The organism is Gulosibacter sediminis (genome assembly GCF_014904065.1).
GTDB lineage: Bacteria > Actinomycetota > Actinomycetes > Actinomycetales > Microbacteriaceae > Gulosibacter > Gulosibacter sediminis.
Genome location: NZ_JACXJG010000006.1, coordinates 70158 through 118882, shown reverse-complemented (window position 1 = coordinate 118882; position 48725 = coordinate 70158). Strand labels below are relative to the sequence as shown.

Below are 48725 nucleotides of genomic sequence, written 5' to 3'. Positions count from 1 at the left end.
ACCGGCAAGATGCTCGTGCGCATCGACCCGGAGGCCTAAGCGCTAGTCGAGCGCCTCCTGCAACTGCTCGGCCGAGAACACCGAGTCGTCGCCGAACCAGTCGCTGACGGCCGCGTCCCAAGTGCCATCCTCGTAGGTGCTCGCGAGCCAGGCGTTCACGGTCGCCGCGAACTCGGCATCGTCGAGCGGCAGCATGTAGGCGAGGGTGGCGTCGGTGAATGGCTCATCGGCGTTAACCTCGCAGAGCTCGGGATGCTCGTGCGCCGCCCAGACGACCTCGGGCGCGTCGGTGATCATGACATCGGCGTCGCCCGCCACGATCTGGTCGAAGATCGTGTTGTTGTCGTCGTAGCGCACGATGTCGGCCTCGGGCGCGTTCTCGTCGGCGAACGCCTCGTTCGTGCCGCCCACGGGGGTGATGAGCGTGGTGTCGGGCTGGTTCACCTCCTCGAGCTCGTCGAACTCGTCCTCGCGCCCGCACATCGTGATCGCGGCCTTGCCGCCGACGATGACGGGGTCGCTGAAGGCCACCTGCTCGGCGCGCTCGTCGGTGACGGAAATGCCGCCGACCGCGATGTCGCACGAGCTCAGGAAGGTCGACATCAGGTCAGACCACGAGGTCTTGACCCACTCCAGCTCGACGCCGAGGTCATCGGCGAGGTCTTCCATGAGCGCGACATCGATGCCCGTGCGCTCGTCGGTGTCGGGGTCGTCGTAGCTGAACGGCCGGTAGTCGCCGGTGTAGCAGGCCTGCAGCACGCCGTCGTCGAGGGCAGCCGACTCGGCCGTAGCCGGGGCGGTGGTGCCCGCATCCGGGGCGGCCGCGTCCGTCGAGGCGGCATCGCCGCCGGACTGGCAGCCGGTGAGCGCGAGCGCCGCGATTGCGACCGGCACGAGGTACAAACGTGGCTTCTTCATGCGTGTCTCCTTCGTCACGTAGTGCCGCCGACCCTAGCAATCGACACTTGTCGGCCCGGATGCGCCGCCTCCGCCGAGCGCGAACGGCCACCCCGCGTTTGGGCGCGGCTGCGAGGCTGGAGCCATGAAGCTGCTCCTGCTCGGTGGCACCGCCTGGCTCGGCCACGCGGTTGCCGAAGCCGCCCTCCGCGACGGCCACGACGTCACCTGCCTTGCCCGCGGCAGCGCGCCAGCGCCGGACGGTGCCCGATTCGTGCGTGCGAACCGCATCGACAGCGACGCCTTAAGAGCAGTGCGCGACGAACACTGGGATGCGGTGGTCGATCTCGCACGCGAGCCCAGACCGGTGCGCCGCGCGGTGCGCGACCTCGAGCCCGTGGCAGCGAAGTACGTCTTCGTCTCGAGCGTCAGCGCCTATGCGAGCCATACCACGATCGGCGCTGACGAGTCGAGCAAGCTACTCCCGGCCCTCGACGCCGACGAGATGGCGAGCGTGGAGCAGTACGGCGAGGCAAAGTCGGCGTGTGAACGGGCCGTATTCGACGCCTTCGGCGAGCAGCGCGCCGCGATCGTGCGCCCCGGGCTCATCGGCGGTCCCGGCGACCCGACGGGCCGCACGAGCTATTGGGTGCGCCGTTTCGCCGCGCCGTCAAACGAGCGCGCCCGGGTGCTCGCGCCCGACACCCCGGAACTCCCGACCGCCGTCATCGACGTGCGTGACCTCGCCGACTTCATCGTGGCGCTCGCGACCGGCGGCGCGACCGGCGCTTTCAACGCGCAGGGTGACGCGCATCCGTTGCCAGCGCACCTCGATGTGGCTCGGGAGATCGCCTGCAGTTCGGCGCAGGTCGTGCCCGCGCCCGAGGCATGGCTCACCGAGCGTGAGGTTGCGCAGTGGATGGGCCCGCGCTCGCTGCCGCTGTGGATCGCCGACCGCGATTGGTATGGCATGAACGCCCGCTCCACCGACCGCGCCCGCGCGGCCGGGCTCACCCTGCGCCCGCTTGCCGACACGCTCCGCGACTCCCTCCACCACGAACTCGAGCACGACATTCCGAACCCCCACGGAGCGGGCCTGACCGACGCTGAGGAGCGCGAGCTGCTCGCCGACTTCGCGAACGCCGAGCGGTGACGCGCATCGCCATCAACGGCCACGACCTGTCCGAGGAGGTCGAGGGCGACGGCTCGCTCGAATCGATGCGCCCGCAGCAGACCGGGCTCGCCGCGACCCACCGCGTGCACGCCTACGAGGGGGACGCCGTGGACCACTTCGGTGCCGCCGTATCGCAGGACGGGATTGTGGGCGTGCAGCGAGTGGGGGTCTGACCTGACTCGATGTCGTGGGGAAGGCGGCAGGGATTCTAGGTAAGCGTTGCCTAGGTGAAAGTTTTTGCGTCAGCTGTCGCGCATCGTGCAAAACTAGTCGCATGCGAGAGGCACAGGCAGCGATCATCGAAGCACTCGACGTGAAAGCGCAGATCGACCCCGGCGCGGAGGTCGAGGCGCGCGTCGCCTTCTTGCACGACTACGCCGTCGCCACCGGCAGCCATGGCTTCGTGCTCGGCATCTCGGGCGGCCAGGATTCGAGCCTCGCCGGCCGCCTCGCGCAGCTCGCAGTAGAGCGGCTGCGCGCCGGGGGCCACGACGCACGGTTCACCGCCGTGCGCCTGCCGTACGGCGTGCAGGCCGATGAAGCGGATGCGCAGCTCGCGCTCGAGTTCATCCAGGCCGACGACGCGGTGACGTTTAACATCAAGCCCGCGGTTGACGGCCTTGACCAGGGCTCCGAGGGCCTTACCTTCGCCGACTTCACCCGCGGCAACTCGAAGGCGCGCACCCGCATGGTCGCGCAGTACGCGATCGCCGCCGAGCGTCGCGCGCTCGTCATTGGCACCGACCACGCCGCTGAGGCCGTCACCGGCTTCTTCACGAAGTTTGGCGACGGCGCCTGCGACCTCACTCCGCTCACCGGTCTCACGAAGGGGCAGGGGCGACAGCTGCTCGAGCACCTCGGCGCGCCCGAGCGCCTCTATCTCAAGCAGCCCACGGCCGACCTCCTCGACGGCACGCCCGGTCGCGCCGATGAAGACGAACTCGGCCTCAGCTACGCCGACATCGACACCTACCTCACCGGCGGCGNGGTGGCCGACGAAGTCGCCGAGAAACTCGAGGGCTACTTCACCCGCACGCGTCACAAGCGCACCGTGCCGGTGACGCCCTTCGATACCTGGTGGCGCTAGCCCCGGCTACATGCGGCGCAGTGCGTCGAACGCCTCGTCAACGTCGTCGAACATGCCGAGGTCGAAGAAACCGCGCCGGTCGGCGGTCATGCGCATGACCGCGACCTCGTCGCCGCGTTGCTCGAGGTAGCCGACGATGGCGCCGGTGGGCTGCGAGACGCGCCAGCGCGTCTCGGTGAGTTGGTGGATGCGCAGGCCTGCGCGTTCGCGGATGAGGTCGGTGGTTCGGGGCAGGAGGGTGATGGTCATCGTGATTCCTTCCGCAAAGGCGCCTGTGGCGCCGCGTGCTGCGTGCTCGCACGCTAAGCCGAGCCTCCGACACGGCGTCGAACCCGCCGCACTTGGCGGCCGCGCAGCAACGGCGCCTAGCATTGACGCATGACTACGACGTACGTTCTTGCGGGTGGATGCTTCTGGTGCCTCGATGCGGTGTACCGCAACGTCAAGGGTGTTGACGACGTCATCTCCGGTTACATCGGTGGCACGGTCGAGCACCCGAACTACGAGCTCGTCTGCACCGGCAGCACCGGCCATGCCGAGGCGGTCAAGGTGGTGTTCGACGAGTCGGTGATTCCCGGCGACGTCATCCTCGATATGTTCTTCACGCTGCACGACCCGCGCCAGCTCAACCGGCAGGGCAACGACATCGGCACGCAGTACCGCTCAGCGATGTTCCCGAGTGACGAAGACCAGTGGGAGCTCTTCGAGGCCGCCGTCGAGCGGGCGAATGAGATGTGGGGCGGCGGTGTCGTCACCTCGCTCGAGGACGCCGATGTGTTCTACGACGCCGAGGACTACCACCAGGACTTCTTCGCGAAGAACCCGGGCCAGGGCTACTGTCTCGCGGTCGCCGTGCCCAAGGTGAACAAGGTGCGCGCCGGCTTTACGGAGTGGATGAAGTAGGCCGCGCCGCCTCGGCCTCGCGCACGACGACCTCGAGCGCATCGCGCACGGCCGAGATCGCGGGGTGCCCCCGACTCGCCTCCCGCGCCGCCGTGAACAGCGTGCGCTTTGGCGCGCCCTCGATCTCGAGCAGGCGCACCCGCGGCGTCGAGATGTGCACGAGCGACGGCAGCAGCGCGACGGCGTTGCCAGTTTCGATGAGCCGCACGTGTGCCTGGAGATCGGCGGTCTCGAACCGCACATCCGGCTCGAACCCCGCGATCCGACACGCCTGCTCGGCCCAGTGCCGGGTGGCGGCGTCCTGCGGCTCCATCACCCAGGGCAGTCCGGCCGCGTCGGCGATCGACTCGACCGCATCAAACTCGGCGACGCCGCTGCCGCGCGGCGGCACGGCGAGCTGGATGCGGTCGGTCGTCAGCGGCATGCGGTCGAGCCCAGGGATGTGCCGGGTCGCGTGATGCGGGTACTGCTCGGCGACGACGAGGTCGAAGCTGCGGGCCCAGGTCTCGCTCAGCGCCGCGCCGGGCTCGTACTGCACGAGCTCGACGCGCAGGTGCGGCGCTGTCTCGCGCAGGTGGCGGAGCGCCGCGGGAAAGAGCGCGAGCACCGCGGTCTGAAACGAGGCGACGCGAATCGTGCCGGTGATCTCGTCGCCAGCGGAGTGGAGCATCGCTTCGGCGCGCTCGAGGCCGTTAAGCAGGCCCTCCACCTCGCGCACGAGCGACTCGCCCGCGGCCGTGAACTCGAGCCGCCGGCCCGACTTGCGCAGCAGCGGCACACCGGCCTCGCGTTCGAGCAGCGCGAGCTGCTGCGAGACTGCCGACGGTGTGTAGCGGAGTGCNTCGGCGACGGCCGCGACGGTGCCGCGGGTGCTGAGCTCCCAGAGCAGGCGCAGGCGCTTCATCTCGAGCAAGGTCGACTCCAGTCAAATACGGTAGAAAAACTGCACCGTAATCGGTACAAGTCGTTACTCTACGTCAAGGTTTCTCGGCGGCACACTTGAGTCAATCCCGGCGACCGCGGGCCAAAGATGGTTTGACGCGGTGCCCCATTCATCGAGCCGTGCTCGATCTGTCGGAAGGCCGATTGTGCTGTCGCACCCCAACGTGACCCGTGAAGTTCGCCCGCAAGACCTCGCTGACGAGGTGGTCGCCCTCGTGCGGCGCTGGCTCGATGAATCGGAGAATCAGCCCGTCGACGCCGCGGCCGAGCGACTCGCGGGTGTGCTTCGCGACGAAAATGGCCTCGACTTCACCGTCGGCTTCGTCGACGGCGTCGTGCGCCCCGAAGACCTTTCGGCGGCCGCCGCCAACCTCGCCAAGCTCACGCCGATCACCCCGAAGTTCCTCGCTGCACCCCTGCGCGGCGCCATCGGGCTCGGCGGCGCGGCCGGCAAGGTGCTGCCCGGCGTGGTCGTGCCGATCGCGCGCACGGTGCTGCGCCAAATGGTTCGCCACCTCATCATCGACGCAACCGACGAGAAGCTCGGCCCCGCCATCGCGAAGATCAAGCGCGACGACGTCCGCCTCAACATCAACCTGCTTGGCGAGGCCATCCTCGGCGACAACGAGGCCCAGCGCCGCCTCGAGGGTACCCACCGACTGCTCGACCGCGACGACGTCGACTACGTGTCGATCAAGGTGTCGGCGACCGTCGCGCCGCACAACCACTGGTCGTTCGACGAAGCCGTCGACCACATCGAATCGCAGCTCGTGCCGTTGTTCGCAAAGGCCGCTGCCGCGACGCCGCGGAAGTTCATCAACCTCGACATGGAGGAGTACAAGGACCTCGACCTGACCATGGCGGTGTTCATGCGCATCCTCGACCGCCCGGAGTTCCGCAACCTCGAGGCTGGCATCGTGTTGCAGGCCTACCTGCCCGATGCGCTCGGCGCAATGATGCGGCTGCAGGAGTGGTCCGCCGAGCGCGTCGCGCTCGGCGGGGCGCCGGTCAAAGTGCGTGTCGTCAAGGGCGCGAACCTGCCGATGGAGCACGTCGATGCGATGGTCCACGGCTGGCCGCAGGCCACCTGGTCGACGAAGCGCGGCAGCGACACGAGCTACAAGGCCGTGCTCGACTACGCACTGCGACCCGAACACGTGCGGCACGTGCGCGTCGGCGTCGCCGGCCACAACCTCTTCGACGTCGCGCTCGCCTGGCTGCTCGCGAAGGCGCGCGGCGCCGAGACGGGCGTTGAGTTCGAGATGCTGCTCGGCATGGCGACCGGGCAGGCCGAGGTCATCAAGCGCGAGGTCGGTTCGCTGCTGCTCTACACGCCGGTGGTGCACCCGAACGAGTTCGACGTCGCCATCGCCTACCTCATTCGCCGACTCGAAGAGGGCGCGAGCCACGAGAACTTCATGTCAGCAGTGTTCGAGCTGCACGACTCGCCCACGCTGTTCGACCGCGAACGCGGTCGCTTCCTNCGCCTCGCTCGCCGAGCTCGACACGATCACCGGTGACGGCTCGGAGGAGCACTACGCGGTGCCGCTGCCGAACCGGCGCCAGGACCGCCGTGAGTTCGACGAGGCAGGCCTTGAGGCGCGCGTCGCCGAGTGGACGACCGGCGGCATCGACGGCTTCCACAACACCCCCGACACCGACCCCGACCTGCCAGGCAACCGCGCGTGGGGCCGCGGCATCGCCGAGCGAATGGTCGCGTCGCAGCTCGGTGTCGAGCTCGTCGGCAGCTCGCGCATCGCCGATGAGGCTGCACTCGACGAGGTCATCGCCCGCGGCGTCGACGCCCAGCAGGCCTGGCAAGACCTTGGCGTCGAGGGGCGCACGCGCATCCTCCACCGCGCCGGCGAACGTCTTGAGGCCCGTCGCGCGGAGCTGCTCGAAGTGATGGGCTCGGAGTGCGGCAAGACGCTCGACCAGGGCGACCCCGAGGTGAGCGAGGCGATCGACTTCGCCCACTACTACGCGAGCCTCGGGCAGGCGCTCGAGCAGGTCGACGGCGCGAACTACGCGCCGAAGCGCCTCATTGCCGTGATTCCGCCGTGGAACTTCCCGACCGCGATCCCGGCCGGCGGCACCCTCGCGGCGCTCGCGGCGGGCGCATCCGTCATCTTCAAGCCGGCCTCGGCGGCGGCGCGCACCGGTGCCGTCATGGTCGAGGCGCTCTGGGAGGCCGGCGTGCCCCGCGAGGTGCTGCAGTACGTGCAGTTCGCCGACCGCGGTCTCTCGTCGAAGCTTGTCGCCGACGAGCGCGTCGATCGCGTGATTCTCACCGGCGCCTACGAGACTGCGGTGCAGATGCGCGAGCTGCGCCCCGCGCTGCCGATCCTCGCCGAGACGAGCGGCAAGAACGCGATCATCGTCACCCCGCACGCCGACCTCGACCTCGCGGTGAAGGACGTCGTGAACTCGGCCTTCGGCCACGCCGGCCAGAAGTGCTCGGCCGCTTCGCTCATCGTACTCGTCGGCTCGGTTGCGAAGTCGAAGCGCTTCCGCCGCCAGCTGCTCGACGCGGTGAGCTCGCTCAAGGTCGGCACCCCCGACCACCTCGAGAGCCAGATGGGCCCGATCATCGCGGCGCCGAGCGGCAAGCTGCTGCGCGGCCTCACGACCCTCGGCGAGGGCGAGTCGTGGCTCGTCGAGCCGAAGCCGGTCGAGAACGCGGGCCCGCTCGCGAGCGACGCCGAGGGCAACGTCAAGCTCTGGACCCCGGGCGTGCGCGAGGGCGTGCGCCGCGGCTCCGAGTATCACCTCACCGAGTACTTCGGGCCGATCCTCGGCATCATGACCGCTGACACGATCGACGAGGCGATCGACATCGTCAACGAGATCGACTACGGCCTCACGTCAGGCCTGCACTCGCTCGACCGCGGTGACCTCGCGACCTGGCTCGAGCGCACCGAGGCCGGCAACCTCTACATCAACCGCGGCATCACCGGCGCGATCGTGCGCCGCCAGTCGTTCGGTGGCTGGAAGAAGTCGGCGATCGGCCCCGGCACGAAGGCCGGCGGCCCGAACTACCTGCACGCGCTCGGCGAGTGGGCGGATGCGCCGGTGACGGCCGCGCCCGCGGCACCCCGCCCGCGCGTCGCCGAACTGCTCGCCGCGGCGGAACGCGCCGGCGTCGCGGGCAGCGACCTTGACTGGCTGCGCGACGCCGCGAGCTCCGACGCCCACGCGTGGAACGACGAGTTCGGCATCGCCCGCGACGCGTCGCAGCTCGGCNGCGCAACCTGCTGCGCTACCGCCCCGTGCCCGTCACGGTGCGCATCGCGGCCGACGCCGAGCTGCGCGACGCCGTGCGCGTGCTCGCGGCCGCGCTCGCCGCCGAGTCGACGCCGACCGTGTCGACCGCTACCGCGCTGCCCGCCGAAATGGCCGAGCAGCTGCGCGGCCTCGGGGCGACCGTCGTGGTCGAGGACGACGACATCTGGCGTGGCCGGGTCACCCGCCTTGCCGGGCAGGAGGGGCCGCACGCCGGGGCGCGCATCCGCCTCGTCGCGGGCGCCTCGCACGCCGCCGAACGTGCCGCGATCACCGAGGCGAGCGCCGGCAAGCCCGACATCGCCGTGTACTTCGGTGACGTCGTGCGTGCCGGGCGGGTCGAAATGCTGCCACACTTGCGTGAGCAGGCGGTCTCCATCACCGCCCATCGATTTGGCACACCGAACCATCTGTCGGAGGGGCTCATTTAGCATCCGACGGCCTATCGTCCGACTATCCAGGCCGCGCCGCGGCCGCCCAATAGAGAGAGAAAGGTGACAACGGTGTCTGACCAGGTGTATCTCTACATCGCACTCGGAATCTATTTCGCCGCCATGCTGCTGATCGGCTACCTCGCGTTCCGCCGCACCAGCGACCACGAGGACTACATGCTCGGAGGGCGGGGCCTGCCCCCGTGGGTGGCGGCGCTGAGCGCCGGCGCCTCCGACATGTCGGGCTGGCTCATCATGGGCCTGCCCGGCGCGATCTTCGTGAGCGGCCTGCTCGAAAGCTGGATCGCGATCGGCCTGCTCATCGGCTCGTACCTCAACTGGCGCCTCGTCGCACCGCGACTGCGCGCCTACACCGAGGTCTCGCGCAACTCGATCACGATCCCTAGCTTCTTCGAAAACCGCACGCGCGACCGTTCGCGGCTGCTGCGCACGGTCTCGAGCATCATCATCCTCGTGTTCTTCACGCTCTACGCGTCGAGCGGCATGGTTGCCGGCGGCAAGTTCTTCGAGTCGGCGTTTGGTGGTGACTACGCGCTCGGCATGATCCTCGTCGTGGTGGTCACGCTCGCGTACACGCTGTTCGGTGGCTTCCTCGGCGCCTCGATGACCGACGTCGTGCAGGGCCTCATGATGGTCATCGCGCTCATCGTCGTGCCGATCGTCGCGCTGTTCACGATCGGTAACTTCCAAGAGACGACGACGCTCATTACCGAGAACAACCCGGTCGCGCTCTCGCTGTTTGGCGACGGCTCGCTCTCGACGTTCGCGGTCGTGATGTTCATCCTCTCGGGCCTCGCGTGGGGTCTCGGCTACTTCGGCCAGCCGCACATCATCGTGCGCTTCATGGCGCTGCGCTCGCCACAGGAGGCGGCTTCGGCCCGCCGCATCGGCACGAGCTGGCAGTTCCTCTCGCTCTTGGGCGCCGTGGTGAGCGGTCTCGTCGGTATCGCGTACTTCGCGAAGTTCGGCGACGGCCCCTCCGACCCCGAGACGGTCGTGCTGCTGCTCTCGCAGGTNCTGCTGCACCCGCTCGTCGCGGGCCTCGTGCTCGCTGCCGTGCTCGCGGCCATCATGAGCACCCTGTCGAGCCAGCTCATCGTCTGCTCGTCGGCGCTGGTTGAAGACACCTACCGTGCCCTGAAGAAGACTCCGCCGAGCCAGAAGAGCCTGCTCTGGCTGGGTCGCGCCGGCGTGCTCGTCGTCGCGATCATCGCGGGCATTCTCGCGATCAGCCCGAACGACTCGATCCTCGGCCTCGTGAGCTTCGCGTGGGCCGGCTTCGGCGCCGCCTTCGGCCCGATCGTGCTGCTCAGCCTCTACTGGCGCAAGCTCACGAACTGGGGCGCCCTCGCGGGCATGATCGTCGGCGCGGTCGCGGTGTTCGTCTACAAGGCGATCGACTCGGCGCTCGGCATCGGCCTCTACGAGCTGCTGCCCGCGTTCATCCTCGCGCTTGCTGCGGCGATGATTGTCAGCCTCGTCGCGCCGAAGCCGAACGAGGAGATCGAGCGCGAGTTCACCGAGACCGGCGCGATCGTCGCGATTCGCGACCGCAAGGAGGCCGCGGATGCGGCTGCCGCGCGGGTCGAGGCACGTCGCGTCGCGGCCGAGGAATCCAGCGGCCAGTAGGCACCTCGCACCTTCGCGGTGCGCACTCGGTTAGTCGATCGGCAGCCGGGCGCGCACCGCGAAGCCGTTTTCCGGTTCGGGGCCGGCGGCGAAGGTGCCGCCGAGCGCCTCGGTGCGGCCGCGCAGCCCCGCGAGACCGAGGCCGGCACCGGGGCTGGGCTGCACCGGCCGCGTCTCGTCGGCCGGCCCGTTCGCCACCTCGACCTCGAGGGCGTCGGATGCGCGGCGCACCTCCACGCGGATCCTCGCGCCGTGCGCGTGGCGCAGCGCGTTGCTGATGCCCTCCTGCACGATGCGATACGCGGCGAGCGCGACCGTGGCCGGAATCTCACGCGCGGCCGCATCGCCCAGCCCATCGACGAACTCGACCTCGGCGCCGCTCGCGCGCGACGCGGCGATGAGTTGGGGGAGCTCGGCGAGCGTCGGCTGCGGGGCGAGCTCGGCGTCGCCGTCGCCGCGCAGCAGGCGCAGCAGGCCGCGCATCTCGCCGAGGGCGCGGCGCGACGAGTCGGCGATGGTGTCGAACTCGTCGACGACCTCGGGGGCGAGGTCGGGCAGCCGGTACTTCGCGGTCGTGGCCTGCACGCTCGTCACCGAGAGGCTGTGCGCGACGACATCATGGAGCTCCTGCGCGATGCGGTTGCGCTCCTCGAGCTCGGCGCGCTTGCGCTGCTCCTGCGCCGTGAGCGCGCGCACCTGCTCGATCTCGCCGCGGCTCGAGCGCAGCGTGCGCGCCACCGCCGCGAGCACGGCCACGCCCGCGCCGATCGACGCGAAGGTCGTGAAGTTTGCCAGCGCGCCGCCGGTGCCGCCGCCCGTGCCGATCAGCGCGCCGGCGAGGCTCGCACCCCCAAGCACCGCCCACGTGAGCACCGCGAGATACCAGCGGTGCCGCAGCCCGACGATCGCGATGACGAGCGCCCCCGCGACGATGCCGGTCGCCGGCACGGGCCACGGCAGGCCGGGCGCCGGGGCCGACGCGAGCGCCGTGGCAAACAGGCCAGTCGCGGCGACGACCGTCGCGGTGACGGGCAGCCGCACGGCGAGCACGACGGCACCCGCGGTCGCGAGCGCGAGCGCCCCGGCGAGGGCGGCGTGCACGCCGTAGATCGCCGCGAGCACCGGCCAGGTCACGGCGAGCAGCGTGACGGCCGCGATGCCGCCGAGCAGCCACGACCAGTCGACCCGGCCGAGCACGAACTTCGTGACGTGCGCATCCAACCAGGCGAGGCCACGCAGCACCGCGGGCAGCGTCACGAGAAAGACGATGCCGAGCACAAGGTTGACGACGATGTCGAAGAGGTTGCCGTCGAACCAGGCCGCAAGCTGCGCGTCGGGGAAAACGAGACCAAACAGCTCGGCCAGGCTGCCGCCGCCCTCCGGCAACGACCAGCTCCACACCCAATAGGTGAGGCCGCCGACCGCGACGAGCGGCCAGCAGAACGCGAGCAGGCCTGTCGTGAAGCGCAGCGGCATCGTCACGAGCAGCTCGAACACGAGGTCGCGCCACGCGCCGGGTCGGCGCAGCTCGCGCAGCAGCCCGCCGAATCCTGGCTCCCGCGGCGGCGCCTCGAGTTCGGGCACCTCGAGCCCCCACGCCCGCACGCGGTCGCGCGAGCGGTTGGCGAACCAGGTTGCGAGGCGCAGCGTGATTGGCAGCAGGGCCGCGCCGACCCAAATGATGAACGTGCCGATCGAGAGCGAGAACAGCGTGATCAGCGAGGTGAACGACGCGAGGGCAAAGACGGGGCCGGGCAATAGGTAGGCGAAGTCGCGGCGCAGGGTGGCGGCGTAGTGCTGACGCGATTGCATGAGAGTCCTTTTCGTCGGCGGCGGGTCGTGCGTGTCGTGCCCCGGCAACGTACGGGCGAGTCCACCGCGTCCACGTCACTGTACGGAGTGATCGCGACCACTACCTTTGGGGGAGCCCGCGCCAGCCGCGGCCGACCTACGCTGGGGAGCATGCAGCAGAACCCGGCCGAATCCCGCATCCGCGTGCTCATTGTCGACGATCAAGCCATGGTGCGGCAGGGCTTCGGGGCGCTGCTCGACGCACAGAGCGACATGACCGTCGTCGGCAGCGCGGGCGACGGCANGAGGCGGCCGCGCTCGTGCGCCGCACGCAGCCCGACGTCGTGCTCATGGACATCCGCATGCCGAACATGAACGGCCTCGAGGCGACCCGGCAGATCCTCGCCATGCCGGGCGAGCAGCATCCGCGCGTGATCGTTCTCACGACCTTCGACGCCGACGAGTACGTGTTCGAGGCGATCCGCGCGGGCGCGAGCGGCTTTCTGCTCAAGGATGCGACGGCGGATTCGCTCGTCGAGGCCGTGCGCATCGTCGCGGGCGGCGACGCGCTGCTCGCGCCCGCGATCACGCAGAAGCTCATCGCCGACTACGCGGCCCGACCCGCCGCGCCTCGCGACTCGGCGCGGTTGAACGACCTCACCGACCGCGAGCTCGAGGTCATGCAGCGCATCGCGCGCGGCATGTCGAACGCCGAGGTCGCGGGCGACCTGTTCCTCGGCGAGCAGACGGTGAAGACCCACGTTTCGCGCGTGCTGCAGAAACTCGGCCTGCGCGATCGCACGCAGCTCGTCGTCGCCGCCTACGAGTCGGGCCTCGTGCGGGTGGGCGACGCCCCCGACTCGACCCAAAGGTAGGGTCCTAGGCCACCCGAACGGGTGGCGCGCGCCCCGCGACCGCGGCCATACGTTCCTCGCACATCGAGACGAGGAGCACCCCATGACCGTCATCACGACGAAGCCCAGCCCACCCCGAGCCAGCCACCGAGACGGCGCGATCGACCTGCTGCGCGGCGCGAGCCTCATCGCCGTGGTCACGCTGCACTCGCTCATGGTCGGCGCCGAGATCGCGGCGAACGGCGAGCTGCGCACGAGCGTCGCGCTCGTCGGCGAGTCATTCTTCGTGCCGATCACGTGGGTCACGCAGATGATGCCGCTCTTCTTCATCGCCGGCGGCTTCGCCTCGCTCAGCCAGTGGCGGCGGATGCGCGAGCGCGGCGAGGGCTGGCGGGCGTACGTCGCGGGCCGCTCGCGTCGGCTCGTCGTGCCCGCCGCCGTGATGATCGCCGTTGTCGGCGTTGCGATCACGTTCGCGGGCGAGCTCGGGCTCGCGCCCGAGCTCGTGGCGGAGGCGAGCCTGCGCGCCGGGCAGCCCCTCTGGTTCCTCGCCGTCTACCTCGGCGTCACCGCGCTCGTGCCGGTGACGAGCTGGCTGCACGAACACCACCGCGCGGCGACGCTCGTCGCGCTCGCCGGCGCGGTCGTCGCGATCGACGCGCTCGCGGCGGCGACGGGGATGCCCGGGATCGGGTACGCAAACCTCGCGTTCGTCTGGTTGTTCGTGCATCAGCTCGGCTACCTGCTGCTCGATGGCCGGGTCGGCTCGGGCGTGCGGGGGAGCGTCGCGCTGCCCGTCGCCGCGTTGATCGGCGTGCTGCTCTGCGTCGCGACCGGCTCGTCGGCCGACATGTACGAGAACCTCAACCCGCCGAATGTCGTGCTCGCACTCTATGGGGTGATGTCGTTCGGGCTTGTGCGGCTCGGCAAGCCGTGGCTCGACCGCGTCGCGGCCCGGCCCGGCGTCACCCGAGTCTCGGACGCGCTCGGTCCTCGTTCGATGACGATCTATCTCTGGCACATGCCGGTCATGCTCACGCTCGTGGGCGTCGGCTTCGCCCTCGGCGCGCCGATGCCCGGGGTGCACTCGCTCGCGTGGTGGCTCACGCGCCTGCCGTGGCTCGCGCTGGTCGCGCTGCTCGTGTTCCCGCTCTCAACTCGGCTCGCGCCGCTCGAGCGCTGGACGCCCCGGCTCGCGCTTCCTGCCTCACGCCTCGGCGACCGCGCGCTCGCGACGCTCAGCGTCACGGCCGGCATCGTCGGCATCGGCACCGTGCTCGTGCTCGGATTCGCGCAGCCCGTCGTGGTCGTCGCGGCGCTCGGCCTGCTCGCGCTGAGCATCGCGGGCGCCAACCGACTCACCTCGCCGAAACCCGCAGGTCGCGTTCAGCCGGCCCCGCAACCGGGCGAGCTGTGGATGCGCGGCTTTCCACAGCGCGACGGCCGGTAACTGCGGTGGCTGGCGCGGCCCCGCAAGCTGTGGGGGCGTCCCGGCGCGGAACCACCACCTCGCACGGCACCTCCGCGCCGGGCCGCGCACACTCTCGAACGAAGGAGCATCATGACCGACCACATCACCCTCACCGGCACCATCGGCACCGAACCCGAGCTCCGCAAGGTCGGCGCCGGCAACTCGATCGACCGGCTCACCTTCCGTCTCGCGAGCTCCGAGCGCCGCCAGAACCGCGACGGCGAGTGGGAGGACGTGCACACGAACTGGTACTCAGTCACTGCCTTCGGCAAGCTCGCGAACAACGCCAGTGAGGTGCTCGACAAGGGTCAGCGCGTCATCCTCACTGGAAAGCAGCGCGTGACGACCTTCGAGCGCTCCGACGGCTCGACCGGCAACGGCATCGAAGTCATTGCCTCGCACATCGGTCGCGACCTCGCCTATGCGCAGCGGCCGAAGCCGCAGCAGATCGAGACCCCCTCGGCGAGCGAGCCCGAGTCTGTAACGGCGCCGCCTGCGTGGGCAGGTCTTACCGACGCGGTGGTCGAGCCGACGTTCTGAGCGCGTAGCGGCGCTGCATTCTTGCTGGCCGGGCTGGAGGCAGGCCAAGTTTGGTGGCAGTTACCTCCGCAACCCGCGCGAGGCGACACCGCCAACAGAAAGTACGCGCCACCACCATGTCCGACACGACGCTGACGTCCACTCCAGACCAACTGCTGAAGCGGTGGCAGGACGCACCACGACCTGCCACCGACGCCCGCAAGCGTGACCACATCGGCGCCGCACCCCACGCTGAGGTCGCATTTTTGCAGCGCGAGGGCCTGGTCACCGTGCTCGGTCGGCAGGAGCATGATGCTGTGAAGCCGCCGTGCGCATCGGGGCGGGCAAGCTGCGCATCATCGAGGATGGACTCGACATTTACTGGCGCAACCTCCGCGCCCACAGTCGACCTGCTCCAGCTGGGCCGAGCAGTCAGCGGCTCAACGGAGGGACCGGCCATGCCGCTCCAGTAGTGTGGGTTCGTCATGGCCGCCTCCCGGCCATCGCCTCCAGAGAGTCGTTGAAAGGATGCGAGTGCGCACGTCTCGGACGCCCGGCCTGTTCCGCCTGCTTGTGACCGCGGTGGCAGCGATCGCCCTCCTCGCGGGTTGTGCCGGCAACGCCGACCCCGAACCCAATGAGACGCAGGCGACGCAGACCGCCGAGCCAACGTTTGACCCGAACGGGGGAGCCGAGGCGAACAAGGCCTTCTTCGATGCGACGCTGAAGGGCATGCTCGCCGACAACGACAAGGCGAGCTCGCACGATTTCGTCGATACCCTCGTCGACGCGGGCTTCGACAAGTCACAGATGGAGGTCACGTTCGACAAGACCACCATCGACCTCGACGCTGACTACATCATCGTGTCGGTCAAGATGCCCGACGACCAGTGCCTCATCGGGCAGCGCGGCAGCAAGGGGTACGCCTCGATGGTTGCCGAGCCCATGAGCACTGGCAAGTGCCTCATCGGTAAGACCCAAGACATCGACTGGTAAGTAGACTGGAACATATGGCCGAGTACATCTATCAAATGGTCCGCGCTCGCAAGAAGGTGGGCGATAAGCTCATCCTCGACGACGTGACCATGTCCTTCATCCCCGGCGCCAAGATCGGCATGGTTGGTCCCAATGGTGCCGGTAAGTCCACCATCCTCAAGATCATGGCCGGTCTCGATGAGCCCTCGAACGGCGATGCGAAGCTCACGCCGGGCTTCACCGTCGGCATCCTGCTGCAGGAGCCGCCGCTGAATGAGGAGAAGACCGTCCGCGAGAACGTCGAGGAGGGTGTCGGCGCCATCAAGGCGAAGCTCGACCGTTTCAACGAGATCTCGGCCGAGATGGCAAACCCCGACGCCGACTTCGACGCGCTCATGGAAGAAATGGGCTCCCTGCAGACCGAGATCGACGCGGCCGACGCGTGGGACCTCGACAACCAGCTCGAGCAGGCGATGGATGCGTTGCGCTGCCCGCCCGCCGACGAGCCCGTCACGAACCTGTCGGGTGGTGAGCGTCGCCGCGTCGCGCTGTGCAAGCTCCTGCTTGAGAAGCCCGACCTGCTGCTCCTCGACGAGCCCACCAACCACCTCGATGCCGAGAGCGTGCTCTGGCTCGAGCAGCACCTGCAGAAGTACCCCGGCGCAGTCATCGCCGTAACGCACGACCGGTACTTCCTCGACCACGTCGCCCAGTGGATCGCCGAGGTAGACCGCGGTCGCCTCTACCCCTACGAGGGCAACTACTCGACTTACCTTGAGCAGAAGCAGGCCCGCTTGCAGGTGCAGGGCAAGAAGGATGCGAAGCTCGCGAAGCGTCTCGCCGAAGAGCTCGAGTGGGTTCGCTCGAACTCGAAGGGTCGCCAGGCGAAGTCGAAGGCGCGTCTCGCGCGCTACGAAGAGATGGCTGCCGAGGCCGAGCGCACCCGCAAACTCGACTTCGAAGAGATCCAGATTCCGCCGGGGCCGCGCCTCGGCAGCATCATCATCGAGGCGAAAGACCTGAAGAAGGGCTTCGGCGACCGAGTGCTCTTCGACAACCTCTCGTTCTCGCTGCCGCGCAACGGCATCGTCGGCATCATCGGCCCGAACGGTGTCGGTAAGTCGACGCTGTTCAAGACGATTGTCGGCTTCGAACCCCTCGACAGCGNCCTCAAGGTCGGCGAGACCGTCAAGATCTCGTACGTCGACCAGGGCCGCTCGGGCATCGACTCCGAGAAGTCGGTCTGGGAGGTCGTCTCCGACGGCCTTGACTACATCCAGGTCGGCCAGGTCGAGATTCCCTCGCGCGCCTACGTTTCGTCGTTCGGCTTCAAGGGTCCTGACCAGCAGAAGAAGGCGGGCGTGCTCTCGGGTGGTGAGCGCAACCGCCTCAACCTCGCGCTCACGCTGAAGCAGGGAGGCAACCTGCTGCTGCTTGACGAGCCGACGAACGACCTCGACGTCGAGACCCTCTCGAGCCTCGAGAACGCGCTGCTCGAGTTCCCCGGCTGCGCTGTGGTCATCACCCACGACCGGTGGTTCCTCGACCGGGTCGCGACGCACATCCTCGCCTACGAGGGCACGGAAGAGAACCCATCGAACTGGTACTGGTTCGAGGGGAACTTCGAGGGCTATGAGGCGAACAAGGTCGAGCGGCTCGGCCCCGAGGCGGCCAAGCCGTCGCGGGTGACCTACCGCAAGCTCACGCGCGACTAATGTCGAGCGGCGCACAGTGCTGGTCGAGCGGCGACGTCGACGGCGAGCGTCGCTACCACGTGCCGATTCCGGTGCGCTGGCGCGACCTCGACGGCTACGGTCACGTCAACAACGCGACCATGTTCACGCTGCTCGAAGAGGCCCGCGTGCAGGCGTTCTGGGTGGTTCCGCCGGAAAGTGGCGAACCACCCAGGCCGCTTGGCGTCGTCAACGCCGGCGCGGATGCCGACACGAACACGCTCATCGCCGCGCAGTCGATCGAGTACCGCGCGCCGATTCCGCAACTGCATCGTCCCCTCGACATCGCGCTGTGGATCAGTGAGATCGGCGCGGCCTCGGCCGAGGTGTCGTACGAGGTGTGGAGCCCCGTGGGCGACGCCGAGCGCACGCTCTTCACCGTTGCGCGCAGCACGATCGTGTTCATTGACGCCGCGAGCGGTCGCCCACGTCGGCTGACCGACGCCGAACGCGCCGCCTGGCAGCCGTACGTCGGCCCCCGGGTCGAAATGCGCGCCGACAAGAAGCTGCGCGCATGACCGCGACCCTGCAACTCGGCAATCCCATCGCCCGCGCCGACCTCGCGACCTATCTCGGCCGCGCCGGCCGCATCGAGGACTCGGGCGTGCGCATCCAACAGGTCGCCGAATCCGGCATCGCGCTCTGGGTGCCGGTGCTGCGGCCCGCGGGCATCCTCACCAACTCGCCGCTCGTCATCGGCGTGCGCGCGCTGAGCGCACGGGTGACCGACGCCGACGAGTCCGACCGGCTCGACGGCTACTTCGACGCCGTCGTGCCGCTGCGGGGCATGCTCGACCGCCTCGCCCGCGAACCCGAGACCGACGCCGAGGCCCGCAGCATCCCGCTCCCGCCCGAGCGGCTGCACGAGGCCTGGACCGGTACCCGACCGCCGCTCGGCGGCTGGCACCGCGTCACGACCATCGACGCCGGTGTGCTCACTCGTGTCGCGGATGCGGGCATCGCCGAAATCACGCAGGCAACCGGCAACGAACTCGGCCAGCTGCTCGCCGAGCGGGTGCGCACCGATGTGTGGACGCGCATGCTGCCCGACGACGTGATCGCGAGCGACATCGCCGATCAGGATGCTCCTGATCGGCTTCCGCCTGCGGGCGCGGCCTTCGCGGCACACGCTCTGGGGTTTCTTCGCACCGGAGAAACTGGGACACTTTCGACGGCACCGGGCTGGTGGCGCCTCGGCTTCGCCGCGGGCCAAGTGCTGGTGCGGCGCAGAAATTACGCCAGCGCGCAGTAAGCTGCAAAGGCTAGGGACGATAACCGAGAGGATCCACACCTTGACCACAATGCACGCCACCATCGAGACGCTCAAGAACGATGTGCTCGCCCGCAACGCCGGTGAGCCGGAGTTCCATCAGGCAGTGGTCGAGGTCCTCGACTCACTCGCCCCGGTGCTCGAGACGCACCCGGAGTACCTCGATCAGGACGTCATTCGCCGCCTTTGCGAGCCCGAGCGTCAGGTGATTTTCCGTGTGCCGTGGATCGACTCGAAGGGCAACGTCAACATCAACCGCGGGTACCGCGTCGAGTTCAACTCGGCCCTCGGCCCGTACAAGGGTGGGCTGCGCTTCCACCCGACGGTCAACCTCGGCATCGTGAAGTTCCTCGGCTTCGAGCAGACCTTCAAGAACTCGCTCACGGGACTGCCCATCGGCGGAGGTAAGGGTGGCAGCGACTTCGACCCGCACGGCCGCAGCGACCGCGACATCATGGCGTTCTGCCAGTCGTTCATGACCGAGCTCTACCGCCACATCGGTGAGTACACCGACGTGCCCGCGGGCGACATCGGCGTCGGCACGCGCGAGATCGGCTACATGTTCGGCCAGTACAAGCGCATCACCAACCGTTTCGAGTCGGGCGTGCTCACGGGCAAGGGCCTCTCGTGGGGCGGCTCGCTCGTGCGCCCCGAGGCGACCGGCTACGGTACCATCTTCTTCGCTCGCGAGATGCTCGCGACCCAGGGCGAAGATTTCGACGGCAAGCGCGTCTCGGTCTCAGGCTCGGGCAATGTCGCGATCTACGCGATCGAGAAGGCGCAGGAGCTCGGCGCGGTCGTCGTGACCGCCTCGGACTCGAAGGGCTCGATCTACGACCCCGACGGCATCGACCTCGACCTGCTCAAGCAGATCAAGCTCAAAGAGCGCGGCCGCATCAGCGAGTACGCCGACCGCCGCAGCAACCGCGTTGAGTTCCACGAGAACCGCAACGACGTGTGGCAGGTACCCGTCGACGTCGCGCTGCCCTGCGCCACACAGAACGAGCTCGACGTGCACGCCGCGCAGACGCTGATCAACAACGGCCTCAGGGTCGTCGCCGAGGGCGCGAACATGCCGCTCACCGCCGACGCCGCCTCGCTCATGCGCGAGACCGAAGGCGTGCTGTTCGGCCCGGCGAAGGCCGTGAACGCCGGTGGCGTCGCCACGAGCGCGCTCGAGATGCAGCAGAATGCCTCGCGCGACCGCTGGACCTTCGACTACACCGAGACGCGCCTCGAAGAGATTATGGTCGACGTGCACGAGACCTGCCGTGCGACCGCGCAGGAGTACGGCGCCCCGAGCGACTACGTGCTCGGCGCGAACATCGCCGGTGTCACCAAGGTCGTCGACGCGATGATCGCGCAGGGCCTCGTCTAGGCCGATTCGCCCCTGCCCGCCAGCCGGGTAGGATGAACGAGAACGACAGGGGAGCGCCGAGCGGCGCTGAGAGTGCCACACTGGCAGACCCTCGAACCTGATCCGGCTAGTACCGGCGAAGGAAGTCGAGTTCTCTCCATCCGGGCGCTGTGTCGCGCGCGGATGCCCTCCATGCGAATGGAGGACTGAATGCTACGTCGATCATCTACCCGACTTGCCTCAACCGCCGCCCTCGTGGCGACCGGGCTGCTACTGAGCGGGTGCACGCTTGTCGGCGGTGCTGGGGGAAACGAGCCGAGCTCGTCCGCCCCGGGCACCGTCACGATGCTCACGCACGACTCGTTCAACGTGAGCGACGAGCTCATCGCCGAGTTCGAATCGGCGACCGGCTATGACCTCGTCATCACCTCGCCCGGCGACGCCGGCGTCGTGACGAGCCAGCTGTTGCTCGCGGGTGATGCCCCGGGCGTCGACGGCGTATACGGCCTCGACAACTACTCAGCGCAGACCGTGGTCGACGCCGACGTGCTCGCGCCGTACACCTCGCCGAGCCTGCCCGCATCCGCCGACGACCTGGTGCTCAGCGACCAGCTCACGCCGATCGACCAGGGCCAGGTGTGCGTCAACATCGACCACGATTGGTTCGAACACAACGGCGTCGACGAGCCGACGACGCTCGACGACCTCGCCACCGACGAGTACGCGCCGCTGCTCGCCGTGACGAACCCGCTCACCTCGTCGCCCGGCCTCGCGTTCCTCGTCGCGACCATCGCCGAGTACGGCGACGGCTGGCAGGACTACTGGCAGCAACTGCTCGACGGCGGCGCCAAGGTCGAGGGCAGCTGGTCGGACGTCTACTACGTCGATTTCTCGGGAGCCGAGGGCGCGGGCGAGTTCCCGCTCGTGCTGAGCTATTCGTCGTCGCCGGCCGAATCGGGCGGCACCACGGGCGTGCTCGAGGCGAGCTGCACGACCCAGGTCGAGTACGCCGGCGTCACGAAGGGCGCCGAGAACCCGACCGGCGCGCAGGCATTCATCGACTTCATGCTGAGCACGGAGTTCCAGCAAGCACTGCCCGAGTCGATGTACATGTACCCGGTCGACGACGCCGTCGAGCTGCCGAGCGAGTGGGCCAAGCACGCGAGCCTCGTCGATGAGCCACTCGACCTCGACGCGGCTGAGGTCGCGAGCAACCGCGACACCTGGCTGGAGGAGTGGAACACACTGTATGAGGCGAGCTAGCTGGGTCGCGGGCGCCGCAGTTCTCGCGTTCCTCGCCGTCTTCTTCGGTTGGCCCGTGGCCAGCATGTTGTGGCGAGGCATTTCGAGCGACTCCGGCATCGACCTCACCGGCTACGGTGAGGTGCTTACCAGCGCTCGCACCTGGCAGCTGCTCGCGAACACGATCGGCCTCGCCCTCGCCGCCGCGCTCGGCGCGGTGGTGCTGGGCGTGCCGACCGCGAGCATCCTCTACCGCCGGCGCGTGCCCGGCGGCGCGCTGCTGCGCGGCCTCATCACCGTGCCGTTCGTGCTCCCCACCGTGGTGGTCGGTGTCGCCTTCCGGGCGCTGCTTGGGTCGACCGGCCCCCTCGGTTGGCTCGGGCTCGACGGCACGACATTCTCGGTCGTGCTCGCGCTCGTCTTCTTTAATGTCGCGGTCGTTGCCCGGCAGGTGGGGAGTTTCTGGCGCGGCCTCGACCCGCGTCTCGCCGAGGCGGCGCGCACCCTTGGCGCGTCGCCAACGCGCGCGTTCCTCACCGTCACGCTGCCGCAGCTCGTGCCGGCGATCGTCGCCTCGGCGTGTCTCGTGCTGCTGTTCTGCTCGACCGCGTTCGGCATCGTGCTGACGCTCGGCACGCCCGCGCCGGGTACGCTCGAGACCGAGATTTACACCCAGACCACGGTGTTCCTCGACCTGCGTACCGCGGCGGTGCTTTCGACCCTGCAACTGCTCATCGTCGTCGCGACCTTGGTCGTCTCGGCCCGGCTGAACCGCCGCACCGAGTCGCGCCTCAAGCTTCGCGACAACCCCGAGCTGCCGCTGCGCCGCGAGGACGTCCCCGCCGCCGTGATCGCCGCATTCACGGTGTTCGGTCTCGAGCTGCTGCCGCTCGCGACCCTGCTCATCCGCTCGGTGCGCGTCGACGGCGCCTGGAGCCTTCACAACTACGCGGCGCTCTCGAGCAGCGGCGACGGCTTCTCTGGGGGAGTGACCGTGCTCGCCGCGCTACAGCACTCGCTGCAGGCGGCGGTCGACGCCACCTGGATCTCGCTGCTCTTCGGCATTCCCCTCGCGCTGCTGTTGTCACGGCGCGTGCGTGGGGTCGCGGCCGCCGGCCAGCGCGTGCTCGACCTCGCGATCATGCTGCCGCTCGGCGTCTCGGCGGTGACCCTCGGCTTCGGCTACGTGGTCTCGCTCCAGGCCGTCGCTCCGCAGCTCGCGCACTCCGGCACGCTCGTGCCGCTCGCGCAGGCGGTTGTCGCCCTGCCGCTCGTCGTGCGCTCACTCGTGCCCGCGATGCGCGCCATCGACCCGCGACTGCGTGACGCTGCAGCGACCCTCGGCGCGACGCCCTGGCGCATCCTGCGCACCGTCGACGGACCCGTGCTCGCGCGGGCGCTCGGCATCGGGGCGGGCTTCGCGTTCGCCACCTCGCTTGGCGAGTTCGGGGCCACGAGCTTCCTCGCCTCGCCCGAGCGCGCGACCCTGCCCATCCTCATCGCTCGCCTGCTCGGCCGACCCGGCGGCGACAACTACGGCATGGCGCTCGCGGCGTCGGTGCTCCTGGCCGTCATCTGCGGCACCATGATGCTGCTCAGCGAATACCTGCGCCCACGCTCGGCCCGAACCACGATCGGAGGTGCCTGGTGACCGAACCGGCACTCGAACTGCGCGGCGTGACCGTGCGCTACCCCGACGGCAGCACGCCCGTGCGCGACATCGACCTCACGGTTGCCGACGGCGAGGTCGTCGCGCTGCTCGGCGCATCCGGCCTCGGCAAGTCGTCGCTCCTCCGTGGCATCGCGGGTCTCGAGCGGGTCAGCGCGGGCGAGGTGCGGATGCGCGGCGAACTCGTGAACGAATTGCCCACCCACCAGCGTGGTTGCGGCTTCGTGTTTCAGGACGGCCAGCTGTTTCCCTACCGCACCGTCGCGAAGAACCTCGCCTACGGGCTCGAGGTCGCGGGCATGCCGAAGGCGCAGCGCCGCGCGCGCGTCGCGGAAATGCTCGAGCTCGTCGATCTACCCGGCTACGAGGAGCGCGCCGTGCAGACGCTCTCGGGCGGGCAGGCGCAACGCGTCGCCCTCGCGCGGTCGCTCGCGGTGACGCCCCGACTCTTGCTGCTCGACGAACCGCTGTCGGCACTCGACACCGAGCTGCGCGGGCGGCTTGCGGTTGACCTCCGCGACATTCTCAAATCGACGGGCACCGCCGCGATCTACGTCACGCACGACCGCCAAGAGGCGACGACGATTGCGGATCGCGTGGTCGATCTCGCAGCACTAGCGCCGCAGCCACCCCGCCAAGCGCGCCCGTGAGGTGGCCCTGCCACGAGACGCCCGCACCGGCTGCGAAGATGCCGGCGAGCATGGCGCTGCCGTAGAGCAGCGCCACGACCACCGCGACGACGCCGAAGAGCAGGCGGTGACGCATCTCGCGCACGACGAAAACTCGGGTAATTAGGTAGGCGAAGTAGCCGAACACGAGCCCGGATGCGCCGACCGTGATGGTGCCGGGCGCTGAGAGGAATAGGGGCCCCAGTGCGCCGACCACCGCGACGATGAGCGTCACGAGCCAGAAGCGCCCCGCACCCTCAAACGCCACGAGCATGCCGAGCACGAGGAAGGGCACGGAGTTGCCGATGAGGTGATTCCACTCGCTATGGAGCAGCGGCGCGAGCACGATGCCGGGGAGCGAGGAATAATCCCATGCCCGAAGGCCGAAGCGTTCCCACTGACCTGGGAAGATCCGGTCAAAGATCTCGACGAGCCACATCACGGCAAGCATGAAGGCCGGATGGAAAACGGCTGGCCAGCGGCGAGGTGTGGAATCGACGGGGGACAGCTCGTGCACGCGCATGCAGCCAGTCAAACAGAATGCGTTTTTGCATCGGTTCAGGTGTTGCTAGTGTCTAGGGGTGCAATCGAGGCGAGTAGTGGTGACAGCGTTGTCGGCGCTGGTTGCTGTGTGCCTCACTGGCTGCGCCCCGACGCTGTCGACTACCTCGAGTCAATGGAGCGCGGCCGACAGCCAGGGCGAGACGATGGCGACCGAGACGATCTCGATCGCGGCGCTCCACTGCGACGTCCCGATGAACTGGGAGGACGTGAGCCGTTCGGACGCGACCGAGGTGTATCCCGTCGCCTACTCGAGCACCGACAAGGGTGGCGAGACTTCGACGCTGCGGTTCTCGTCCGACTATCACGACGCGACGACCGTCGCCGAGGCGGTCTCACAGGTGAGTGCGCCCGACGAGGACGCCGAGACCGAGCACGGCATCACCGGCTCGACGATGCAGCCCGGCCAGCCATATCCGGGCGCGGTGACCGCTCGCACCGCCGAGCACTCCTTCGTGACCGAGGCCGGCACCGAGATGGTCAGGCACTGGTGGTTCCTCCAGGACGAGAAGACCGGCACCATCTACGCCGTCGAATTTACCGGCGCGGACACCGACGACAGCGTGGCGCTGATTGAGACGATCGACTCATCGATTCGCCTCGGCGACGCCTAACACACACATCAACGAGTCTGCATGCATTCCCCGTGCAGAAGGAGTACGGTGGCGCCTGTCAGGAAAAAGGAGAACTCATGCAAATTAGTGCAGCAGTCGTTTCGGCGGCCTCCGCCGATTTTGAAATTCAGACCCTCGAAATCGAGGACCCGCGTGCCAACGAGATTCGCGTCAAGCTCGTCGCGACCGGTGTCTGTCACACCGACGCGTTCATTCGTGACGGTGGGTACCCGACGAACTTCCCGGTCGTGCTCGGCCACGAGGGCGCTGGTGTCGTTGAGTCGGTTGGCGACGCAGTCACCTCGGTGAAGCCCGGCGACCGCGTCGTGCTCGGCTTTAACTCGTGCGGCCACTGCGACAACTGTCTCGGCGGCAAGCCGGCGTACTGCCTCGAGTTCAACGCCTACAACTTCGGCGGCGGTCGCACCGACGGAACGAGCGCCATCAGCCGCGACGGTGAGCCCGTCAGCAGCAACTTCTTCGGCCAGTCGAGCTTCGCGAGCTATGCGATCGCGACCGAACGCAACGTCGTGAAGGTTGACGACGACGCCCCGCTCGAACTGCTCGGTCCGCTCGGTTGCGGCCTCTCGACCGGAGCCGGCGCGATCATCAACTCGCTCCAGGTCGGCGCCGGCGCAAGCGTGGGTGTCTTCGGCACCGGCGCGGTCGGCTCGGCCGCGATCATGGCGGCCGCCGCCATCGGCGCCACCACGATCATCGCGCTCGACCTCAACGACGACCGCCTCGCGCTCGCGAAGGAGCTTGGGGCGACCCACAGCATCAACTCGGGTAAGGAAGACGTCGAGGCTCGCGTTGCCGAGATCACCGGCGGCCGCGGGCTCGACTTCGTGCTCGACACCACGGGCGTGCCCGCCGTGACGAGCTCGGCCGCGCCGCTGCTCGCAGTGAAGGGCACCCTTGGCCTCGTCGGTGCCGCGAAGCCCGGCGCCGAGGTGAACTTCGAGGTGGGCGCCTCGCTCATCAAGGGCTGGTCGTTCAAGACCATCGTCGAGGGCGACGCCGTGCCGCAGGACTTCATTCCGCGCCTCGTGCACCTGTGGCGCCTCGGCAAGTTCCCGATCGAGAAGATCTCGAAGACCTTCTCGTTCGAGCAGATCAACGAGGCCTTCGAGGCGTCGAAGTCGGGCGAGGTTATCAAGCCCGTGCTCGTCTTCGAACGGTAAGCACCGCACTACGAGCAACGCCCCGGTCGTCAGGCCGGGGCGTTGCTCGTTTTCCGCGTGGTGGTTATCGCTCGGGCGTCGGCTCGAATGTGTTCACCATCGCGTGCGCGGCGCGGTCGAAGTAGGCATCCATCGACGAGCGCACCATCGGCGAAAAGCTCATGGTGTCGAGGGCCGCACTCATGTGCGTGAGCCAGCGGTCGCGCGCGTCGGGGTTCACATGAAATTCGACGTGGCGCATGCGCAGGCGAGGGTGCCCGCGCATCGACGAGTAGGTGGCCGGCCCACCGAAGTACTGGCCGAGAAACCGGCTCAGGCGCCAAATCGCACCGTCGAGGTCGTCGGCCGGGTACATGGGCCAGAGCACCGGATCTTGCTGCACGCCGTCGTAGAAGCGACGCACAAGCGTTTCGAAGGTCGTCATTCCGCCGACTTCGTCATAGAGGGTGTGGAGCGGCGCCTCAGACATGGCACCAGCCTAGCCAGTTGGCGAGTACCTATGCGGCCCGCCGTAGCATCGTCCCATGAAGATTCAGGGACGAATCGTGCTGATTACGGGTGCCGCGCGCGGCATTGGTCGACTCCTCGCGCTCGGCGCCGCCACGCGCGGCGCGGCTGGGGTGGTGCTCTGGGATCGCGACCTCGCCGAGCTCGATGGGGTCGCGGCCCAGGTGCGCCGGCTCGGTAGCGAGGTGATCACCGCCCGCGTTGACGTCACCGATGAGGATGCGGTGGCCGACGCGGCGGCGCGGGCCGAGGCACGCTTCGGCGTCGTCGACATCCTGATCAACAACGCGGGCATCGCAACGGGCAAGCCCTTCGCCGCCACGAGCGGCGACGAGGTGCGCCGCACCTACGAAGTGAACGCGATCGCGCTGCACACGACGACCCGGTATGTGTTGCCAGGCATGGTGCGGCGCGACCGCGGGCTCATCGTCAACATCGCCTCGGCCGCGGGGCTGGTCGGGGTCGCTCGGCAGTCCGACTATTCCGCGTCCAAGTTCGCGGCGGTCGGCTTCACCGAGGCGCTGCGCAACGAGCTTCGTGCCGAGGGGTCGCGAGTGCGCACGCTCGTCGTGTGCCCGTATTACATCGACACGGGCATGTTCGCCGGGGTGACCACGCGCTTCCCGCACCTCCTACCGATCCAGCAGCCGCGCGCCGTCGCGATTCAGATCCTCAAGGCGATCGAGCGAGGCCGGGCGCGACTCGTCACGCCGCCGTTCGCCTCGACGATCTACGCGACACGACTCGTGCCGGTGCCCGCCGCCGAGCGCATCCTCGACGCGTTCGGTCTTAACCACGGCATGGATCACTTCCGCGGCCGAGGCACGCCGGTTTAGTCCTCCTCGGCCGGGTGGGGCTCAATGCCGTTGGGGCCGTCGAAGCGCACGAGGTTCATTGGCGGCAGCGCGATATTCTCGGCTTTGAGTGCATCCTGGATGCGCGCGCGCAACTCGCGCTCGACGCTCCACCGCTCGCCCGGTGAGGTCTTCACCGCGAGGCGCATGATGACCGCGTCGGCCGAGAGGGTCTGGAGGCCCCACACGCTCGGCTTCTCGAGCAGCTTCATCATCCAGTCGATGTCTTCGTACATGTCGCTGCCGACCTGCTCGACGAGGCGCTGAACGCGCTCGCGGTCTTCGGAATACGGCACAGGCAGGTCGATGATCGCCCGGTTCCAGCCATGCGAGTAGTTTCCGACCCGCTGAATCTCACCGTTGCGTACGTACCAGAGCTGGCCGTAGACGTCGCGCACCTGGGTGACGCGAATGCCGACGGCCTCGACCGTGCCGATCGCGTACTCCATGTCGACGTCGTCGCCGACGCCGATCTGGTCTTCGATCACCATAAACATGCCGTTGAGTACGTCGCCGACGACCTTCTGCGCACCGAAACCGAGACCGGCACCGATCGCAGCGGAAAGCACGGTGAGCGACTGGAGGAAGCTCGGGCTGATGACTCCGATACACCAGAGCACCACGATGATGACGATGACGACGGTGAGGATGTTCGACAGCACCTGCCCGATCGTGCGGGTGCGCTGCACGGTGCGCACCGACTCGAGCGGCGAGCGAATCGCGAGCATCTGGGTGTCGTCGGCGCCTCGCTTGCGCTTCACCCCCTCGACAATCTGCCGCACGAAGCGCTTGATCAGCTGTTGCAGCAACCAGTGCGCCAGCCAGGCGCCGACGATGATGAGGATGACCTGCACCAGTGGCCAGAACGGGCCGAGTGCGGTGATGACGTTGTCGAAAATCTCTTGCATATCGTCAACGAGCGTAGGGCGCCAAGCGTGAGAAATCCTGCATCGCCCGTTACCTCGGGGCAACCCCAGAGCAACGCGCCGTGGTTACAATGACGAATTGTTAGGTCACCGGAACATCTTGTAACACAGGAGCCGCCATGTCCCAGGCGAACCAATCTGGCGAATACGCCGACGTGCCGCCGAGCAACGTCGAAGCGCCGGATGCGCACGGCAAGTTTTCGCTCAACGAAGACTGGGCGGCGACCGCCGTCGGTCTCGTGATTCTCGGGCTGTGCCTGCTGCAGGTCATCCCCGACATCAAGGGGCTGTTCCTCTGATGGCGACTACGAATACGAACGAGCCCATCGTTCACGAGGACGCGCAGGAGCAGCCGCAGGGTTCTCCCTCCTGGGGCTTCGCGGGCTTCGTGCTCGTGCTCGCCCTGGGATGGCTCGTCCAGGTGCTCACGACGAACCTGCCCGAGTGGACGGAAGGCTCCTGGTTCGGCCAGGTTTCGAAGTCGATCGAGTTCCCCGTCTACGCGATCATCCTCGGTTTCGCCTTCAACGGCATCCTCTCCCTGCTCGGCATTCGTGACCGCATGTCGGGCGGCTTCCGCACCGAGTTCTTCATCAAGATCGGCCTCGTGCTGCTCGGCGCGGGCGTGAACGTCACCGTGATCCTCGACATGGGCCTGCCCGCGGTGCTTCAGGCGCTCCTGCTCATCGCCGTCGTCTTCTTCTTCACCTGGTGGTTCGCCGGCCGCATCGGCCTCGAGCCGCACCTGCGCGCGCTGCTCGCCTCGGCGCTCTCGATCTGCGGCGTCTCGGCCGCCGTCGCTGCGGCGGGTGCCGTGCACGCGAAGAAGGAGCAGCTCGCCTACGTCGCCGGCCTCGTGATCGTCTTCGCGTTGCCCGCGATCTTCCTGCTGCCGTGGCTCGCCGACCTCATGGGCCTCTCGCCGATCGTCACCGGCGCCTGGATCGGCGGCAACATCGACACGACCGCCGCCGTGACCGCTGCCGGCGCCGTCGCGGGCGACGAGGTGCTGCAGTACGCCTCGATCATCAAGATGATTCAGAACGCCCTCATCGGCTTCGTCGCGGTGGCGCTCTCGATCTACTTCACCCTGCGCGTCGACCGCCCGGCCGGCGTGGATGCGATGAAGGTCACCCGCTCGGGCTGGGGCGAGGTCTGGTCGCGCTTCCCGAAGTTCGTGCTCGGCTTCATCGCTGCCTCGCTCGTTGTGTCGATGCTCGCCGCCGCGTTCCCGGCCGCCCTCGAGGACGGCGCGTGGCTCGACAACGGCATGAGCGCCGCGAAGACGCTGCAGACGGTGTTCTTCACGCTCGCGTTCGTGTCGATCGGCCTCGAGTTCCGCTTCGGCGCGCTGCGCGACGCGGGCTGGAAGCCGGTGCTCGTGTTCTTCGCCGGCACGATCGTCAACCTCATCGCGGGCCTCGCCCTGTCATCGCTGCTCTTCGGCGTGCTGTTCCCGTAACGCGGCATCAACAACAACGCCCGGCACCCAAATGGGCGCCGGGCGTTGTTGCGTTGCGAGCGGTTACTTCGCGGCGGCCTGCACGCGCAGGCAGCGGCGGGTGTCGTCGAGGCCCTCGACGATCATGCGGCGCAGCGCGGCGGGCGCATCCGCATTCGCATCGAGCCAGGCCTCAGCGGCCGTGACGACCTCGTCGCTCGGCAGCGAAGTGGGGTAGAAGCCCTCAATGAGGTCTTCCGCGCTGTGGAAGCTGCGCGAATCCCAGATGCTGCGCAACTCGGCGAAGTACGGCGCGAGGTACGAGGCGACGAGCTGCTCGTCGTCAGCGTGCCAGAAGCCCGAGATCGTGGCGCGCACGATCTCGTTCGGCTGGTCGCTGCCGACCCACACGAGGTCCCAGGCCGCGCGCTTCGCGTCGGCGTTCGGGGCTGCGGCGCGGGCGACGGCGGCGTGCTTGTTGCCGCCCGACGTCTTGTCCTGCTCGTTGCGAGCGACGATCTCGGCCTCGCCGGCCCGACCCCCGGCGACGAGCGCGGTGAGCAGCTCCCAGCCGAGGTCGGTGTCGATCTCGAGACCCTCGAGCGCGAGGCTGCCGTCAAGCAGCGCCTGCACGGCGTCGAGCTGCGCGTCGGTCGCGGCGAAGTCACTGAACGAACGGACGAACGCGAACTGCGCATCTGAGCCTGGCTCGGCGCCCTTCGCAAGCTCGAGCAGGCGGTCGGCCACCCCCTCAACCGTCGCCTGGCGCTGCGCCTTCGGCGTGAAGCGGCGGGCGGCGACCACGAGCTGGCCGAGCTGCTGACGACGCGTCGTCGACTCGGTCTCGTGCTCGACCGAGGTGAGCAGGTGTTGGATAAAGTCGGCCACGGGCAGCTCGCCGTCGCGCGTTGCATCCCACAGGCTCGCGAGCACGAGGCCGCGCGCCATCGGGTCGCCGATGTTCGAGGCGTGCGCGAGGGCGGTCGCGAGCGACTGCTCGTCGAAGCGAATCTTTGCGTACGCGAGGTCCTCATCGTTGACGAGCACGAGGTCGCCGCGCACCTTGCCGACGAGCTCGGTCACGTCGGTCTCGGCGCCGTCGACGTCGAGCTCGAGGTGCTCGCGGCGCACGAGGTCGCCCGAGTCGCTGAGGTCGTAGAGGCCAACACCGAGGCGGTGCGGGCGCAGCGTCGGGTAGTCGGCGGTCGCCGTCTGCTCGATGACGAACTTCGTGACGACGCCCTCGGCGTCGACCTCGATCTTCGGGCGCAGCGTGTTCACACCGGCCGTCTCGAGCCACTTCTGCGACCAGTCCTTGAGGTCGCGGCCCGAGGCCGCCTCGAGCTCAACGAGCAGGTCGCGCAGTTCGGTGTTGCCGAAGGCGTGCTTCGTGAAGTACGCGTTGACGCCCTTGAAGAACGCCTCGCGGCCGACCCAGAAGAACAGCTGCTTCAGCACCGAACCGCCCTTGGCGTAGGTGATGCCGTCGAAGTTCACCTGCACGTCGTCAAGATCGCGGATCTCGGCGACGATCGGGTGCGTCGAGGGCAGCTGGTCCTGGCGGTAGGCCCAGGTCTTCTCGGAGGCGAGGAAGGTGACCCAGTTGTTCGTCCACTCAGTCGCCTCGGCGGTCGCGAGCGTCGAGATGAACTCGGCGAACGACTCGTTGAGCCAGAGGTCGTTCCACCAGTTCATCGTGACGAGGTCGCCGAACCACATGTGGCCGAGCTCGTGCAGGATGGTGACGACGCGGCGCTCGCGCACCGCATCCGCCACCTTTGAGCGGAAGACGTACGTTTCAGTGAAGGTGACGCAGCCCGCGTTCTCCATCGCGCCCATGTTGTACTCGGGCACAAACAGCTGGTCGTACTTGTCGAACGGGTACGGCACGCCGAACTCGCGCTCGTAGAACTCGAAGCCGCGCTTCGTGATGTCGAAGATGTACTCCGGGTCCATGAACTCGCCGAGCGAGGCGCGGCTGAATACGCCGAGCGGAATCGTGCGGCCGTCCGACGAGGTGAGCTCGTCGGTCCACTCCTGGTACGGGCCTGCGACGAGCGCGGTGATGTAGCTCGAGATGCGTGCGGTGGTCTCGAACTCCCACTTCNCGACGCCCTCGCCGAGCTCGGTGCGCTGCGCGATCGGCTGGTTCGACACAACCTTCCACGCCGCGGGCGCGGTGACGGTGAACGCGAACGTCGCCTTGAGGTTCGGCTGCTCGAAGTTCGGGTACATGCGACGCGCGTCGGGCACCTCGAACTGCGAGTAGAGGTAGACCTCGCCGTCGGCGGGGTCGACGAAACGGTGCAGACCCTCGCCGGTGTTCATGTAGAACATGTCAGCTTCAACGAGCAGCTCGTTGCGCTCGGCGAGGTTCGGCAGCGCGATGCGCACGCCGTCGGCGTGCTGGGCGGGGTCGAGCGATTCGCCGTTGAGCTCGATGCGGTGCACGGTCGCGGTGATGGCGTCGATGAAGCTCGACGAGCCGGCCGTGGCAGAGAAGGTGACCTTCGTGATGGTGCGGAACGTCGTGTCCGAAGTCGTCAGGTCAAGCGCCACGTCGTAGTGGTCGACCGCGATGAGGTCTGCACGCTCGTCGGCTTCGACTCGGGTGAGGTTTTCGCCCGGCATGTGCGTCCTTTCGTTCAGTTGTATTGAGTGCCGCTTTTGGCAACCCGACCAGCCTAGTGCGGTCAGTCGAGCAGGCCCTGTTCGCGCGCCCGACTCACGGCGGCCGTGCGGCTCGAGACGCCGAGCTTGCCGTAGATCGCGGCGAGGTGGCTTTTCACCGTCGTCGGGCTGAGGTGCAGGCGCTCGCCGATCGTCTGATTCCTCGCGCCGGTCGCGAGTTGGCGCAGCACGTCGGCCTCGCGCGGGGTGAGGTGGATGCGGGGCGCGCGCAGGGTGCCGACGAGCCGTTCGAGAATGTCGGCGTCCATGACGTTCTCGCCCGCCGCAGCACGCTGCACGGCGCGCACGAGTCGCTCGGGCGGCGCATCCTTGAGCAGGTAGCCGCACGCCCCGGCCTCGATGGCGGTGAGGATGTGGTTGTCGGTGTCGTAGTTGGTGAGGATGAGCACGGCGGGCGGCGAGGGCAGGGCCCGGATGCGCGCGGTCGCGTCGACCCCGTCGCCGCCGTCGCCGAGGCGAAGGTCCATCGTGACGACGTCGGCGTCCGGCGCGAGGGCGACGGCTTCGTCGGCGCTCGCGGCCTCGCCGATGACGTCGAGACCGTCGGCGTGCTCGAGCACGGCGCGCAGGCCGGCGCGCACGATCGGGTGGTCGTCGCAGATGAGCACGCGGGTCATGAGGGCCTCGATTCGGCGGCGGAGCGGGGGAGCTCGGCGCGCACGAGCGTGCCCTCGCCGGGGTCGGCGACGACCGAGACGAAGCCGCCGAGCTCGCGCAGGCGGGCCTGCAGACCGCGCAGCCCGGTGCCGCTGCCGTCGGGGCGTNGCCGCGGCGAGCTCGGGCTGCTCGAACCAGCGCTCGGCATCGAAGCCGACACCGTCGTCATCGACCTCGACGCTGACGGCGTCGTCGGCAAACTGCAGACGCACCGCGATGTGCGCGGCCTGGCCGTGGGTCTCGGCGTTGTTCAGCGCCTCCTGCGTGACCCGCAGCAGGGCGGTGCTCGCGCCGACGCTGAGCGGCCACGCGTCACCGGAGGCACGGAAGCTGACACCCGGGCGCGCCGCGGCGAGGCGGTCGAGCGCCGCCGCGAGGTCAACGTCGCGCAGTTCGGGCGGGGTGAGGTCGGCGATGATNGCCGCGCACCTCGCGCAGGGCCTCGCCCGAGGTGCGCTCGATGTCGGTGAGGCTGGCGCCGCTCGAGGCGAGCAGCCGGATGCTCGACAGGTGCTGGGCGGTGGTGTCATGGAGGTCTCGGGCGAGCCGGGCGCGTTCGGCGCCTCGGCCCGCCTCACGCTCGGTCGCGGCGAGGGCCGCCTGCGTCTCGCGCAGCTCAGTGACGAGGCTCGCGTTCTCGTCGGCAGAGCGCACGAGCATGCGGTAGCCCCACATCACCGCGATCGCGGCGATCGCGCTGATCACGGGGCCCGCGACGCCGCCGAAGCCGAGGCCGTGGTGCACTGCCTCACCCGCGACGACACCAAGCATGAGCGCCAGCACCGTGACCACGCCGAGGCCCTCGGGCAGCAGCCAGAGCACGATAAAGAAGAGGGCGAGCGCCGAGTAGGCGCCCTCGACCGAGAACGCGGTCATTGCGGCGACCGGCAGCGCGAGCAGCGCCGCGCAGACGATGCCGAGCGGGTTGAGCTGTCGCGCGGGTGCGCCGAACGCGTCGGGGCGACGCCAGGCGATGACCGCGACACCGGCGGCGATGCCCGTGCCCGCGATCGCCGAGAACAGCATCCAGCCGAGCCGGCCGCTGATCGCGGTGACCGGGTCGGCCACCGCGACCGCGATGGGCACCCAGAGCAGCACCGCGAGCAGCAGCGAGAGCGCGGCGAGCGTGGCCAGCTGTATGCGGCGGGTCGCGCTGGGCGCTGTCGGGTCAGCCATACCTCGATGCTAGGCGTCCTGCGGCCGAGCGCCTCCTCCAAACGGAGGGGATCGAATCCGACCGTTCTGCCGCTGTGCGCGGGCCCGGGCGCGAGGAATGTGGAGGTATCGGATCAGAGATCCCAGAAAGGACTTCGCATGTACCTCGCACTTCGTGACCTGCGGCACGCACCCGGACGCTTCGCCNATCGGCGCCGTCATCGCCCTCATGATGCTGCTCGTCGGCTTCCTCACCGGCCTCACCGGTGGCCTCGCGGGGCAGAACATTTCAGGCATCCTCGGCACCGGTGCCTCGTCGGTCGTCGGCGCCAACTCTGACGACGACTTCAGTTGGTCGACCGCGCAGGTCGACAAGGCCCAGCTCGCCGCCTGGCAGGATGCGGCCGCCGGCACCGACGCGACCGTCACGCCTGTCGGCGTCTCGACCACCCGTCTCGAGGACGGCGACGCGAGCGCTGCCGTCACGCTCTGGGCTGAGCCCGCCGACGCGACCCCGCTCGGCACCGATCTCGCGCCGCTCGAAACCGGGCAGATCGTGCTGCCCGAGGACGCGGCGACGAGCCTCGGCGTCGGCACCGGCGACACCATCGAGCTCGCGGGGAAGCAGCTNACCGTCGCGGCCGTCGCCGACACGGGCCAGTTCTCGCACACCGACATCGCCCGTGTCACCCTCGACGACTGGCGCGGCTACCTCCGTGACACCATGCAGCCCGAGCGCACCGCGAGCGTGCTGCTGGTCAACGGCACAATCGACCACGCTGACACCGTCGCCGCTGACAGTGACACCCAAGCGCAGGGCCTGCTGCCCTCGCTCCTCGGACTCGAAGCGTTCAAGAGCGAGATCGGCACGCTCGGCATGATGATCGGCATGCTGTTCGGCATCTCGGCGCTCATCGTCGGCGTCTTCTTCCTCGTCTGGTCGATGCAGCGCCAGCGCGACATCTCGGTGCTCAAGGCCCTCGGCGCGCCGATGGGCTGGCTTCGCCGTGACGCCCTCGGCCAGGCCGCGTTCCTGCTCATCGTCGCCATCGCCGTCGGCTCGGCCCTCGCGCTCGGCCTCGGCGCGCTCATCGCCCCCGTCGCTCCCTTCATCGTCGCGTGGTGGACGATCCTGCCGCCCGCCCTCGCGATGCTCGTCGCCGGCCTCATCGGCGCCCTCGTGTCGCTGCGCCAGATCAACCGCGTCGACCCCCTCGTCGCTCTCAACGCCACCGCCGCCTAACTCACGTAAGGAGAATCGTCATGCTCAAGCTCGATCACCTCACCCTCACCTACCAGGACGGCGACCGCCGCCTCACCGCCGTCGACGACGCGAACCTCACGGTCGCGCCCGGCGAGTTCGTCGCCGTCACCGGTCCGTCGGGCTCGGGCAAGTCGAGCCTGCTCGCGCTCGCCTCGACGCTCGTGAGCGCCGACCGCGGCACCGTCACGATCGACGGGGTCACCGCATCCAGCCTCTCGGCCGCGCAGGCCGCCCAGCTGCGCCGCGACAAGCTCGGCATCGTGTTCCAGGCCCCGAACCTCATCGGCTCGCTCAAGGTGCGCGAGCAGCTTGAGATCGTGGCCCGCATGGGTGCGAAGCCGCTCGCTAGCCTTTCGAAGGGCGAGTTGCGCGAGCGCATTGAACACGCGCTCGACGAAGTCGGCATGCTCGACCGCGCCCACTTCATGCCCTCACAGCTCTCGGGTGGTCAGCGTCAGCGCGTCAATATCGCCCGCGCCATCGTCAACGACCCCCGGGTCATGCTCGTCGACGAGCCCACGAGCGCCCTCGACGAGGCCCGCTCCGACGAGATCATGTGCCTGCTGCGCGACCTCACGCACGAGCGCAAACTTGCCACGGTCGTCGTGACGCACGACCTCGGGCAGCTGCCGCGCTTCGACGCCCAGTACGAGATGCACGACGGGCGACTGTCCGCCGCTCGACGGATGTCGGTCACGGCGGCCGACGGGGCATAATGGGCTGAATGCGGCGTTTGTGGGCAGTCACCAAACCAATTCGCGGCCGAATGCTGCTCGGCCTCGTGGTGGCGTTGCTCGCAGCCGTGACCACCCTCGCCATGCCGCAGATTCTCGCGGCGTTCGTGAGCAACGTGCTTGGCGAGGATGCGTCGGTCACGACCGTGCTCGTGGCCGGCTCGGCGCTACTCGGCATCGGCATCCTCGACGCCGTGTTCATCTGGCTCCGCCGCGTCTTCACGGTCGACCCGGCGATGGGCGTCGAGTACCAGATGCGTCGCGGCTTCTTCTCCAAAGTGCAGCGGCTGCAGATGAGCTTCCATGACGCGTGGGAGTCGGGGCAGCTGCTGTCGCGCTCGATGAGCGACCACACGAGCATCCGCCGCTGGCTCGCGTTCGGCTCGATCATGCTCGTCAACGATGTGTTTATGCTCGTGGTCGGCATCGTGCTCATGTCGTTTGCGAGCGGCTGGCTCGCACTCATCTATCTCGCCGGGGCCCTGCCGCTCGTCATCATCCTCGCGAACTTCGGCACCCGGTTCCAGAAGATCTCGCGCCTCAGCCAAGACCAGGCGGGCGACCTCGCGACCAACGTCGAGCAGTCGGTGCACGGCATCCGCGTGCTCAAGGCCTTCGGCCGGGCCGAGGATGCGCTCGACGATTACTCCGGGTACGCCGGCCGGGTGCGCGCTACCGAGATTCGCCGCGGCCGCCTCGTCGCGAGCTTCGACTCGGTCATCGCGCTCTTGCCTGAGATCGCGCTCGGCGTCGCTCTGCTCGTCGGCCTGTTCCAGGTGGCCGACGGCACAACGACCGTGGCCGCACTGAGCGCGTTCTTCGCCACCGCGATGCTCATCACGATGCCGGTTGCGATGCTCGGCATGCAGATCAGCGACCTCATCTCGACCATCACCTCGCTGCAGCGCATCAATGAGGTGCACGACGAGCCGGCGACCATCACGACGCCGGCACACGCGACCGAGCCCGAGCTCGTGCGCGGCGAGGTCGTGTTCGACGACGTCACCTTCCGCTACCCGGATGCGGCCGAGGAAGACCTGCTGCTGCAGGACGCAAACCTGCGGGTGCGCCCNGGGCGAGACGCTCGCGCTCGTCGGCATCACGGGCTCGGGTAAGTCGACGCTGCTGCAGCTCGTGCCGCGCCTCTACGACGTCACCGAGGGCAGCATCCGTATCGACGGTGTCGACGTGCGTGACTACGCACTCGACCGTCTGCGCCAGCTCACCTCGGTCGCGTTCGAGGACGCGACGCTGTTCTCGGGCAGCGTGCGCGAGAACGTGCTGCTCGGTGCGGCGGCCGGCATGAGCGAGGAGGAGCTCGACGAGCTCGCGCGCCTCGCCCTCGAGACCGCCGACGCACTGTTTGCCTACGAGCTGCCGGACGGCATCGAGACCCGCATCGGCGAGCAGGGCATGTCACTTTCGGGTGGGCAGCGCCAGCGCGTTGCTCTCGCCCGCGCGATCGCCGCGAAGCCAAAGGTGCTGCTGCTTGACGACCCGCTCTCGGCGCTCGACACGAGCACCGAGGAACGCGTCACGGCACGCCTGCGCGAGGTGCTCGCCGGCACGACCACGATCGTCGTCGCCCACCGCACCTCGACGGTCGCGCTCGCCGACCGGGTCGCGCTGCTTGACGGCGGCCGCGTCGTCGCCGTCGGCACGCACACCGAGCTGCTGCTCAACGACCCGCGCTATGGCTTCGTCATGGCCGATCTCTCGAGCTCGAGCTTCAACCTCACGGGCGCGCTCGACCTCGAACAGCTCAGGGAGGAGGAACGATGAGCAGCGACACCACGCAAGAAGACCTCGATGGCGGCCTCGCCGCCGACGCGCTGAGCGATAAGGACAAGCGCCGTCGCTCGCTTGGGCTCCTCCGCGGGCTCATCAAGCCGTACCGCTGGCAAGTCGCCTGGGTCGCGGTGCTCACGCTGCTCGTGCAGCTCGGCACCGTCATCGGTCCCGCGCTCATCGCGTACGGCGTCGACACCGCTCTGCCGCGTCTCATCGCGGGCGATGCGGCCCTCGCAGTGGGCGTCGGCGTCGCCTACATCCTCATCGCGATCGCGCGGGCGCTCGCCACCTACTGGTACCTGCGCATCTCCACCTGGGTCGGCCAGAACATCCTCTACAACCTGCGCCGCCGCATATTCCGCCACACGCAGCGCCTCAGCCTCGGCTTCCACGAGCGCTACACCTCGGGCCGCGTCATTTCGCGCCAGACGAACGACACGGAGTCGCTGCGCGAGCTGCTCGAGTTCGGCGTCGAAACGATTGTCGGCGCGCCCGTGCTCATGGTGCTCACGGTCATCACGATCCTCTGGATGGACTGGGTCACCGGCCTCATCATGCTGCTCATGCTCATCCCGGCGGTGTTCATGAGCCGCTGGTTTCAGAAGGCCTCGAGCCGCACCTACCGCGAGCAGCGCACGCACTCGGCGCGGCTCACGGTCGAGTTCGTCGAGACGATGGGCGGGATGCGCGCGGTGCAGGCGTTCCGCCGCGAGGCCGCGAACGACCGCCGCTATGGCGAGATCGCGAACGATTACCGCCGCTCGTCGCTCGCCGCCATCAGGATCTGGGGCATCTACCAGCCGAGCCTGCGCCTGCTCGGCAACGTGATCGTCGTCATCGTGCTCGTCGTGGGCGGCCTGCGCGTGCTCAGCGGCAACCTCGACGTCGGCATGCTGCTCGCGCTCGTGCTGTACTCGCGCCGCTTCTTCCAACCGATCGATATGATCGCGAACTTCTACAACGTGCTGCAGTCGGCGGTGTCGGCGCTCGAAAAGATCTCGGCGCTGCTCGCCGAAGACCCCGACATCCCCGAGCCCGCCGAGCCAAAGCAGCTGCCCGCGTCGGGCGGCGGCGCGATCCGCTTCGAGGGCACGTCGTTCCGCTACACCGAGGATGGGCCGACGGTACTGCATCCGCTCGACCTCACCATCCCTGCCGGGCAGACCATCGCGCTCGTTGGGCAGACCGGCGCGGGCAAGTCGACCGTGGCGAAACTCATCTCGAGGTTCTACGACGCGAGCGAGGGCCGGGTGACGCTCGACGGCGTCGACCTGCGCGATCTTCGCGACGAAGACCTGCGTCGAGCGATGGTCATGGTGACGCAGGAGTCGTACCTGTTCGGCGGCTCGATCGCCGACAACATCGCGATCGGCAAGCCCGGCGCGACCCGCGACGAGATCGAGGCCGCGGCGAAGGCGATCGGCGCGCACGCGTTCATTGAGCGCATGCCGGACGGCTACGACACCGACGTGCACACGCGCGGCGGCCGTCTCTCGGCAGGGCAGCGACAGCTCGTCTCGTTTGCCCGTGCGTTCCTCGCCGACCCGCGCGTGCTCATCCTCGATGAGGCGACGAGCTCGCTTGATATCCCGAGCGAGCGGGCCGTGCAGAACGGCCTCGAGCAGCTGCTCGGCGACCGCACCGCGATCATGATCGCGCACCGGCTCGCGACCGTGATGATCGCCGATCGTGTGCTCGTCGTGCACGACGGCCGCATCGCCGAGGACGGTTCGCCGCGCGAGCTCATCGCGGCCGGCGGGCGCTTCGCGCAGCTGTACCGGGCCTGGCAAGAGTCGCTGTAGCACCCAGTAGTCTTGGGGCATGGCTGAAAGCACCAAGGTTGAGTTTTGGTTTGATCCGATTTGCCCGTGGGCATGGATGACGTCCCGTTGGATTCAGGAGGTCGAGCGGCTGCGCGACGACGTCGAGATCGACTGGAACGTCATGTCGCTCGCGATCCTCAACGAGGGCCGCGACATGTCTGACGAGCACCGCAAGGCGCACGCGTTCTCGAAGCGCTCCTGCCTCGTCGCCGCCGGAGTCAAGGCCGAGCTCGGCAACGAGGCGATGGTGAAGTTCTATGACGCCATCGGCACCATCAACCACCCCGAGGGTCGCTCGGGCGAGGCGGGCACGCTCGAGGAGGCGGCTGAGAAGGCCGGCATCCCGGCCGAGATCCTCACCCGCGCCGACGCCGGCGAGTTCGACGAGGTGCTGCTCGCCTCGCACAACGGCGCGATTGACCGCGTCGGCGACGAGGTCGGCACGCCCGTCATCGCCGTCAACGGCGTCGCGTTCTTCGGCCCCGTGATTTCGCCGGCCCCGAAGGGTGACATGGCGCTGCAGCTGTTCGACGGCGTTGTCGCCGCGGCCGGCTACGAGGGGTTCTTCGAGATCAAGCGCTCGCGCACGCGCGGCCCGCAGTTCGACTAATGCGGGTCCACCTAGCGACCGACCACGCCGGCCTCGAGTTCTCGCAGCAGTTGCAGGAGCACCTGCGCGATGCAGGGCATGAGGTCGTCGATCACGGTCCCGACGAGTACGACGCGGTCGACGACTACCCGTCGTTCTGCATCAACGCCGCCCAGGCGGTCGCGAACGACTGGGCGGCGGGCGAGTTCTCGCTCGGCGTCGTGTTCGGCGGCTCCGGCAACGGCGAGCAGATTGCGGCGAACAAGGTCGCTGGCGTGCGCGCAGCGCTCGTGTGGAGCGAAGCGACCGCAAAGCTTGCGCGCGAGCACAACAACGCGAACGTTATCTCGATCGGCGCCCGCCAGCACTCGCTCGAGGAGGCCGTGACGCTCGTCGACACGTTCCTCGCCGAGCCATTCCCCGGCGAAGAGCGCCACGTACGTCGCATCTCGCAGCTGCGCGAGTACGAGCAGACCGGCGCGATCGCGGGCAAGGAGGTGCTGGCGCCGACGAACCCCGACGTGCCGGCAGTTCTTCCCATGGCGGAGGCATAGGGGTGCCCGAGGGGCATTCCGTTCATCGCATCGCGCGCCAGTTCACGAAGCACTTCGTCGGGCGCATCTGCGAGGCCTCGAGCCCGCAGGGGCGCTTCGCCGAGGGCGCGTCGGTGCTGTCGGGGCGCGAGATGTTGCGCTGCTTCGCCGTCGGTAAGCAGATGTTCGCCGAGTTCGGCGATGACCCGGCGGCGCCCGACGCGGATGCGTCTGTCTGGCTGCGCGTGCACCTCGGCATCTACGGTGCCTGGGACTTCGCGGGCGACTTCTCGACGAAGCTCGGCCAGACTGGCGAGTACGGTCGCGGCACGCGCATCGAGGATGCGGATGCCGAGGACTCGCTGTCGTCGATCGGTGCGCCGCGTCGCGCCCGCCTGCGTATGGCCGAGCAGGAGAAGGAAACCGAGCTCGACCAGGGCTGGCCGCCCGCGCCGGTCGGTGCTGTGCGGCTGCGCCTGCTCACCGAGGATGTCGTGGCCGACCTGCGCGGTCCGACCGCATGCGAGGTGCTCGACGCCGTCGGCGTGAACACCGTGCTCGACCGACTCGGCCCCGANCGCTCGTCGACGAGCTCGAGGTGGGGGAGCGCCGCTTTATCGAACGTGCGAGCAAGCGGCGCGTGCCTATCGGGCAGCTGCTTATGGACCAGTCGGTCGTCGCGGGCATCGGCAATATCTATCGCGCCGAGATCCTGTTCCGCGCCCGGCTCAACCCCTACACGCCGGGCAATGAGGTGCCGCTCGACGTCCTGCACGACATTTGGGCTGACTGGGTCAAGCTGCTCAACGTAGGTGTCGAGGTTGGCCGCATGATGACGATCGACGGGCTCACCGGCGACGAATATCAGGCGGCGCTGCAGGATGTTCGGCATCGCCACTGGGTCTACGGTCGCGCGGGCGAGCCCTGCCGTCGCTGCGGCACCCCGATCTCGCTCGCCGAGATGCAGAACCGCAAGCTCTACTGGTGCCCGAGCTGCCAGGCCTGAGTTAGCGCAGGCTGCCGATGCTCGCCGCGAGCTTGCGGGCGTCGCGCATCCGCTTTTCGTAGGTCGCCGCGACGAACACGAGTACGACGCCCGCGGCCGCGAGCCACGCCCACCATGGCACCGCGATCGGCGGCAGGAACACCTGCCACATCACGACGATGTGGAGCACCGCCGCGACGATGCCGAGCAGCAGCGGCGCCTGGAGGCGCAGCAGGGCGCCGATGAGGATCGCAGCGACGATGAGCACCGTCGCGAGCCCGATGCGCCACCAGGTCGGCTGCTGCAGCTCGGCCGCGAGCGCGATGGCGAGCGACGCGATGATCGGCGCACCGAGCGCCGCCCAGCTGCGCAGCTTCGGGAACGCGCGCAGGGCGACGGCGCCGACGGTGGCGGCGGCGAGGCAGAGTGGCTGCAGCACCCAGGCGTCGCTCGCCGTGACGCCCTGAGTGACCGTGATCGCCGCGAACCAGACGCTCACCACGCCGAAGCCGACGCCGCCGAGCCGGAGGTCGAGGCGGCGGGCGAAGAACGAGACGCTGGCGAGCGTGGCTGCGACAGCCGCGCCGACTACGGCCGCGACGCCGGCTGCGACCGGATGCTCGAGCAGCGCCGGCACCGCGGCGATCGTGAAGGCCACGGGCACCGCCACGGCGTAGCCGGCCCGTTCCGCATCGCTGCTCGCACGCTCGGCGAGGCGTAGCAGCAGCCAGAGCCCAGCGACGAAGGCGGCGAGGATGACGCCGACCGGCACGCCGATCGCGAGTTCGTCGCTGCCCTCCCAGAGCCAGAGCACCGCCGCGATGGTCGCGACGGCCGTGCCCGCCCGGGCGACCGGACCCCAGCTCGTGCGGGGCCGGGGCAGCGTGATGCCGAATGCCGCCACCAGGCCCGAGACCGCGCTGAGCAGCAGGCCGAGCTTGATGACGTCGGTGTCGAGCGTGAGGCCGGTCGCGAACAGCGGCAGCAGCAGGGTGAGCAGGTCGAGCGTCGGCGTCGCGTCGCGGTCGCGGCGGCACCGCACCACGGCGAGGATCGCGACGGCGACTGCGGGCACGCCCGCGGCGATCACGGTCCACCACAGGCCGAGCCCGGTGCCGGCGAGCGGCAGCGTCGTGAGCACGAGCCAGGCGGCGAGTGGCAGCAGCGGCCTGGCGCTCTTCAGAGTCGCGAGCGCGCCGAGGCCGATGAGCGAGGCGACGACGAGCGGCAGCTCGCTCGAGACGCCGACGGGTTCGGTGGCGATGAAGAACGCGTGCGCGCCGCCCGCGATGAGCGCGACAACGACCCAGACGAGCAGGTTGGTGCGCCGGAACATCGCGGTGAGCACGGCGACTGCCGCGGCCACACCGACGAGCGTGCCGACGAGGTCGACCCAGCGCGCGTTCGCGGCCGCGATGCCGATGGGCGCGATCGTCGTCGTGAGCAGCACCGCGGCCCAAACGCCAAGCAGCAGATTGCGGCGAAGCTCGGGGTCGATGCCGGGGGAGCTGCCGAGCACGCGGCTGATGGGCGCGAGCGAGACGAGCGGCACGAGCAGCCCGAGGGCGACAAAGAGGGTCGAGGCGAGCACGCCCGGAATGCTGCCGGTGCGCTCGATGGCGTCGAGCGGTTGGAAGCCGAGCGCGGCCATCCCGAGGGCGGCACCGAGTCCGCCGGGCGCCGCGAGCCCGAGCCGGGCCCACTCCCACACGCCGCGGGCGGGCAGCTGGATGGCCGCAACGATGGCGGCGGCACCGAGCGCGAACGCGAACCAGGCCGTGGGCGAGGTCTGCCAGTCGGCGAGCAGGGTGGCGGTCGCGAGCGAGAGCCCGAGCGACAGCGCAATCGTCGCCTGCGCGGGAGCGGCCGAGTAGCGCGACGCGCGCACCACGGCGACGGTGGCGACGATCGCGAGCGCGAGCAGGGTCGGCGCGGCAATCACGACGGCCAGCGCATCCGGCACCGCCCTAGCTACGAAGATCGGGCCAATCACGGCGAGGCTGCTCGCGCTGATCCAGGTCGCAGCGCGCGACCATCCGGGGTGAACCGCGTCGGGGCGAACTCGGGCGAGCAGCGGCGTCGCGCAGGCGATCGCGAACACGAACCAGGGCCAGAGCCGGTCCGGGTCGGCACGAATGAAGGCTGCGCCGAACGCGCCGAGAACGCCAACGAGCCCAAAGGCCTCGGCCGGCACAGTGTTGACATGACCGTTGTTAGCCCGCCGGATGAGCAGGGTGAGACCGAAGACGATGACGCCTATCAGCGCGTAGCCCCAGCCGAAGCGGAACTCGTCGGTGAGCGGCCGACCGAACGCGAACATGGCGGTGCCGACGAGCATCCACAGCGAGGTGAGTGCGATCGTGCCCTGGAAGCGCGGCGTCGGCTGCGGAGAACTGCCTCGGGCATCCCAGAGGATTGCCACGACGAGGCTCGCCACGACGAGCAGGAATAGCGCACCCAGGCACCAGAACATCCAGTCGCTGTCGCTGGTGATGTCGCTGGTGTCGAAGGTGAACAGCAGCATGCTGGTGTACGCGATCACGAAGCCGACGATGGCGACCAAGTGCGATTCACCCCGGGGCAGCTCAAGTCGAGCCCCTGCGGCGCCGACCACGAGCAGCATCGCGATGATCACCACACCCGTGACCATGCGCACCATGAACCCAGCGCTCGCCACGACTTCGAGCTCGAGCGCGATCCCCGCGATGACGCTGCACCAGGAGATCCCGGCCAGGATGATCGCGAAGATGGTGAGCGCGAGGCCCGGGGTTGCGGGGCGTAGCGTGCGCGCGACGAGCAGGATGCCCGCGACGCTCGCGAGCAGCACCGTCGGCAGCAACTCTCCGACGCCGATGAACAGCGTGATGAGCACGAGCGACGAGGCGAGCGCGGCGATTGAGGCGAACCGCAGCGTGACGGTGCGCTCGGGCGACATAAAGCGGGTCGCGACGAGTCCGGCGCAGGCCGCCGTGGTGATGACGCTGAGGCCGGCGCCGAGAGCTGCGCCGGGGAGCGCCGCGGCGGTCACCGTAGCGAGGGTGCCGGCAACAGGGGCGGCTATCGGCAGGAGATTCGGGAAGCCCTTGCCGAGGTGCGCGTCGCCGCGCCCGAACAGCGGCACGGCGCTCACGATCAGGCCGAGGAGGCTCGCGAGCAGGAGTGCGAGGTGGGCCGGCGCATCCGCACCCCGGTCGGTGAAGACGATGCCGGCGTGCGCGAGCTGGAGGAGGATGACGAGGAGGGGAATGACGGCGAGGGCGGCCGCGCTGTATGAGCCGAACGCGGCGCTGCGACGCAGCGCGGGCTGCTTGCTCGCGATCACGCGCCACGCGAGCACGCCCGCGAACAGGAAGGGGAGCGCGAAGCCGAAGCCCACGACGACCGGGCCGTCGCCGATGCCGCTCGGATACTCGGGCAGGGCACGCACGATCGCGGCCCCGGTGCGAATGCCGATGCCGAGCAGCAGCACCGCGGCGAAGGCTGCCGCGAGGTCGGCGAAGGAGGCGAACTTGCGCGCCTGCGGCTCGCGGGTCGCCCAGAGCACCATGAGCACGGCCGCGACCGCAGCGATCGCGAGCGCGAGGATCGCGACGAGGATGCCCGCATCTGGCTCGGGCGCGACGCCGAGCACCGTCGGCACCGTGAGCTGGGAGGCGACGCCGAACGTGAGCGAGATGCCCACTGGGAGCAGGTCGGTGTCGTTGCCCGATTCTGCCGTGCGCTGCCACGCGCGGGCCGCGCCCACGCTCGCGACGCTTGCCGTGGCCAGGCCGAGGGCCCAGCCGAGGTGGTCGGCGAGCGGGAACTGCGCGAGCCAAGCCATGAGCAGCGTGATGGCCGGAAGCAGCGAGATCGAGGCGAGTAGCTTGGGCGTCGCGAGCTTCGACCAGCGCCACCAGGCGCCGAAGATAGCTGTGAGTACGAGCAGCGCCACGCCCCAGTAGAGGGCCGGGTCGGCTTGGTCGAGCCCGAAGAGTTTCAGCGCCGGTATCGCCCACGCGTCGAGCGCGAGCAGCACGGCGCCGAGCACCGCGACGCCCTCCGCCGTCGCGCCGAGCTTGCGGCGCCGCAGCCAACTGGCGAGGCCGATGACGCCCGCCGTGATCGCGACCGTGATCGCCGCGCGCACCACGAGGTCGAACAGCACGAACGCCACCGTCACGAAGACGAGCGCGGCGACGGCGAGGAACCCGATGCCCGTGATGAGCATGGCGAGCTGCACGCCGGAGCGCTTTGGCGCAGAAGGCGCTGCTTGAGGCTGTTCCGGCAGCGGCGGTGCCGGTTGGTTGAGCCAGGCGCCGGCGATGGAGCCGTGTGGGTGCTGCTCCTGCGCCTGCTGGGGCAGCGCGGGCAGAGGCGGCATCTCGTTCACTGGGGCCGAGGCAGGTGCTTCGACAGGTTCCTCGACGGGCGCTGCCGCCACGAACTGCGCGTCCTGCTCCGCCCGAATCTCGGCGAGCAGGCGCCCCCGCCGCGTTATCAGCTCGGCACTCTGCGTCGAGAGCTTGAACACCTCGGCGAGCCGCGGGTTCGTGAGGTCGATGCCGCAGCTCACGCACTGCGGGGCGCCGTGCGTCGGCGTGAAGCAATAGGGGCACGTCGTCGTCGACCGAAGATCCTGCGGGCTTTCCGGAAACCGCGGTGCGTGGGTGCCATTGCCCGAGTCCATAGCCGCTCCTTGAAGTCCCGTCCTCTTCGCAGATTAGGCGAACGTGGATCACGGGTCGCCGGTTTATCCACAAAGGACACCTTCAGGACGACAACGAGTAGCCGAAAGCTGACGCAAGGTATGCGGCGCGCGGGATTCAGCAGTTTTCCGCTAGACTTGCTAAGTCGTATTGCACGACGCGGGGATGTAGCTCAATGGTAGAGCCCCAGTCTTCCAAACTGGTCACGCGGGTTCGATTCCCGTCATCCCCTCACTAATGGCGTCGCCGCTACTGCGACGTGAGGCCCTGCTCGCCGAGCCAGTCGCGCATCCGCTCGCGGCCGTAGAGGCCCTTCACGTTACCGATGCGGCGCTCGAGCGTGCGGGCCCAGCTGTAGTCGGGCTTGTCGTAGTTCGCGTAGTAGTCAGCGAGACGCGTCTCGTACTCGGCCGACGCATCCGACCAGGCATCCGCGTCATACGTCTCTTCGTGCAGCACGGCCGACTGGGGGAGGCGGGGCTTCGTGCTTGCCGCCTCGTCGGGGTCGGGCACGCCGATCGCGAGTCCGACAATCGGGAACACGTGCTCGGGCAGCCCGAGCTCCTCGACCACGCCGGGCGGGTTGTTACGGATCGAGCCGACGAACACCCCGCCGAGGCCGAGCGACTCGGCGGCGAGTAACGCGTTCTGCCCGCTGATGCCGGCGTCGACGAACGAGACGAGCGTGTTCTCGAGGTACTTCACGGTCTCGACCTCGGAGCCACGCTGCTGCGCGATCTGCACTGCGCGGTGGTAGTCCGCGACCCAGACGAGGAACACGGCGGCGTGCTCGACGTACGAGCGCCCTCCGATGGCCTCAGACACCCGACGTTTGCGGGCCTCGTCGCGGATCGCGATGATGCTCCACGTCTGCAGGTTCGACGACACCGAGCCCGACTGTGCCGCGGCGACGATGAGACGCAGCTGCGCATCCGAGATCTCGCCGGGGAGGAACTCGCGCACCGACCGGTGGGCGAGCTGCAGATCGATCGTCTCAGTACCGTCGGCGACGGGCGAATCGAGGTCGGCGCGGTAGCGCTCACTGACGAGCTGTTCGGTAGTGCGGGTGGTGTTCGCAGTGGTCATGCGTGCTCCTGATAGGCGTGCGTCGATCGTAACCAAGGGGCGCAGCGATGCTCACGAATGTGTCATTTGCGCGAAACATCCGGATATCCGGCGAGATAGAAGCGACGGGGCGTCTCCGACGCCTTGCTGATGCCGATGCGCGTGGTGACGACGATGTCGCTGGCTGGGCGCTCGGGCTCGCGCTCAAGCTGCAGCGGCGGCAAGGCGAGGTCGTGGCCCGTCAGCGAGAGGTCGATGCCGAGGGCGGCGCAGACCTTGCCGGGTCCGTTCGTGAGTTGGCGGCGCGGCGTGCCTCGGCGCGCGAGCATCACGTCTTCGCCCTCGAGCGGTTCGACGGCGCGGATGAGGAGGCCGGCGCCGTGCCCGGCCTCGCCTGCGACGACGTTGAGGCAGTGGTGGATGCCGTAGCTGAGGTAAACGTACGCGTGGCCGGCCGCGAGGAACATCGCGGCGTTGCGAGCGGTGGGGCCGCGGTGAGTGTGGCTGGCGGGATCTTCCTCGTCGTAGGCCTCCACCTCGACGATGCGCGCTCGAAGGATGCTCCCGTCGAGTTCGCGGACGACGTTGCAGCCGAGCAATCGGGGCGCAGCGACCTCAACGGGCGCGCGAAGCCAGTCCCAGGTGCCGTCGTTACTCACCACTTCAGGCTACCGAGCGCATTGGTGAACACTCTTGGGGCGTGGTAACTTCGTGAGGCTGATCTCTTCGGGGATCACACGTGTGGAAA

At 68.8% G+C, this 48725-nt stretch carries 38 protein-coding genes, 1 tRNA gene, 5 pseudogenes and 1 riboswitch; of the genes and pseudogenes, 30 read left to right on the top strand and 14 right to left on the bottom strand.

Annotated features, from left to right (window positions below; all coding sequences use genetic code 11):
* Positions 1 to 42: 42 nt before the first annotated feature.
* Positions 43 to 918 carry a transporter substrate-binding domain-containing protein gene (locus ID132_RS03950; protein WP_193127901.1) on the bottom strand — a complete coding sequence of 292 codons (876 nt, stop codon included), beginning with the start codon at positions 916 to 918 and terminating at the stop codon, positions 43 to 45.
* Between the two features lie 124 nt (positions 919 to 1042).
* Between ID132_RS03950 and ID132_RS03945 the strand changes: the two genes are divergently transcribed.
* The 3 genes from ID132_RS03945 to nadE all read left to right on the top strand — a co-directional run bounded on the left by ID132_RS03945 (position 1043) and on the right by nadE (position 3158).
* Positions 1043 to 2050: an NAD-dependent epimerase/dehydratase family protein gene (locus ID132_RS03945; protein WP_193127900.1), complete on the top strand. Its 1008-nt coding sequence runs from the start codon at positions 1043 to 1045 to the stop codon at positions 2048 to 2050.
* Positions 2047 to 2244, top strand: a complete 198-nt coding sequence (locus tag ID132_RS03940; protein WP_193127899.1) for a hypothetical protein — start codon at positions 2047 to 2049, stop codon at positions 2242 to 2244. The genes ID132_RS03945 and ID132_RS03940 overlap by 4 nt, the downstream gene beginning before the upstream one ends.
* Positions 2245 to 2345: 101 nt before the next feature.
* Complete coding sequence (gene nadE, locus ID132_RS03935; RefSeq protein ID WP_193127898.1) at positions 2346 to 3158, top strand: ammonia-dependent NAD(+) synthetase; 813 nt, start codon at positions 2346 to 2348, stop codon at positions 3156 to 3158.
* A 6-nt stretch (positions 3159 to 3164) separates the two neighbouring features.
* On the opposite strand, the gene ID132_RS03930 is transcribed toward nadE, so the two are convergent.
* Positions 3165 to 3407 carry a hypothetical protein gene (locus tag ID132_RS03930; protein ID WP_125106499.1) on the bottom strand — a complete coding sequence of 81 codons (243 nt, stop codon included), beginning with the start codon at positions 3405 to 3407 and terminating at the stop codon, positions 3165 to 3167.
* Between the two features lie 129 nt (positions 3408 to 3536).
* Between ID132_RS03930 and msrA the strand changes: the two genes are divergently transcribed.
* Positions 3537 to 4061 (top strand): peptide-methionine (S)-S-oxide reductase MsrA, encoded by a 525-nt coding sequence (msrA, locus tag ID132_RS03925; RefSeq protein WP_125106498.1) that lies wholly within the window; start codon positions 3537 to 3539, stop codon positions 4059 to 4061.
* Here the strand turns inward: msrA and ID132_RS03920 are convergent.
* Positions 4042 to 4974 (bottom strand): LysR family transcriptional regulator, encoded by a 933-nt coding sequence (locus tag ID132_RS03920; protein WP_193127897.1) that lies wholly within the window; start codon positions 4972 to 4974, stop codon positions 4042 to 4044. The genes msrA and ID132_RS03920 overlap by 20 nt on opposite strands.
* Before the next feature lie 175 nt (positions 4975 to 5149).
* On the opposite strand from ID132_RS03920, the pseudogene ID132_RS03915 reads away from it, so the two are divergent.
* Positions 5150 to 8716, top strand: a pseudogene (locus ID132_RS03915) (bifunctional proline dehydrogenase/L-glutamate gamma-semialdehyde dehydrogenase).
* A gap of 72 nt (positions 8717 to 8788) precedes the next feature.
* Positions 8789 to 10366 carry a sodium/proline symporter PutP gene (gene putP / locus ID132_RS03910; protein ID WP_193127896.1) on the top strand — a complete coding sequence of 526 codons (1578 nt, stop codon included), beginning with the start codon at positions 8789 to 8791 and terminating at the stop codon, positions 10364 to 10366.
* Between the two features lie 30 nt (positions 10367 to 10396).
* On the opposite strand, the gene ID132_RS03905 is transcribed toward putP, so the two are convergent.
* Positions 10397 to 12178 carry a sensor histidine kinase gene (locus ID132_RS03905; RefSeq protein WP_193127895.1) on the bottom strand — a complete coding sequence of 594 codons (1782 nt, stop codon included), beginning with the start codon at positions 12176 to 12178 and terminating at the stop codon, positions 10397 to 10399.
* Positions 12179 to 12328: 150 nt separating this feature from the next.
* Between ID132_RS03905 and ID132_RS03900 the strand changes: the two are divergent.
* The 11 genes and pseudogenes from ID132_RS03900 to ID132_RS03850 all read left to right on the top strand — a co-directional run bounded on the left by ID132_RS03900 (position 12329) and on the right by ID132_RS03850 (position 23897).
* Positions 12329 to 13032: pseudogene (locus tag ID132_RS03900) on the top strand (response regulator).
* Between the two features lie 82 nt (positions 13033 to 13114).
* Complete coding sequence (locus tag ID132_RS03895; RefSeq protein ID WP_193127894.1) at positions 13115 to 14461, top strand: acyltransferase family protein; 1347 nt, start codon at positions 13115 to 13117, stop codon at positions 14459 to 14461.
* A 111-nt stretch (positions 14462 to 14572) separates the two neighbouring features.
* Complete coding sequence (locus ID132_RS03890) at positions 14573 to 15022, top strand: single-stranded DNA-binding protein (protein WP_125106494.1); 450 nt, start codon at positions 14573 to 14575, stop codon at positions 15020 to 15022.
* Positions 15023 to 15535: 513 nt separating this feature from the next.
* A complete protein-coding gene (locus ID132_RS03885) occupies positions 15536 to 15997 on the top strand; it encodes a DUF6993 domain-containing protein (RefSeq protein WP_125106493.1) in 462 nt (153 codons plus the stop codon).
* Positions 15998 to 16011: 14 nt separating this feature from the next.
* Entirely contained in the window at positions 16012 to 17691 is a 1680-nt protein-coding gene (ettA, locus tag ID132_RS03880) for an energy-dependent translational throttle protein EttA (protein ID WP_193127893.1), read from the top strand.
* The gene (locus ID132_RS03875; RefSeq protein ID WP_193127892.1) at positions 17691 to 18227 is read left to right on the top strand and encodes an acyl-CoA thioesterase; all 537 of its coding nucleotides are present in this window, start codon (positions 17691 to 17693) and stop codon (positions 18225 to 18227) included. The genes ettA and ID132_RS03875 overlap by 1 nt, the downstream gene beginning before the upstream one ends.
* Entirely contained in the window at positions 18224 to 18961 is a 738-nt protein-coding gene (locus tag ID132_RS03870; RefSeq protein WP_193127891.1) for a hypothetical protein, read from the top strand. The genes ID132_RS03875 and ID132_RS03870 overlap by 4 nt, the downstream gene beginning before the upstream one ends.
* A gap of 49 nt (positions 18962 to 19010) precedes the next feature.
* Complete coding sequence (gdhA, locus tag ID132_RS03865; protein ID WP_193127905.1) at positions 19011 to 20357, top strand: NADP-specific glutamate dehydrogenase; 1347 nt, start codon at positions 19011 to 19013, stop codon at positions 20355 to 20357.
* A gap of 37 nt (positions 20358 to 20394) precedes the next feature.
* A riboswitch (TPP riboswitch) is annotated at positions 20395 to 20498 on the top strand.
* 183 nt (positions 20499 to 20681) lie between these two features.
* A complete protein-coding gene (locus ID132_RS03860; RefSeq protein ID WP_235988282.1) occupies positions 20682 to 21599 on the top strand; it encodes a thiamine ABC transporter substrate-binding protein in 918 nt (305 codons plus the stop codon).
* Positions 21586 to 23229 carry an ABC transporter permease gene (locus tag ID132_RS03855; protein WP_125106488.1) on the top strand — a complete coding sequence of 548 codons (1644 nt, stop codon included), beginning with the start codon at positions 21586 to 21588 and terminating at the stop codon, positions 23227 to 23229. The genes ID132_RS03860 and ID132_RS03855 overlap by 14 nt, the downstream gene beginning before the upstream one ends.
* Positions 23226 to 23897, top strand: coding sequence for an ABC transporter ATP-binding protein (locus tag ID132_RS03850; protein ID WP_241209105.1), 672 nt, complete (start codon positions 23226 to 23228; stop codon positions 23895 to 23897). Before ID132_RS03855 ends, ID132_RS03850 begins: the two co-directional genes overlap by 4 nt.
* On the opposite strand, the gene ID132_RS03845 is transcribed toward ID132_RS03850, so the two are convergent.
* Positions 23803 to 24366, bottom strand: coding sequence for a rhomboid family intramembrane serine protease (locus ID132_RS03845; protein ID WP_235988281.1), 564 nt, complete (start codon positions 24364 to 24366; stop codon positions 23803 to 23805). The two genes, ID132_RS03850 and ID132_RS03845, sit on opposite strands and share 95 nt — an antisense overlap.
* Before the next feature lie 148 nt (positions 24367 to 24514).
* Here ID132_RS03845 and ID132_RS03840 point away from each other — a divergent pair, with 148 nt between their 5' ends.
* On the top strand, positions 24515 to 25090 hold the full coding sequence (locus ID132_RS03840; RefSeq protein ID WP_125106485.1) for a hypothetical protein: 576 nt from the start codon (positions 24515 to 24517) through the stop codon (positions 25088 to 25090).
* 77 nt (positions 25091 to 25167) lie between these two features.
* Positions 25168 to 26274, top strand: coding sequence for an NAD(P)-dependent alcohol dehydrogenase (locus tag ID132_RS03835; RefSeq protein WP_125106484.1), 1107 nt, complete (start codon positions 25168 to 25170; stop codon positions 26272 to 26274).
* Between the two features lie 64 nt (positions 26275 to 26338).
* Here the strand turns inward: ID132_RS03835 and ID132_RS03830 are convergent, their stop codons facing one another.
* A complete protein-coding gene (locus ID132_RS03830) occupies positions 26339 to 26743 on the bottom strand; it encodes a globin (RefSeq protein ID WP_125106483.1) in 405 nt (134 codons plus the stop codon).
* Between the two features lie 55 nt (positions 26744 to 26798).
* Between ID132_RS03830 and ID132_RS03825 the strand changes: the two genes are divergently transcribed.
* Complete coding sequence (locus tag ID132_RS03825) at positions 26799 to 27617, top strand: SDR family NAD(P)-dependent oxidoreductase (RefSeq protein WP_125106482.1); 819 nt, start codon at positions 26799 to 26801, stop codon at positions 27615 to 27617.
* Here ID132_RS03825 and ID132_RS03820 read toward each other — a convergent pair.
* The gene (locus tag ID132_RS03820; RefSeq protein WP_125106481.1) at positions 27614 to 28543 is read right to left on the bottom strand and encodes a mechanosensitive ion channel family protein; all 930 of its coding nucleotides are present in this window, start codon (positions 28541 to 28543) and stop codon (positions 27614 to 27616) included. The two genes, ID132_RS03825 and ID132_RS03820, sit on opposite strands and share 4 nt — an antisense overlap.
* Before the next feature lie 137 nt (positions 28544 to 28680).
* Between ID132_RS03820 and ID132_RS03815 the strand changes: the two genes are divergently transcribed.
* Both ID132_RS03815 and ID132_RS03810 read left to right on the top strand, forming a co-directional pair.
* On the top strand, positions 28681 to 28860 hold the full coding sequence (locus ID132_RS03815) for a hypothetical protein (protein ID WP_125106480.1): 180 nt from the start codon (positions 28681 to 28683) through the stop codon (positions 28858 to 28860).
* Positions 28860 to 30023 carry a YeiH family protein gene (locus ID132_RS03810; protein ID WP_193127890.1) on the top strand — a complete coding sequence of 388 codons (1164 nt, stop codon included), beginning with the start codon at positions 28860 to 28862 and terminating at the stop codon, positions 30021 to 30023. The genes ID132_RS03815 and ID132_RS03810 overlap by 1 nt, the downstream gene beginning before the upstream one ends.
* Before the next feature lie 63 nt (positions 30024 to 30086).
* Here the strand turns inward: ID132_RS03810 and pepN are convergent, their stop codons facing one another.
* The 4 genes and pseudogenes from pepN to ID132_RS15465 form a co-directional block, all read right to left on the bottom strand.
* On the bottom strand, positions 30087 to 32633 hold the full coding sequence (pepN, locus tag ID132_RS03805) for an aminopeptidase N (RefSeq protein WP_193127889.1): 2547 nt from the start codon (positions 32631 to 32633) through the stop codon (positions 30087 to 30089).
* A 62-nt stretch (positions 32634 to 32695) separates the two neighbouring features.
* Complete coding sequence (locus ID132_RS03800) at positions 32696 to 33310, bottom strand: response regulator (RefSeq protein ID WP_193127888.1); 615 nt, start codon at positions 33308 to 33310, stop codon at positions 32696 to 32698.
* Positions 33311 to 33547: 237 nt separating this feature from the next.
* Positions 33548 to 33604 (bottom strand): annotated as a pseudogene (locus ID132_RS15120) (hypothetical protein); the annotation flags it as partial.
* Between the two features lie 124 nt (positions 33605 to 33728).
* Positions 33729 to 34010 carry a histidine kinase gene (locus tag ID132_RS15465; protein ID WP_459562428.1) on the bottom strand — a complete coding sequence of 94 codons (282 nt, stop codon included), beginning with the start codon at positions 34008 to 34010 and terminating at the stop codon, positions 33729 to 33731.
* A 613-nt stretch (positions 34011 to 34623) separates the two neighbouring features.
* Between ID132_RS15465 and ID132_RS14630 the strand changes: the two genes are divergently transcribed.
* The 7 genes and pseudogenes from ID132_RS14630 (at position 34624) to ID132_RS03755 (ending at position 42245) form a co-directional block, all read left to right on the top strand.
* Positions 34624 to 35748, top strand: coding sequence for an ABC transporter permease (locus ID132_RS14630; RefSeq protein WP_459562425.1), 1125 nt, complete (start codon positions 34624 to 34626; stop codon positions 35746 to 35748).
* Positions 35749 to 35768: 20 nt separating this feature from the next.
* The gene (locus tag ID132_RS03780) at positions 35769 to 36485 is read left to right on the top strand and encodes an ABC transporter ATP-binding protein (protein WP_193127884.1); all 717 of its coding nucleotides are present in this window, start codon (positions 35769 to 35771) and stop codon (positions 36483 to 36485) included.
* A gap of 50 nt (positions 36486 to 36535) precedes the next feature.
* A pseudogene (locus tag ID132_RS15115) lies at positions 36536 to 38285 on the top strand (ABC transporter ATP-binding protein).
* Positions 38282 to 40096 carry an ABC transporter ATP-binding protein gene (locus ID132_RS03770; protein ID WP_125106474.1) on the top strand — a complete coding sequence of 605 codons (1815 nt, stop codon included), beginning with the start codon at positions 38282 to 38284 and terminating at the stop codon, positions 40094 to 40096. Before ID132_RS15115 ends, ID132_RS03770 begins: the two are co-directional and overlap by 4 nt.
* A 19-nt stretch (positions 40097 to 40115) precedes the next feature.
* Positions 40116 to 40727 carry a mycothiol-dependent nitroreductase Rv2466c family protein gene (locus ID132_RS03765; protein ID WP_193127883.1) on the top strand — a complete coding sequence of 204 codons (612 nt, stop codon included), beginning with the start codon at positions 40116 to 40118 and terminating at the stop codon, positions 40725 to 40727.
* Positions 40727 to 41260, top strand: a complete 534-nt coding sequence (locus ID132_RS03760; RefSeq protein ID WP_125106472.1) for a ribose-5-phosphate isomerase — start codon at positions 40727 to 40729, stop codon at positions 41258 to 41260. The genes ID132_RS03765 and ID132_RS03760 overlap by 1 nt, the downstream gene beginning before the upstream one ends.
* A gap of 2 nt (positions 41261 to 41262) precedes the next feature.
* A pseudogene (locus tag ID132_RS03755) lies at positions 41263 to 42245 on the top strand (Fpg/Nei family DNA glycosylase).
* A gap of 1 nt (position 42246) precedes the next feature.
* On the opposite strand, the gene ID132_RS03750 reads toward ID132_RS03755, so the two are convergent.
* The gene (locus tag ID132_RS03750) at positions 42247 to 46893 is read right to left on the bottom strand and encodes an SCO7613 C-terminal domain-containing membrane protein (RefSeq protein WP_193127882.1); all 4647 of its coding nucleotides are present in this window, start codon (positions 46891 to 46893) and stop codon (positions 42247 to 42249) included.
* 180 nt (positions 46894 to 47073) lie between these two features.
* Here ID132_RS03750 and ID132_RS03745 point away from each other — a divergent pair.
* A tRNA-Gly gene (locus tag ID132_RS03745) sits at positions 47074 to 47144 on the top strand.
* A 17-nt stretch (positions 47145 to 47161) separates the two neighbouring features.
* Here the strand turns inward: ID132_RS03745 and ID132_RS03740 are convergent.
* The gene (locus ID132_RS03740; RefSeq protein WP_193127881.1) at positions 47162 to 47998 is read right to left on the bottom strand and encodes an NADPH-dependent oxidoreductase; all 837 of its coding nucleotides are present in this window, start codon (positions 47996 to 47998) and stop codon (positions 47162 to 47164) included.
* 62 nt (positions 47999 to 48060) lie between these two features.
* The gene (locus ID132_RS03735; protein WP_328743620.1) at positions 48061 to 48636 is read right to left on the bottom strand and encodes a DNA-3-methyladenine glycosylase; all 576 of its coding nucleotides are present in this window, start codon (positions 48634 to 48636) and stop codon (positions 48061 to 48063) included.
* Positions 48637 to 48725 lie beyond the last annotated feature (89 nt).

What these genes read in the sequence shown, in the direction of transcription:
- ID132_RS03860 (WP_235988282.1), top strand. Translation starts at nt 20,682, where the DNA reads ATGCTCACGCACGACTCGTTCAACGTGAGCGACGAGCTCATCGCCGAG.
- ID132_RS03855 (WP_125106488.1), top strand. Translation starts at nt 21,586, where the DNA reads ATGAGGCGAGCTAGCTGGGTCGCGGGCGCCGCAGTTCTCGCGTTCCTC.
- ID132_RS03740 (WP_193127881.1), bottom strand. Translation starts at nt 47,998, where the DNA reads ATGACCACTGCGAACACCACCCGCACTACCGAACAGCTCGTCAGTGAG.
- gdhA (WP_193127905.1), top strand. Translation starts at nt 19,011, where the DNA reads ATGCACGCCACCATCGAGACGCTCAAGAACGATGTGCTCGCCCGCAAC.
- ID132_RS03875 (WP_193127892.1), top strand. Translation starts at nt 17,691, where the DNA reads ATGTCGAGCGGCGCACAGTGCTGGTCGAGCGGCGACGTCGACGGCGAG.
- ID132_RS03800 (WP_193127888.1), bottom strand. Translation starts at nt 33,310, where the DNA reads ATGACCCGCGTGCTCATCTGCGACGACCACCCGATCGTGCGCGCCGGC.
- ID132_RS03945 (WP_193127900.1), top strand. Translation starts at nt 1,043, where the DNA reads ATGAAGCTGCTCCTGCTCGGTGGCACCGCCTGGCTCGGCCACGCGGTT.
- ID132_RS03815 (WP_125106480.1), top strand. Translation starts at nt 28,681, where the DNA reads ATGTCCCAGGCGAACCAATCTGGCGAATACGCCGACGTGCCGCCGAGC.
- ID132_RS03780 (WP_193127884.1), top strand. Translation starts at nt 35,769, where the DNA reads ATGCTCAAGCTCGATCACCTCACCCTCACCTACCAGGACGGCGACCGC.
- ID132_RS03845 (WP_235988281.1), bottom strand. Translation starts at nt 24,366, where the DNA reads ATGCTTGCCGTGATGTGGCTCGTCGAGATCTTTGACCGGATCTTCCCA.
- ID132_RS03835 (WP_125106484.1), top strand. Translation starts at nt 25,168, where the DNA reads ATGCAAATTAGTGCAGCAGTCGTTTCGGCGGCCTCCGCCGATTTTGAA.
- ID132_RS03950 (WP_193127901.1), bottom strand. Translation starts at nt 918, where the DNA reads ATGAAGAAGCCACGTTTGTACCTCGTGCCGGTCGCAATCGCGGCGCTC.
- ID132_RS03765 (WP_193127883.1), top strand. Translation starts at nt 40,116, where the DNA reads ATGGCTGAAAGCACCAAGGTTGAGTTTTGGTTTGATCCGATTTGCCCG.
- msrA (WP_125106498.1), top strand. Translation starts at nt 3,537, where the DNA reads ATGACTACGACGTACGTTCTTGCGGGTGGATGCTTCTGGTGCCTCGAT.
- ID132_RS03895 (WP_193127894.1), top strand. Translation starts at nt 13,115, where the DNA reads ATGACCGTCATCACGACGAAGCCCAGCCCACCCCGAGCCAGCCACCGA.
- ID132_RS03760 (WP_125106472.1), top strand. Translation starts at nt 40,727, where the DNA reads ATGCGGGTCCACCTAGCGACCGACCACGCCGGCCTCGAGTTCTCGCAG.
- ID132_RS03810 (WP_193127890.1), top strand. Translation starts at nt 28,860, where the DNA reads ATGGCGACTACGAATACGAACGAGCCCATCGTTCACGAGGACGCGCAG.
- ID132_RS03930 (WP_125106499.1), bottom strand. Translation starts at nt 3,407, where the DNA reads ATGACCATCACCCTCCTGCCCCGAACCACCGACCTCATCCGCGAACGC.
- ID132_RS03905 (WP_193127895.1), bottom strand. Translation starts at nt 12,178, where the DNA reads ATGCAATCGCGTCAGCACTACGCCGCCACCCTGCGCCGCGACTTCGCC.
- ID132_RS03825 (WP_125106482.1), top strand. Translation starts at nt 26,799, where the DNA reads ATGAAGATTCAGGGACGAATCGTGCTGATTACGGGTGCCGCGCGCGGC.
- ID132_RS03830 (WP_125106483.1), bottom strand. Translation starts at nt 26,743, where the DNA reads ATGTCTGAGGCGCCGCTCCACACCCTCTATGACGAAGTCGGCGGAATG.
- ID132_RS03770 (WP_125106474.1), top strand. Translation starts at nt 38,282, where the DNA reads ATGAGCAGCGACACCACGCAAGAAGACCTCGATGGCGGCCTCGCCGCC.
- ID132_RS03870 (WP_193127891.1), top strand. Translation starts at nt 18,224, where the DNA reads ATGACCGCGACCCTGCAACTCGGCAATCCCATCGCCCGCGCCGACCTC.
- ID132_RS03820 (WP_125106481.1), bottom strand. Translation starts at nt 28,543, where the DNA reads ATGCAAGAGATTTTCGACAACGTCATCACCGCACTCGGCCCGTTCTGG.
- ID132_RS03750 (WP_193127882.1), bottom strand. Translation starts at nt 46,893, where the DNA reads ATGGACTCGGGCAATGGCACCCACGCACCGCGGTTTCCGGAAAGCCCG.
- ID132_RS03890 (WP_125106494.1), top strand. Translation starts at nt 14,573, where the DNA reads ATGACCGACCACATCACCCTCACCGGCACCATCGGCACCGAACCCGAG.